This is a genomic window from Kitasatospora sp. NPDC094019 (assembly GCF_044764505.1).
In the GTDB taxonomy this organism is placed as follows: domain Bacteria; phylum Actinomycetota; class Actinomycetes; order Streptomycetales; family Streptomycetaceae; genus Kitasatospora.
Genome location: NZ_JBIWIF010000015.1, coordinates 11,221 through 68,891 on the forward strand (window position 1 = coordinate 11,221; position 57,671 = coordinate 68,891).

Consider the following 57,671-nt stretch of genomic DNA (forward strand, 5'->3'; position numbering starts at 1 on the left):
GCTCGACCTCGGCGAGGACCTCCGTGACGGGCTCCGCCACGACCTCGACCGACGCGACGACAGCCTCGGCCTCGACGACCGGCTCCGGGGCCTCCTCCACCACAGTCGCCTCGACCACGGCCTCGACCTCGGGCTCCGCCTCAGGCGCGGCCTCGGCCTCAACCGTCGCCACAACGGCACTCTCGGGCTCGACCTCGACGACCGGCTCGACCTCGGCGAGGACCTCCGTGACGGGCTCCGCCACGACCTCGACCGACGCGACGACAGCCTCGGCCTCGACGACCGGCTCCGGGGCCTCCTTCACCACAGTCGCCTCGACCACGGCCTCGACCTCGGGCTCCGCCTCAGGCGCGGCCACGGCCTCGACCTCGACCGGGGGGACAGTCTCGGCCTCGGGCGCGGCGGCCTGGGCCGGCGGGGTGGAGACGGCGGCGAGCAGGTCGTCGGCGGCGGGCGAGGGGGCCGGGAGGGCGACGGCGAGCTGCGGCTCCTCGGCCGGGACGTCGGCTTCCTGGCTGTCGACCTCGGTCACGGTCTCCGTCGCGGCCTCGGCGGTGACGACCTCGGCGGTCGCATCCTCGGCAGTGACGTCCTCGGCCTCGACCTCGGCCTCGATCGCCTCGGCGACCGGCCGGTCCTCCGCCACCGGCGGCACCAGCCCGTCGCGCTGCCCGCCGGCGAGGGCCTGGCGGGCGGTGTAGGCGGCCTCGGCGGCGCGGCGGTCGGCGCGGGCGGCGGCGAGTTCGGCGAGGAGGTCGGCGAGGCCGGCGTCCTCCAGGGAGGCGCGCAGGGCGCGGACGGTGGGCAGGCGGTAGAGGGTGCCCTCGTCGGCGGCGAGGCGGTCGACCAGGTCGACGAGGTCCGGGAAGGACAGCGCGTCGAGGTCGTGGCCGGTCAGCAGGCGGGCGAGTTCGCGCACGCCGGTGTTGATCGCCTCGAACGCCTGCGCCGTGCGGTGGGCGAGGGCGGCGTCGGACGGCGCGGTGGGCGGGGTGCCGGCGGGCGCGAGGGCGGCCCAGGCCCGGCGCTCGACCTCGGCGGAGGCGAGGGCCTCGTGCAGGTCCTGGCCGCGGGGGCGGCCCGTGGTGACGGCGAGGGCGGTGGCCTGCTTGCGCAGCGAGCGGCCGCGCAGCCAGGACAGCTTGACGCCGCGCTCGCGCCGCCAGGTCCGGTCGGCGGTGGCCGCGATCAGCGATTCGAGGTCGGCCTCGTACGCGGCGGGGGCGAGCACGGTCGAGGTGCGGCGCAGGAGCTGGAGCATCTCGACGAGGACGGCGGTCTTGCCGACGGTGTCCGGCGCGTCGATCCGGACGTCGGCGGCGAGCGCGGTGACGTCGTCCCAGACCTGCTGGAGGTCGTGTCCGCGCAGTTCGGCGAGGACGGTGGACGCGGCGCGGGCGTCCTCCGGGGTGGCGACGGTGTCCAGCGCCGCGTACCAGGGGTGGGTGTCGGCGGTGAGGGTGAAGGCACCGAGCTCGGCGTAGCGGCCGAGTTCCTCGCGGAGGTCGGTGTCGGTGGTGGTCGCGGCGGCCGCGGTGTCCGTGGCCGTGGTGTCCTTGACGTCTGCGGAGCCGGCTGCGTCGGCCGCGTCGGCGTTGCGGGAGTGAAGCACTGTCATGTGAGGTCCGGTTCTGGGCGGCTGCGGCGGGGGCGTGGGCTGGCGGCGAGGGGGCGGCGGTCCGGGTGCGCGGTGCGGCCCCGGCGGGTGGGGCTGAGGGGGCGCGCGGTAGGGCTGCCGGTCGGAGGCCAAGAATACGGGTGCCCGTTCGAGCCATGCACGCACCCACCGCTCCTCGGGGCGGTGTGGCGTGCCACGGCGCCCGGCCGGACGCCACCCGGGTGGGCCGGTCGGGTGGTCCGCGGCGTCGGTCACCGCCCGTTCGGCGGACGCCGGGTCCGGCCGCCCGGGCCCGGCGCGGCCTCCCCGCCCGGGTCCGGGGGCGGTGGTGGGTGGTGTCCGGCACGGGCGAGGGCGGCCAGGTCGACGGGTGCGAGGTACTCGGTCAGGGGTGTCCGGTGCCACCAGGCGCGGGTCCGGCGGAGTTCGCGCCAATCGGTGAACCGGTAGTGGTACAGGGTCGCCCGGACGTGGGTCGGCGGGGTGTCCGGGAAGGGGTTGTGGCGCAGCAGGCGCAGGGTGTCCCGGTCGTTGACGAGCAGCCGGGCGACGAACGGCAGGAACCACGGCCGGGCGTAGCCGGCGGAGATGGCGGCGAACCACATCAGCCAGTCGAGCCGCAGGTGGTAGGGGGCGTACTGGCGCGGCAGGCGGCGGACGTCGCCGGGTTTGCCCTTGAATCCGTACTCCGTCCAGACGGTGTGCCGGGTGACGACGGGCTCGTCCGTCCCCTCGACCACGACCTCCTGCCGGGTGCGGTTCACACTGCCGAAGGCGCCGTAGGAGTTGACCAGGTGGAGGCGGTTGAAGGAACGGTTCATGACCTGGCGGGGCGAGACCATGTTCCGGACCGGCCAGTAGCTCAGGAGGAGCACGGCGGCGGCGAGGACCAGGACCAGCGCCTCGAACCAGGCCGGGGCGGCGGAGTAGGGGCGCGGGTGGACGGGCAGGCCGAGGCGGGCCGGGTCGACGGCGGCGAGGGCGAGGGCGATGGTGAGCCAGTTCAGCCAGGCGAAGTTGCCGGAGGCGATCAGCCAGAGCTGGGTGGCGACGACGGCGCAGGCGGCGAAGGTCGCGACGGGTTGCGGGAGGAGCAGACAGACCGGGAGCAGGAGTTGGGTGACGTGGTTGGCCGCCGCCTCGACCCGGTGCAGCGGCGCGGGCAGGTGGTGGAAGAACCAGCTCAGCGGGCCGGGCATCGGCTGGGTCTCGTGGTGATAGCGCAGGCAGGTCAGGTCGCGCCAGCAGCTGTCGCCGCGCAGTTTGATCAGTCCGGCGCCGAACTCGACCCGGAAGGCCAGCCAGCGCAGCAGCCACAGGACGGGTGCGGGCGGGGCGGTGCCGGCGTTGCCGAGGAAGCAGGCCAGGAAGCCCGCTTCGAGCAGCAACGATTCCCACCCGAACGAGTACCAGGTCTGCCCGACGTTGACGATGGACAGGTAGAGCACCCACAGCACCGCCCAGCAGAGCGTCGCCACCCCGAGCGGGACGGCGTCGCCGAGGCCGCCGAGGAGGGCGGCGGAGAGCGCGGCGCCGGTCAGGGCGGTGGCGGCGAAGAAGCGGTCGCTGTAGTGGAGGTGGAAGAGTCCGGGCGCCTGCCGGAACGGGACCCGGGCCGTGAAGCGGGGCACCGGGAGCATGCCGCGGCTTCCGATCAGGGCGCGGAACTGCCGGGCGGCGGTGAGGAAGGCGATCAGGTAGAGGGCGGCCAGCAGCCGTTGCACGAGCAGCCTGCTGAGCCAGAACTCGGGGGCGGCGAACCACTGCATGCGGCCCATGCCTACCACCGGCGGCCGGCACGGGGGCGGGTCCGGCGGGGCGGCGACGGGCGGTTCACCCGGACAGCAGCGCGGCGGGGAGCCTCTCCTCGGGGGTGAGAGGCGCCCCGCCACGGTGGTGCGGCTCGCCGCGACGGGCGGCCGGTGGCGCGATTCCGCCGGTGGGCGGGTGGTACTGCGGTCCCGCCCCGGTGGGCGGTGGTCCTGCGGTCCCGCCGCGACGCGCGGTCGGGGCGCGTTCGGGAGACGGTCGGGGCGCGGTCCCGTCGCTGTGGGCGGACGGTGCTGCGCCGTGTTCCGGTGCTGCGTGCGCTGGTCCGGGGGGTGACCCGCACGCGGTCCGGTCGGTCCTGCCGGTCGTGCTCAGCCCGGCAGGACGAGGCCGGTCTCCCCCGCGCCGAGGCCGGGGCGGCCGACCGGGGTGGTGCCGTTCTGCTGCAGGCGGTCCACCAGGAGGGCCGCGAGCGTGCCGAGTTCCTCCTCGGTCCGGGACTGCGCGGTGACGTCCATGCCGACCGTCAGCACGCCGGTGACCTGGCCGGTGCGGGCGGTGCGCAGCGGGGTGCAGGTGAAGCTGAAGATCTGCTGTCCGCGCTGGGCCTCGGGGCGCAGGGACTGGACCCGCACCTCGTTGAGGACGGTGGCACGACCGGTGTGGTACGCCCCGGAGACCGCCTGCTGGAGGCCGGCGGCGCCGAGTTGGGGGTATGCCTGGCCGATGGCGCCGTACGCCGCCGGGGCGCCGAAGGTGTCGGCGTGCTGGGCGTTGGCGTAGCGGATCTCCTGGCCGGGCCCGTCGGTGAGCATGATCGGGAACGGCGAGCCGTCGAAGGCCGCGAACATCTCCTGCTGCTGGGCGAGCAGGTTGTCGCGCAGGCGGATCTCGGAGAGCAGGGCCTCGGCGAGGTGCTGGATGTCGCGCAGCCGCTCGCGGCCCCACTGGCGGGGTTCGCGGTCGAGCACGCAGACGGTGCCGATGACGGTGTTGGTGTCGTCGACGAGCGGCGCGCCGAGGTAGGCGCGGACGCCCAGTTCGTCGACGACCGGGTTCCCGGCGAACCGGGGGTAGGCGAGGATGTCGTCGAGTGCGAGGGGGGAACGCTGCGCGACGACATGGGGGCAGAAGCCGTGGCTCAGCGGCATCTCCCGGGTCGGAAGGTCGAAGGCGATGCCGCGATCGGCCCAGGAGGAGCCTTCTTCGGCCACCGCGTCGGTCGAGTTTGGCGGGATGTAGAGCCCCCGGAACATCTGCCGCTCGTCGTTGATGAAGTTGACCATCGCGATGGGGGCGCGGGTGATGCTGGCGGCCAGGTGGGCGAAGCGGTCGAAGGCCTCGTCCGCGGTGGGCTCGTTGAGGCCCAGGCTGCGCAGCCTGCGGGCCCTCTCGGACTCGCCGGCGGCACCCGGGAACTGGCCTTGAGTGCTCATCACATCAGTCATGGCGCACATGTAATCAGACATCCGGCGCCTTGGGCGCTCCCGGGCCCTCCCCTTCTCCCCTGCTGATGCTCAGTCAAAGCCGCATGTCGGCGGCGAGGAGGTGGGCGGCCCACGCACGGGCGACGGAGGGCCGACCGGTGGGCCTCCGGGCGGGAACGGCCCGGGAACCGGTGGGCAACCGGAACGGGAACCCGCGGAAACCGGCGGAAACCCCGGAGATCCAAAAGCGGGAAAGGTCATTTCCCCACTCGGTGGCCGTTCAATCCCCGGCCGTCCGCGAACGGCCCGAATCGCGCCAATCCAAGATCCACTGTAGAGCGCTTCCGATGCACATATGACAATGAGCCCTGCCGAAAAACGGCGGTCCCCAAGGGCAGCGTGGGCCACCGCCGGCACATCCGCACGCACCGGCTGCAACTTTGGGGCAACCGGCCGCCACCGTCACTCCCCCACCCCTCGGCGGCCGATGCGGATCGGCTGCACGGACGGAGGCACATCCCCCGAACCACCCGAACCGAGAGGACCTGGCATGGCGATGGACTACTTCACCGACGAGCGACACGAGAGCCTCCGAGCGGAGGTACGCGAGTTCGCGGAGAAGGAAGTACGCCCGCAGGTGGCCAGAATGGAGGCCGAGCGCCAGGTCGAATTCGCACTCTCGCGGGAGATCGCCCGCCGGGGCTGGATCGGCGTCACCATCCCGCGCGAGTTCGGCGGACTGGGGCTGGGACACCTGGCCAAAACCGTGATCGTCGAGGAACTCTCGCGCGTCAGCGGTGCGATGGGCGCGATCGCGCAGGCTTCGCAGCTCGGCGTCGCCAAGGTGATCCACTTCGGCAGCGACACCCAGCGCCGTCACTGGCTGCCGCGGTTCGCCGACGGGACGGCGCTGCCCACGATCGCCGTCACCGAACCGGAGTCCGGCGGCCATGTGCTCGGCATGAGCGGCACCGCCCGGCGCGAGGGCGACGAGTACGTGCTCAACGGACGCAAGTGGTTCGTGGGCAATTCGCACATCGGCGACGTGCACGGCGTGGTGCTCCGCACCGGCGAGGGCAGCAAGGGACTGACCGCGTTCCTGGTGGAGAGCGACCGCCCGGGCTTCCGCACCGGCGCCCTGGGCTCGCAGAGCGGCCTGCACGGCTTCAGCTTCGGCGAACTCGTCTTCGAGGACTGCCGGATCCCGGCCGCCAACCGGCTCGGCGCCGAGAGCCAGGGCCTGGACGTGGCCTACTCCTCCTCGACCCTCTACGGGCGGCTGAACCTGGCGGCGGTCGCGCTCGGCATCCACCGGGCGATCGTCGAGGACACCGCGAGGTTCGCCGAGGAACGCATCCTGTACGGCAAGCCGCTCTCCCAGCTGCCCAACATCGCTCTGAAGCTGGGCGAGATGCAGTCCCGGCTGATGACCGCCAAGCTCGCCGCGTACCACGCCTCCCACCTGCTGGACCACGGCCGGCCGTGCGACGCCGAACTGATGAATGCCAAGCTGATCAACACCGAGTACACGCTCGACTCGGCCCGCAACGCGATGGAGATCCACGCCGCCCGCGGCCTGCACGCCGATTTCCACATCGAGCGCTATCTGCGCGACGCCACCCACGTCTACCCGCCGGCCGGCACCTCGGACGTCCAGCGACTGCGGCTCGGCCAGGTGGCCTCGGGCACCTACGGGAAGCAGTGGTCGGCCGAACTCGGGCATCTGGCCGGCTGGGCCTGGTCCGAGCTGGCCGAGCGCGAGGCCGGGGCGGAGGCCCAGGCGCAGGGCGTCCCGGCGGCCGTGCTGCGGATGCCGCTGGCGGGCTGAGCCGGGCGACGCCGGGACCTCCCCACGGGTTTCCCCGTTGTTCCCCTACCGCTCCCCTGTCTCCCCCATAACGCTTCCCTTCCGTTCCCACGACCGGCGGGATCTCGCGGACAGCCCACTCTTGACCTGTCCCTGACGGCTTTCCGGCGACCGGACCCCGGCCGCCGGAAAGCCGTCAGGCCCTCCCCGCACCGCCCCCGACCTGCTGGAACGGACCCCGGAACCGCCACCGGGCACCCCCGCCGCCCCGTCATCACCCGTTCACATATCGTCAGTTGATGTTGCCCAGAGGGCACCTGGGGCTGGTAGCGTGCCTGCAGTCGGCGGCCGTGCAGCATCCGTCCGGACGGTGACGAAACGTCACCACCTCCGGCAACCCTCCGGGCACCGCCGGCCGCGGCGCCCCGCGACCGCGGTCGGACCGCACACGGACAACCGCCGTTCGGCCCTGCTACAAGGAATCAGATGCCAGGCATATCGGCCCCCCGGACGGGCCACCGCGCCGGCCGGTCCGGCTCCCTCCGCAGCTCGCTCCTCGCCCTCGCGGTGGTCCCCTGCCTCGGCCTCGCCGCCGCCTGGGGCTACGCCGCCTACCTGCTGCGCGACGCCGAGGAGCGCACCGCCCTGTACGTCGGGAGCGCGGTGGTCGCCGCCGTCCTGCTCTGGAGCCTGGTCCGCGGCCTACGGGCCGCGCGCACGCTCCCGGGCCGGCTGGCCGACCTCCACGCCGAGACCCTGGCCCTCGCCCAGCACGAGATCCCGCAGGTCGTCGGTCGGCTCCAGGCCGGCGAATCGGTTCCGACCCCGCCCGCCTGGACCCCCTCCCGGCGGATCGGCGACGAGGTCCAGCAGACCGCCGACGGCCTCGCCGCCGTCCGGCAGGCCGCCGTCGCCGCCATCGTGCACCAGGCCCAGGGCCGCGAGGGCACGAAGAAGGTCTTCCTCAACATCGCCCGGCGCACCCAGATCCTGATCCACCGCCAGATCAGCATGCTCGACGCGCTGGAGCGCGAGCACGAGGAACCCGAGCTGCTGCGCGAACTGTTCGCGGTCGACCACCTCGCCACCCGGATGCGGCGCAACGCCGAGAACCTGGTCATCCTCGGCGGCGCCCTGCCCGCCCGGCGCTGGCGCAACGCCGTCCCGATGGTCAACGTGCTGCGCAGCGCCGTCTCCGAGACCGAGAACTACTCGCGCGTCGTCGTCCAGGGTGTGCCCCGCACCTCGCTCAGCGGCCAGGCCGTCGCCGACGTGATCCACCTCGTCGCCGAACTGATCGAGAACGGCACCACCTTCTCCCCGCCGTACACCCAGGTGCAGGTCTCCGCGCAGGAGGTGCCCAAGGGCCTGGCGGTGGAGGTCGAGGACCGCGGCCTCGGCATGGCCGAGGACGAGTACGAGCGGCTCAACGACTATCTGGCCAACCCGCCCGAGCTGGACGTCTCCGCGCTCGGCGACGACCTGCGGCTCGGCCTGTTCGTGGTCGCGCGGCTCGCCGCGCGGCACGACATCCAGGTCACCCTGCGGCCCTCCCCCTACGGCGGGACCAGGGCCGTGGTGCTGGTGCCCGTACCGCTGCTGGAGCAGGCCGGACAGCCGGCCGCTCTCCCCGGTCTGCCCTCCGGCGCCCGGGTCACCCGGACACCCGTGCCCGACCTGCGGCCGGGTGGCGGGGCGGACGCGGACGCGGAGCTCGGCGAGATCGACCAGGAGCTGTCCGGCGCGCTCGCCGGGGTCCTGGGCGGGCTGCTGGGCACCCGGCCGGGGGCGGGACCGGGAACGGCGCCGGCAACCGGGCCGGGGTACGAACCCGGGCACGAGCAGGAGACCGCGTACGGGCGGGGTTCCGGCGCGCACGAGGTCGCCACCGCCGAGAGCCTCCCGGCCCTCGGCGCGGCTCCGGCCCCGGCCTTCGCCCCGGCACCCGGCGCGGACCCGGTTCCGTACGGTGACGACCCCTCCGGCGTCCTCGGCGGCACTGCCGACCGCTACGACGGCAGCGTGGTGATCGGCGAACTGCTCGCGCGCTACCCCCAGGGCGGCACCCGGGACGAGAACGACCCGGCGGTCAACGGCGGCCTGCCGGTGGGCTCGGCGATCCCCGGCCTGCCGGGCGCGGTGGTGGTGGCCCGGCCGTCCATGCCCAGGCCCTACGACGAGTCGGCGGACGAGCCCGGCCCGGACCCGGCGCGCCCGGCCGAGGGCGGCCCGGGCCACGACGGTCCGTCGGCCGCGCTCGCGGCGCTCGCCGCCGCGACGGCGGCCGCGGGGGCCACCGGGGCCCCGGCACCGGCGCCCACCCACCAGCGTGCCGAGGAGGCCGAGTCGGAGCACGGCCCCGACGGCGAGCTGCGCACCCCGCGCGTGCTGCCGCAGCGGGTCCGCAACGCCAGCCTCGCCGAGCAGTTGCGCGAGGCCAACGTGCCGGGCACCGCGTTCGGCCATCCCGGCGCTCACGGCCGGCCCGGCGCTCCCGCCACGACCGGCCGCACCGGCTCGGAGGCTCCGGACGGGTCCGACGGCGTCGGCGGGGCCGGCACCTTCGGACCGGCCGCGGACGACCCCTCGCCGCAGCGCTCGCGGGCCACCATGGCCGCCATCCAGCGCGGCACCCGCACCGCCCGTGCGACGACACCCGACGCGGACGCGCCGGCCGCGCCCCCTGCCCCGGCCGCACCTTCCGCAGCTAAGGAACAGCAGTGATGACGCAGTACACCGATACCCAGCGCGACCTCAACTGGCTGCTGGACCAGCTGGTGGCGCGGGTCCCGGAGACCCGGCACGCCATCGTCCTGTCCGAGGACGGCCTGCTGATCGGCCTCTCCCAGGGCCTGGACCGGGCCGACGCCGAGCACCTGTCCGCCGTCGCCTCCGGCCTGCAGAGCCTGGCCCGCGGCGCCGGCCACCGGTTCAACGGCGGGCGGGTGCGGCAGACCGTGATCGAGATGGACCAGCTCTTCCTGTTCGTCACGACCGCCGGCCAGGGCGCCCGGCTCGCCGTGCTCACCAGTGAGGCGGTCGACGCCGGGCTCATGGCCTACGAGATCAACATGCTGGTGAAGCAGGTCGGCCAGTACCTCACCGCCGCGCCGCGCAGCGACGCCGGCCTGCCGGGCGTGGGTGGCGGTGCGTGACCGTCGACGCGGACGAAGCCTGGTTCTTCGACAAGGACGCGGGCCATCTGGTCCGCCCTTACGCCATCACCAACGGGCGCACCGGACCGGTCCGTGACGGGTTCGCGCTGATCACCCTGGTGGTCACCGCCGACCCGCGCACCGACACCAGCCGGCTGACGCCCGAGCCGGCCACGATCCTGGACCTCTGCCGCGAACGCCCGCTGGCCGTGGCCGAGATCGCGGCCACCATGGACCTCCCGGTGAGCGTGGTAAAGGTGCTGCTGGACGATCTGGCCGAGGCCCGGATGATCCTCACCCGGGCACCCGTCCAGCTCGCCGACGCCCCGGACATCGCGCTGATCCGGGCCGTGATCGAGGGCGTCCGGCGGCTCTGACCCGGCCCGGTCCGCTCCGGCACGCGCCGGTCCGCTCCGGCACGCTCCGCTCCACAACTCTCCGAACCTTCCGCTCCCCCGCTCAGTTCCCCTCCAGGAGACCAGACGTGACGACCCAGAGCCTGGTGCCGGGCGCGGTCAAGATCCTCGTGGCCGGCGGCTTCGGCGTCGGCAAGACCACCATGGTCGGCTCGGTCAGCGAGATCGAACCGCTCCAGACCGAGGAACGGATGACCCGCGCCAGCATCGGGGTCGACAGCCTCGACGGCGTCCAGGGCAAGTCGACGACCACGGTCGCGATGGACTTCGGCCGGATCACCGTCCGCCAGGACCTGGTGCTCTACCTGTTCGGCACCCCGGGCCAGTTCCGGTTCTGGTTCATGTGGGACGACCTGGCCCTCGGCGCGCTCGGCGCGATCGTCCTGGCCGACACCCGCCGACTGGAGTCCAGCTTCGCCGCCGTCGACTTCTTCGAGCAGCGCGGCATCCCGTTCGCCATCGGCGTCAACTGCTTCCACGGGCGCCGCGACTGCACGCCCGACGACGTCCGGCGGGCGCTCGACCTCGACCCCGGCGTCCCGGTCGTGCTCTGCGACGTCCGGGAGCGCGCGTCCAGCAAGGAACTGCTGCTCGCGCTGCTCGACCGGGTGCACGAGGACGCGCTCACCTCGCGGCGCTGAGCGCCGGGCGTCCCGCTCCCCGTGCCGGGCCGTGCCCTGCTCAGGACGCGGCGGGGGAGGCGGGCGCCGGCTCCAGGTCGTGCAGCGCGCGCACCAGCGGCGCCAGTTCGGGGAGGTCGGCGGCCCCGGTGAGCGTGGCCTCCAGCGTCGCGTCGTGCAACGGCCGGGCCGCCCGGAGGAGTTCGCGGCCCTGTGCGGTCAGCTCGGTGTAGATGCCGCGCCGGTCGTCCGCGCACAGGTAGCGGCCCAGCAGCCCCCGCTCCTCCAGCCGGCTCACCAGCCTGGTGGTGGCGCTGCTGCTCAGCGCCGCCGCGCGGGCCAGCTGCTGCATCCGCATGTGCCAGCCGTCCTGCCGCGACAGCGCCTCCAGCACCGTGTACTCGACCACGGAGAGACGGTGCTCGGCCTGCAGCGCCTTCTCCAGGGCCGAGTCGATCAACCCGTGCAGCGCGGCGAGCGTGCGCCAGCCGCTGGCGCGGATCTCGGCGGCATCGTCCTGGATCCCCATGGCTCGCCTCTCCTGCTCGGGTCGTGCGATCGGATCGCGTGATCGGATCGTGTGCTCGTACGGTCCTGCGGTGTCGCAGTCCTGCCGGGCCCCGCCCCGGGCGGGCGGGCCTCCTCCGGCGGGCCACCGGCCGTTCGAACGTTCCGCTTGGTTCAAGTATGCCATTCGGCGCGGCATATCTGCTTGTGCAAATAGTTCTCCTTATGGCTGATTGCCGGGAACCTCCTCCGACCAGGCGGTCGCGCAGAGGGCCGAGGCCAGCTCCTCCTCGTACCAGGCCGCCGCCGACCAGGCCGCAGCGAAGTCGTCGTGGTCGTCCGCGACCACCCGGCCGAAGACATCGCGCGGCTGGTCCACCGCCGCCCCCAGCAGGCCCTCCAGCAACGAGGCGGCGGTGGCCAGCCCCGCCGACCGCAACCGGACCCCGTCACCGCGCGCCGCCCCGGTCCCCAGCGCCAGCACCGCCCGGCCGCCGGTCACCGCCTGCTCCACCCTGCGGGCCAGCAGGTGCACGGGGGTGGCCGGCGGGAGCGCCCCCGTCGGCGGGACCGCGGGCGGCAGGGCGGCGCCAACCGCCGGGAGGGCCAGGTCCGCCGTCTGGAGCCGCTCCAGGCCGATATTGACCCGGCCGGCACGATCGGCGGGCAGGGCCAGGGAGGGGACGGACAGGTCGGACGGGGCGGGCAGGACGGACGGGGGTCGGACGGCGAGGGGTCGGACGTCCTGGGGTGGGGCTTCCGCGGGGCGGGCCGCCGGGGGCTCGCCGATCGCCAGCAGGCGCAGCTCGGGGCGGGCCGAGCGCTCCAGCCGGCCGATCACCCGCAGCCGCAGGCCCGGGGCGGTGGCGAGCAGGGCGAGGTTGCCCCGGTGGGCCAGCCCCGGGTGGTCGTGCGCGGCACGCAGCGCCAGCACCACGCCCCCGCAGTCCGCCAGCAGCCTCGGCTCCCCGCCCGGCCCGTACGGGACCGCGCCGAGCAGCGTCACGTCCAGGAACAGGAGTTCGCCCCCGGCCGGCCGGACCTCGGGGGGCAGCGCGGCCGCGCCCAGTGCCCGGGCCACCTGGGCGGCCGGCGGCTCGGCCCAGAGCCGGGCCGCCGGCTCGGCCGTCCAGGCCGTCCCGACCGCGCGCACCGCCCGGACCGAGGCCCCCGCCCCGAGCCGCCCGGCCGCCGACCTGGTAGCGCCCTGCACGGCCAGCCCGGCCCGGGTGAACTCGCGGTGGCTGAGCGTCGCGTCGCCCAGCCGGACCGCCCGGTTACCGGCACCGACCGCCTGCGGCGCCGCCGCGGCGGCGTCGGCGTGCGGCATGATCTCGGCCATCGTGTGCAGGCCGCCGCCCGCGTCGACCGCCCAGGTCAGCACACCCGCGTGGGTGGCCGTCAGCACCGGCTCCGAGAAGAGTCCGTACAGCCGCAGCGCGCCCGCCGGCGCGTACGCCTGGCGGGCCGCCCCTCGCAGGGCGGCCACGCCCGGACCCGCGGTGCCCGCCGCCGCCGCTGCGGCCAGGGCCGCGGTGAGGCCGAGCAACTCGCGCAGACCGGCCACCAGGTCGGCGAGCCGGTGGTCCGGCTCGCCCGACCGGGCCGCCCGGATCCGGGTGACCACCGCCACCGCCGCGGCCGCCGGCCGGTGCAGCCCGGCCAGCCGGGCCCGGTGGGCCGCCCGCAACAGCTCCGCCTGGAGCACCGCGCCCGCACCGCCCACGCCCGCCGCGAGCACGGCGGAGCCCACCCGGTGCAGCTGGTCGACGGCGGCGCGTTCGGCCGCGCCGAGCGCCCCGGCGGGCGGATCGTCACCCTGCGGGCCGTCCGGGAGACCCGCCGCGGCGGAGGCCGGGGGCTCGCCGCCGGGAGCGACCGGCCCGGGTTGTCCGGGCGCCCCGGGCTGTCCGGGCCGCTCGGTCCGTTCGACCGGTTCCGCCGGTGGTTCGCCGTCGGCCAGCGGGCAGACCGTGACCGCCGCCGCCCGGTGCACGCACGCGGGCGCCAGCAGACAACCGCAGCGCACATCACCCGACGTGGCCACCACCCCGCCCGGCGCGTGCAGAACGAGCTCCGTCTCCTCGTCCACGGCGATCCGCCAGTCCTCGCCCACCCGCTCGACCGGCCGCTCGGCCAGTTTGGCGGCGGCCCCGTCCAGTCGCTTCTGCAGGCGCGCCGACAGTCCGGCCACCACCTCGGCGACCACCTCCGGTCGCACCGCCGGCCACCGCACCCGCGTCCCCGTCACGTCCCGCACCGCCTCCGTCATCGGACCTTCTCCCCCACCCAGCGGGCCAGTTCGAGCGGGCTGAGCGCCGCCACCGGCATGCCCGCCGCGACCAGCCGGCTCGCGATCGCCTTCGAGTACCGGGCCGTGCCGGTGTCGTCCAGGGCGGCGCAGCCCAGCAGATGGCACCCGGAGTCGACCAGCGCCCGGGTCTGCGCGAGCAGCCCGCCCACCGGACCGCCCTCCTCGAAGTCACTGACCACCGCGATCAGCGTCCGGGACGGCACCGTCACCAGCTCCCGCGCGTACTTCAGCCCGGCGGCGATGTGGGTGCCGCCGCCGATCCGGACCTCCAGCAGCAGACCGAGCGGATCCGCCACCCGGTCGGTCAGGTCGACCACCTCGGTCGAGAAGGCGACGAAGTGCGTGCTCAGCGAGGGCACCCCGGCCAGGATCGAGGCGGTCAGCGCCGCCCAGACCGTGGACGACTCCATCGAGCCGGAGACGTCCACGACCAGGATCAGCCGCCAGTCGGACGCCTGCCGGGCCCGGGTCCGGAACACCGGGCGTTCCGGCACGATCACCATGCGGTCCGGCCCGGTACCGGTGGTGGTACCGGCGGCGGTGGCCGAGGGGGCTGCGGGGCGGGCGGTGGCGAGGTTGGCGCGGATGGTGCGGTGCAGGTCCAGGCCACCGCCGGGGCGCCGACTCGGACGCGGCACGCTGATCCCGGTGAGCGCGGGGCGCAGCCTGGTCGCCAGCTCGCGGCTCAGCTCGTCGACCAGGCGCCGGACCAGCGGCCGGAGTCCGGCCAACCGGGCCTCGGGCAGGCCGCCCGCGTGCTCCAGCACGGTGCGCAACAGGTCGACGGACGGCCGGACGGCACCCGGGTCGATCGCCTCCAGGGCGTCGCCGCGCCCGTGGGCCACGGCGGCCGCCAGTACCTCCTCCCGGATGCCGGGCCCGAACAGGGCGGACAGCTCCTCGGACCACTCGCGCACACCCGGGTAGGGCGCCTCACGGCCGCCCCGGTTCCCACCCGCCCCGCCCCGACCGTCCAGACCGGGGCCGGAGCCCTCGCCGTGCCCCGTGCCGTAGAGCTCGTCGAGCGCGGACGCGAGCCGCGAGGCACGACCGCCGGGGCGGCCGCTGCCCGGGCGGCCGAGGAGCAGCCGCCAGCGCTCGGCCGGGCCGAGCGCGTGGGAGCCGGACGGCTCGGGGACGGAACCGGGGACGGGGACGGGCTCCCGGACGCGCTCGGGTGCGGGTTCGGGTGCCTGGTCGGTGAGTGCCCGCGTGGGCGCTTCGCCGATGAGCGACTCGTCCGTGAATGCCTCGGTGGGCGCCGGGAGGCTCGACGGGAGCAGTCCCCGGCGGGCGAGGGCGGAACGCGCCACGAGGTCGGCCCGGGACCAGTCGGCCAGCAGGGCGGGCGGCACCTCCTCCGGAAGCGCGTCCAGACGGACACCCAGGCGTTCCTCGACGAGCGTCAGCAGCCGCTCCCGGGCCGCCGGGCTGAGCGTGTCGAACCCACCGCGGAGCGCGGGCAGACGGTCCAGGAAGGCGCCGTCCGGGAGGGTGGCGGTGCGCTCCAGCAGTGGTTCGAGCGCCTCTGGAGCGGTGGAGAACAGCCCCTCGGCCGCCGTCAACAGGCCGACCAGCGACCGGCCCAGGGCGTGCCGGGCCTCGGGACCGGTGGCACCGTCGACCCAGGAGGCGGCGCGGTCGCCGAACACCGCCGGCGCCTCCTGCCGGAGCAGCACCCGCACCGCGCCGGCCGCGCCGCGCACCAAGGGGCTCCCCCGGTCGGCGAGTTCGGCCAGCGCGTGGCGCAGCCGCAGCCCGCCGGAGAGATCGGCCCGCCGTGCCAGCTCGACCAGCGCCCTGGCGTCCTCGGCCTCGTCCGATCCGCCCAGCCCCTCCAACTGCCGCACCGCCGCCACCGTCACCACCTCCCCGGCGGCGCCCACGGCGGTCAGGAACGCGCCCTCCGCCCCGCCACCGGCCACGGTGGGACCGGCCGTGGTGGGACCAGTGGCGGTAGGGCCGGAGCCGACGCCACCGGCAGGCCCGGTGGTGTCCGCGGCGGCACCCGGGCCGGGAGCGGTGGATCCCCCGGTCGCGGGAAGGGACGGGCGGAGAACCACGGCGGCCGTGTCGGCAGCCACGAACAGGCCGGGGGCGGCGGCACCGGGCTCAAGCCCGCCGGAGGCCGGGGCCGGGGGCCGGGCTCCCGACCCGGCCTCGGCGGGGACCGATCCCGGGCCCGGGGCACGGGTGGTGGTGAGGCGGTCGAGGAGGGCGAGGGCGTCGAGGAGTTCGGGCAGGGTGCCGCTCTCCGGGAGGACGGCCGTGAGCTGGGCGAGCCGGGTACCGGTGAGGGCCGGGAGGCCGCAGGCGTCGGCGTCGGCGAGGCCCTGGAGGACCTCCCGGGCGGTCGGACCGTCGGCCTGCCGCTCCCGGCGCAGCCGCTCGCGCAGGGCTCCCTCGGCGGCCTGGGCCGGGGTGACGCCCCGGGTGCCGGCGACGGTGAGCATCGCGGCGACGGCCGGGGTCCAGCGGACCCGCCAGCGGGTGGTGAGGGTCTCGGTGCCGCCCGCGCCGATGGACCCGACCGGTTCGGCGTAGGGGACGCCGCAGGCGGTCAGCCGGTGGAGCAGGAGTTCGCGGCGCCGGTCGAGGGTGGAGCGCAGCGGGTCGAGGCGCAGTTCGCGCGGGGTGGGCTCGGCGGTGTCGCCGGGACCGGGCAGGCCGAGTTCGGCGAGGAGTCGCTCGACGGCGGGGGCGAGGCCGCTGCGCGGGGCGGCCGGGGTGGGCACGCCGGTACGGGTGCCGACCAGGACCTGCTCCAGCGCGCGGGCCACCGCCCGGCCCCGGCCGAACGGTTCGCCCTGGGCGAGGACGGTCTGCACGGCTTCGACCAGTTCGCCGCGCCCGGGGGCCGCGAGTCCGCGCAGCCGGGCCAGGTCGCCGGCGAGGCGGACGATCTCGCGGGCGTCGGCCGGGCCGGAGGGGTGGTCCTGGCCGCGCAGGGCCTCGCAGATCCTTACGGCGGTGGTGATCAGCGCCCCGGCGAGCCGGTCCCGGTCGCCGGCGGCGTCGAGCACGGTGTGCTGCCACTCGGGGTCCCGGATGCCGGCCGGGTAGCCGGAGCGGGCGTCCAGCAGCGGGTAGGTGTAGGGGATCAGGGAGACGACGTGGCCGCCCTCCGGCACCGGGTCGGGGTCGGACCCCGGTGCCCCGGTGCGGTCCGGCCCGACCGGGAGCAGCGCGGGCGCGTGGAAGGCACCGATGACGGCGGCGACCCGGCGGCCGCCCTCGGCCGCCTCCCGGACGCGGGCGCGCATCCACGCCTCGCGCCGCAGGTCGTACGGGTCGACGCCGGTGCCCTCCCCGGCGTCGCGGCGCAGTGCCCAGCCGACCAGCAGCGCGGCGCGGCGGACGGACTCGGGGGTGGAGCCGGGGGCGGCGGTCTCGACCAGGCGGTCCCAGAGGTCCTCGTCGTCCTCGCGGCCGGTGAGGCGGTGGCGGAGGGCGTCGGCGACACCGGGCCGGGGGGCGGCGGTGCCGTCCCGGTCGGGGCGGTCGGGATGCTCGGAGCGGGCGGCGTACCGGTCGCGGACGGCGAGGGGCAGATCGCAGGCGATCGTCTCGACGCCGTGCCGGCGGGCCCAGCGCAGGGCGGCGAGTTCGGGCGAGAAGTCGGCGAACGGGTAGAAGGCGAGCCCGGTGCCGACGGCACCGTCCGCGCGGTCGTCCGCGCGGTCGGCGGCGGGTGCGGCGGCGAGCGCGACCGGGGCCCGGGTGGCCTCGTCCGCGAGCAGGTCCAGCCAGGGCTGGAACTCGGCGGGGAGTTCGACCAGCAGGACATCGGGCCGGGCCGCGTCCAGCAGCGCGGGCACGACGACACTGAGCGAAGGGGCGTGGTGGCGCACCCCGATCAGGTAGGGCCCGGGTGCGTCGAGGCCGGAGGCGGCCAGTCGGGCCGCCTCGGTCGCGACCGCCCCTCGCGGGTCGTCGTGGCCGAGGTCCGCCCCGCCGGGCGGCACCGCGCTGCTCATCTGTTCACCTCTCGGTGGAAGTTCGGGAACGGGAACGGGGAGGGACAGGAAGGGTCGGGAAGGGTCGGGAAGGGGCCGGGGGTCGGCCCGCCGTCCTGGTGACGGCGGGCCGACCGGGCCCGGTGGAACGGGCCTCAGTGCTCCAGGGCGGAGCGCAGGTCCCACAGGGTGCGCCAGGTGGCGGCGCCCTGTTCGGCGCGACGGCGGACCGGGCCGTCCCAGTAGCCGAGCAGCCGGGCGGCGTCGGCCGGGTCGTCCTTGCGGACGACGCCGATCAGCTGACCGGGGAGCCGGGCGAGCAGGTCACCGCCGTCGGGCAGGTACGCGGCACCGACCCCGATCGCGGTGGCCACCGAGACCGCCTCGGCGGTGCTCATCACGGTGGACGGGCGCTCGACGTCCCAGCCCTCGGTGGAGCGGCCGGTCCGCAGATCGCGGAAGGCCGTGACCAGCGCCTCCAGCACCGCGTCGTCGACCGCGAAGGCCGCCCCGGCGCGGGCGACGGCGGCGGTGGACTGGCGGCGGACCAGCTCGACCTCGGCCGCCAGGCTGCCGATCGGCCCGACCGTCTCGAAGTTGAACCGGCGCTTGAGCGCGGCGGACATCTCGCTGACGCCCTTGTCGCGCAGGTTGGCGGTGGCGATCAGGGTGAAGCCGGGGGCCGCGTGCAACTGGCCGTCCGGGGTGCCGGCCAGCTCGGGGACGGCGATCCGCCGTTCGGAGAGCAGGGAGACCAGGGCGTCCTGGACCTCCGGGAGACAGCGGGTGACCTCCTCGACCCGGGCGACCGCTCCGGTGGTCATCGCGCTGAGCACCGGGGAGGGCACCAGCGCCTCCCGGCTGGGGCCCTTGGCGAGCAGCAGGGCGTAGTTCCAGCCGTACTTGAGCTGGTCCTCGGTGGTGCCGGCGGTGCCCTGGACGGTGAGCGCGCTGGTGCCGCAGACGGCGGCGGCGAGGAGTTCGGAGAGCATCGACTTGGCGGTGCCGGGCTCGCCGACGAGCAGCAGACCGCGCTCGCCGGCGAGGGTGACGACGCAGCGTTCGACGAGGGCCCGCTCGCCGACGAACTTCTGCTCGATCGCCAGACTCCTGCGGCCGGCCTTGAGCTTCTCGCCGCCGCTGCCCATCACGAAGGTGACGACGGCGCGCGGGGTGAGCCGCCAGCCGGGCGGGCGCGGGCCGGAGTCGTGCGCGGCGAGGAACTCCAGTTCGGCGGCGAACCGCTCCTCCGGCGGCACCACCTGCCGGGCCTCGGAGGCGGCCGACGCGGTCGCCGTCGCGGTGGTGGTCGAGGTGGTGGTCGTCGTGGTCGTGCTGGTGGTCATCGGCGGGCCTTCCTGCGCTTGCCGGTCCGGAGCTCTTCGAAGCCGGGGGCGTCCCCGTCGATGACGCGCTGCCAGGCCCGGGCGAACAGCTCCGGGACGGCGAACCGCGGCAGCACGTGGTGGTGGGTGGGGAGATCGTAGAGGCCGGACTTCCAGGTCTCGACGGGCAGAGCGGGGGTCTTGGCCTCCTGCCAGCCGCCGGGGAGGAAGAGGGTGCGCCCGGCGCGGGCCCGCTTGGCCTCCATGACCAGGCCGGCGGCGAGGAGTTCGGCGCGCGCCTGCTTCAGCCGGGCCGGCTTCCAGCCCGTCCAGCGCGCGACGTTGCGGTCGGTCGGGTCGGGCAGGGCGAGCAGCTGGAGGTAGAGGACGGCCGCGTCCTCGCCCAGCTCCTGGGTCTTGACGACCTCGGTGACCAGATCCGGCACCGAGAGCAGCGGGTGGTGCGGCCAGACCTCGGCCTCGGCCTCCGCTCCGGCCGGGGCGGCGGCAGCAGCGGCCGCGGGCAGCTCCGGCAGGACGACCAGCCGGTCCAGCTCCCCGCTCAGGAGTGCCGTGAGCACCGTCCGCTGACGGGCCAGCCAGTAGCTCTCGCCCAGGCCGGTCAGCTGGTCCAGCGCCTGGTCCCCGGCCCCGTCGAGGCCGGCCGGGCGCCACCAGATCTGCTCCGCCTCGTCGTGGGTGGGCGACAGCACCAGGGCCTCGCCGCAGCGGACCAGCCCGTCCGCGTCGGCGCCGCCCTCGGCGGGCAGACCGAAGCGGGCGCGCAGCACGGCCGCCAGCGGCTCGCCCTTGCTGTTGCGGCGCAGGTCGTAGGCGAGCAGCAGCCCCGGGTCCGCCAGGCGGGTGTGCAGGGCCCGGACGGCGGGTGCGAGCGAGGCGCGCAGCGGACTGTTCCAGGGCAACCGGTAGGCGAGCCAGGCGATCGCGTCGGCGGCCTCGGACAGGGTGCTGTAGTCGGGCACGGCGAGCGGGTCCTCGGCCTGCAGCACGGGGGTGGCCGACTCGCCCAGGGGGAGCACCCGCTGGCGGGTGGTGCGGCTCAGCCACGGGGTGGTGGCGTGATTGAGGATCTCCTCGACCTTCTGGATGCTGGTGCCGCTGACGGTGGCCTGCTCGGCCTCCGGCAGGGTGACCAGCCGGCCGAGCCGGGCCGTCCAGCGGGCGGCGCCGGCGGCGCTGTCGGGGCCGGTGGTCCAGAGCTGCTCCGGGTCGGCGGGCAGCAGGGCGGCCCAGACCTCGCCGAGGGCCTCCCGCTCGCGCCCGCGCAGCCAGTCGCGGGCGGCCTTGGCCTCGCCGGACTTGAGGCCGTACTCCTTGAGCGCCTCGGGGGGCAGCGGGGCCCCGTACCACTGGATCAGGGCCTCGGTGGGGCTGAACAGCAGCGTGGAGCGGACGGAGCCGATGCCGGTGCGCGCGCCGAAGTCGGCGGCGCGGTCGGCGCGGTGGGTCATGGCGCCGTGCTGGGGCAGCAGGGCGGTGAAGCGGGCGACCCACGCGGCGTCGACGGCCTCCTCGGTGCCGCGCTCCTCGGCGGTGCCGAAGTGGGCGACCGCGCCGAAGGCTCCGCTCGGGTCGTGGTCGACGGCGAGCCAGTGCGCCTTGTCCTCGTTGTGGTGGCTGCAGGCGAGGACGACGACGGTGCGGTCGCCGTGCCGCCAGACCTGGCCCGCCCGCCGCTCGTGCTTGCCCTTGGTGGCGTTCGGATCGGTGAGCGGCTCGGTGAGGACGATCTCGCGCAGGGTGGCGCCCCGGTCGGCCAGCGGTCCGGCGGTGAGCTCGGTGAGCAGCAGCGCGAGCGTCTCGCGCTGCGCGGCGGGGGTGAGCGGGGCGGCGGCGGCGTAGGCGAGGGTGCCGATCCGGCCGAGCGCCTGCAACCAGCCGTGGTGGTTGTCGTCGCCGTGCAGCGCGATCCGGTGCGGGGTGCTCCAGCCGTCGCCCTCGGCCGCGGGGGGCTCGGCGAGGACGGCGGTGACGGCCCTGAGGTTGTTCAGGACGCGGTACTGGGCGCTGCGGTCCCAGGAGCGGCCGAAGCCGCTGACACCGGGAAGCAGCAGGGCGACGGCCTGGCTGAGGTGGTGATCGGTGCCGTGCTCGGGCCGGTAGGTGTACGCGTCGGCGCCGGAACCGGCGGCGCTTCCGCCGTCCTCGGGCTGCGGGAGGTAGCGGGCGACCCGGTCGAGCAGGTCGGCGGCGGTGCGGGCGAGGCCGGTGACGCCGGCCAGCAGCAGCCGGTGGGTGACCCCGGGCAGGACGTCGGCGACGGCGTCGACCGGCAGGCGCTCCTCGGCCTTGTCACTGCTGACGACCGGGCGGCGCACGCCCTGGACGGTGATCCAGCGCTGCCGGGCGGCGGGGACGGGCTCGGCGTCGGCCGGCCAGGCGGCGTCGATCAGCCGGGCGGCCTGCTCGTGGCCGAGGGTGCGCAGCGCGGTCGAGCCGTGCTCGTCGCGCGGGCGCAGGACGTGCCAGTGGGCGAGCGGCGGCACGACGGCGGTACCGGCGGCGCCGAGGCCGCCGGGGCGGCCGGGTTCGAAGTCGGCGGTGAAGCCGGTCGGGTCTGCGGTGACGGTGCCCTGCGCCGGGGAGTCCGCGGTGGGCAGGCCGAGGGCCAGGTGGTGTCCGTGGCCGTCCTGGACCACCGGGCGGCCCCCACCGGGCAGGGTGAGCCGGCCGAGCGGGTTGACGCGGTGGCCACCGCGGGTGTCGTCGACGACGAGGACGGTGCCGTCGGCGGTGACGGTGGTGGTCCGGGTGCCGTCCTTCCGGAGCCAGCTGCCGAGCACGGTGCCGTCGGTGCCGAGCGGGGTGGCCTCCAGGCCGGGCTGGAAGGGCAGCAGCTGGGTGCGGCGGAGGTCGAGGGTGCCGGTGGCGGCGTTGGCGGCGATCCGCGGCGGCTCCGAGGCGCGGCCGACGGTGCCGGTCGCGGCGTCGACCTCCTCCAGGACGGCGACGCCGGCGCTCCGGTGGGCCCTCCAGTGGCCGGTGCCGTCGCCGAGGACCGTGCTCTGGGCGGGCAGCACGGTGTCGCCGACGTGCAGCGGCCGGTGGCCGCCGGTGCGGCCGCCGCCGGGCAGCGGCAGGCTCGGCGTATCGATGTCGCTGCCGCCGTAGTACTGGGCGATCTGCTCGCCGCCGAGCTCGAAGGTCTCGGCGGGCCGGCCGGACCAGTAGGCCCGCTGCTTGCCCTCGTGGGCCCAGGCGACCAGGAGTTCGCCGTCGACGAAGCGGAAGCGGGGGCGGTGCCAGGTGTCGAGCTTGTCGGTGATGCGCAGGGTGTGTTCGAGCACGATGCCCTGCGGGCCGGCCACCACGACCTGGTTGCCGCGGGCGAGCAGCAGGTTCGGCCACGCCTCCTCCAGCAGCAGCCCGTCGGGGAGGTTGCGGCCGCTGCCGACACCGGGGGTGTCACCGGCCTCGACGCCGAGCCGGGCGAGCGCCTCCTCCAGGGCGGGCCAGCCGAGTTCGTCGAGGATGCCGCCGCGCAGGGTGTCGGCGAGCAGCCCGGCCACGTCCAGGTCGGCGATCCTGCGGGCGGCGGCCGGGTTCTCGTCGCGGATGCCGGTCCGGTGGGCGCTCAGCGAGTGCAGGATGCCGCTGGCGCTCTCCAGGCCGCGGGCGGCCGTCAGTTCGTCGGTGCGGGCGTCGGACCACTCGACGAAGAGCTCGCGCAGGACCGGGCGGGCGGCGGGTCGGCAGTTGTTGACGGTGTCCCAGACCGCCGGGACGGCGTCCCGGAGCGCGGAGCGGAAGCGCGGGTCGGCGGCGAGGGCGGCGAGGGTGCGGCCGTCGGGGCCGGTGGCGAGGACCCAGTCCTGGAGGGCGATGGTCTGGCCCTGGGCCGGGTCGGCGACCGGGACGCCCTCGGCGAGCAGCAGGTCGAGGAGTTCGAGCTGGGTGGCGCTGCGGCGCACCCCGGTGAGGAGGTCGACCGGCACGGCCTCGGCACGCAGCCGGTCGAGCATCCGGTGGACCAGGGCGACGGTCCCGGTGTTCAGACCGAGGGTGCGCCAGCCGCGGCCGAGGTGGCTGGTCCAGCGCTGCAGCCAGACGGCGGCCGGCTCGGCGGCGGCGGTGCCGTCGGCACTCGCGTCGTCGGCACCGGTGACGGGCGGGTCGGTGAGCAGACGCTCGGCGCCGCTCTCCGCCAGGACGGCGAGCCAGGCGGTGTCCTGCAGGCTGCGGTCGTCGTTGCCCGACGGGTCGGGCATCAGCTCCAGCAGGCGCGCGCGCACGGCGGCGTCGCCCCGGCCGAGCTCGACCACGGCCTCGCGCCAGCTCTTCCAGAAGGTGCCGGGGGCGCGGTTGACGGCGGGCGAGGCGAGGAGTTCGAGGAGCAGGGCCCGCTCGTGCTCGTCGCGGTCCAGCCCGGCGGCCCGGAGCAGGGCGCGGGCGTCCTCGGCGACCCCGGCGTAGGGAGCCATACCGGCCGCCGAGCGCTCGGTGCACAACTGGCGGAACCGCTGCCAGGCGGTCAGCGGGTCGAGCCGGCCGCTCAGCTCCTTGACGTACTGGCGCAGCGCCTTGACGCTGAGGGCGCCGGCCAGCGCGAACTCCAGGAAGACGGCGCGCAGCCGCTCCTCGTCGACCGGGAGGTTGTGGGTGCGCTCGGCCTCGCGGGCCCGGCCGAAGAAGGTGCTCGCGTAGGTCTGGTTCTCCTGTTCGAGGAAGATCCGGCCGACCTGCTCGCAGTAGGTGGGCAGGAAGTGCGGGACGGCGCGGCCGAGCCGGCCGGCCAGCTCGTCGAAGCCGTCCTTGGCGTGCCCGGGCTTGGACTTGGCCTGGCGGGCGAGCCGCTCCATCTCCTTGACCAGGGCGAGCGCGTGGTGGCCGTTGGCCGGGTCGTGGACGAGCGCCCAGGCGGGGAAGCCCAGCGCCTCCTGGCGGACCTGGCCGACCTCGACCGGCTCCTCGGCCGGGACGAGCCCGAGGAAGTCGACGGCGAGGTCCTCGGCGGGGCCGAGCGCGCCGGGCACCAGGCGGACGATCCGGCGGCCGTCCAGCGCGGGGTGGGCGTAGCTGCGGGCGGTGAGCACGTCGGCGGCGCTGTCGGGGCCGCCGGCGCCGGGCAGGGTGCCGGCGGCGAGGACCGCCCCGGACTCCAGCAGCCGCTGGTGGCGGTCGGTTCCGCCGGTGGCACCGGTGGCGGTGCGGTCGGGTCCGGTGGTGGTGCTCATGCGGCTTCCTCCCCTTCGATCGTGCGGCCGGCGTACAGCGCGGCGGCCATCCGCATCCCCTCGGACCAGGCGACCGGTCCGACCTCGGCCAGCGGCAGGACCTTGCCGTCCGGGCCGGTCCAGCTGAGCGAGCCGGTCTCGCACTCGTCGTACTCGTAGTAGTCGCCGACCCAGACCCGGGCCTCCAGGGCCCGCCCGTCCTCGACCACGGGCAGGACGGCGTGTCCGCCGCGGACCCGGTGGCCGAGCCGGGCGCAGCGGCCCAGCAGGTCGCGCAGGGCGGCGTAGCGGCCGCCCGCGTAGGTGTCGACCTGGGTGCCGGTGGCGTCGTCCGGCCGGTGCCAGACCTCCCGGTAGAGCTGCTGGACCTGCTGGGAGACGCCGAGTTCGACGGCGAACTCGCGCAGCTCGTCCAGGTCCTCCAGCAGGACCGGGTGGGGTATCCGCAGCTCGCTGCCGGTGAGCCGGACGGTGTCCCCGTCGAGGTCGACCAGGCCGATGCCGCGCTCGGGGTCGGCCCCGCGCAGGAAGCCGGCCACGGCGCCGTCCGCCCCGGTGACGACGAGGTCGCGCAGGACCTCGCGCCACGCCTCGTCGGCCCAGACGGCGGTGACGACGGCGGCGGGCACCGGCAGCGAGCGCACCATCCAGCGCTCGGCGGTCTCCAGGCAGCCGCGCCGGTGTGCGTCCAGCCACTCGGTGAGCTGCCGGAGTCCGAGCACCACCGGATCGTCGTTCAGCTTCGGCGGGACGGCTTTCAGCTGACGGCCCGCCGCATTGCGGCAGACCACCTTGCCCTCCTCGTCGAACGCGACGGAATACCCGCCCGAGCCCGTTTCCACCCACGCCACGGCCGCTCTCCTCCCAGCTGGTCGGTCAGTTGGGAGGAACGTAACGGGACACACTGACAACGCGACGGGCAGGGAGGGGTACTGAACGGTAGGAAGTGGCGGATCCCCGGTCGAACCACGTTCAAACCGCTCGAACGGGTGGCCGATTGTGACCTTTTGTCACCCGCCGTCGACGGCCAGTCGCAGAATCCGGTCGTCGCCCGGCCGCGGCGAACCCCGGCCGTCGGTGTTGTCGGTGACCAGGAGGAGGGTGCCGTCCGGGTCGGCCGCCACGGTGCGCAGCCGGCCGTACTCGCCCCGGAGGAACTCCTGCGGGGCGCCGGCCGCCCCGTCGCCGGCCAGCGGGACCCCCCAGAGCCTGGTCCCGCGCAGCGCGGCCACCCAGACGGCGCCGGCGGCGAAGGCGATGCCGCTCGGCGAGGCGTCGGCGGTGTGCCACTGGGCGACCGGGTCGGTGAAGCCCGCGCGCCCGGCGGTGCCCTCGACGGTGGGCCAGCCGTAGTTGGCGCCGGGGGTGATCAGATTCAGCTCGTCCCAGGTGTCCTGGCCGAACTCCGAGGCCCAGAGGCGCCCCCGCTGGTCCCAGGCCAGTCCCTGGACGTTGCGGTGGCCGAGCGACCAGACCGGCGAGCCGGGGAACGGGTTGCCGGGCGCGGGCTCGCCGTCCCGGGTGAGGCGGAGGACCTTGCCGCCGAGGGAGTCGCGGTCCTGGGCGTGCGAGCGGTCGTCGGCGTCACCGGTACCGGCGTAGAGGAAGCCGTCCGGACCGAACGCGATCCGCCCGCCGTTGTGCCGGGGCCCGTGCGGGATCCCGCTGAACAGGACCGTCGGGGAACCGAGTTGGGAGCCGGACGGCCGGGAGGGGTCGAGGTCGAGCCGGGCGATCCGGTTGTCCGAGCCGGTGGAGAAGTACGCGTACACCCGGTGGTCGGCGGCGAAGTCCGGCGAGAGCGCGAGGCCGAGCAGGCCGCCCTCCCCGCCGGAGGTGACGCCCGGGACGGTACCGGCCACCGTCCTGGCGCCGTCCTTCGCCGAGACGCGCAGGATCCGGGCACTGTCCCGCTCGGACACCAGCAGGTCGCCCCCGGGCAGGACGGCCAGACCCCAGGGGGACTTGAGGCCGTCGGTGACGGTGCCCCGGACGGCCACCGAGAGGGGCGCCGGGGCGGCGGGGGAGGGCGTGGCCGTCCCGGTCGGGGCGGAAGCCGTCGACTCCGAAGCCGCCGGGGCGGAGGACTCCGGGGCGGACGTCACCGCGGCGGAGGCCGACGCGGGCACGGAGGCCGCGGCGTCCGAGGACGACCCGCCGGCCCGGTCCGGGGCGGCGGCCGAGGAGCACCCCGCCGCGGCGGCCGAGCCGAGGGCGAGGGCGACGAGCAGGGCGGCGGTACGGCGGGGCATCGGTGACCCTCCCGGGGGCGTCGGGCGCGGCGGCGGCACGGACGTCCGGCGGACGCCCGTCCAGCACACCACACCCGGCCCGGCGGCCGCCCGGCAACCCGCCGCGCCCGTGCGACCGTTCGGACCGTCCGGGCCATTCCGTTCAGTCCGCTCGGGCCGCTCGGGCCGCTCGGGGCCCAGGACCCCAGGAACGCCCCCCCGGTCAGGCCGCCGTCCGGCTCCCCGCCCGCGGGACGATCACCGGCGCGCCGTCCCCGGGGGCCGCGAGCACATCGCTGTCGACGTCGTACAGCGCCCGCACCAGCGGCGCGTCCACCACCTCGCGCGGCGGGCCGCAGGCGATCATCTCACCGCCGCGCATCGCCACCACCAGATCGGCGTAGCGGGCCGCCGCCGCGAGGTCGTGCAGCACCATGACGACGGTGCGCCCGCCCGCCGCGACCTCGCGCACCAGCTCCAGCACCTCGACCGCGTGGCCGAGGTCGAGGGCGCTGGTCGGCTCGTCGAGCAGGACCACGGGCGCGTCCTGGGCGAGGACCATGGCGAGCCAGCAGCGCTGCCGCTGCCCGCCGGAGAGCCGGTCGAGCCGGCGTTCGGCGAACTCCTCGACGCCGGTGGCCCGCAGGGCCTCGGCGGTGAGCCGCTCGTCGTCGGCGGACCACTGCCGGAACAGGCCCTGGTGCGGGTGGCGGCCGTAGCGGACCAACCCGGCCACGGTGACCGCCTCCGGGGCCTGCGGGCTCTGCGGCAGCAGCGCGACCCGGTGGGCGGCCTGCCGCGGGCGCAGCTTCCAGATGTCCTCGCCACCGACCAGCACCCGGCCGGAGTCGGGCCGGTGCAGCCGGGCGATCGAGCGCAGCAGGGTGGACTTGCCGCAGCCGTTCGGGCCGACGACGGCCACCACCTGCCCGCCGGGCACGGTGAGGTCGACGCCGCCGAGCACCGGGCGCCCGGGACCGTAACCGGCCTTGAGGCCCTCGACCGTCAACTCCATGGCGGGTTCCTTCGATGGGAGAGCAGAAGGGGAACGAAGCGGGGGGCGAACGCCCCGGAGAACGAAGCGGGCGGCGGGCGCCCCGTGAGGAGGAGCGCCCGCCGCCTGCGGTCACTTGGCGGCGAGCGCCTTGCTGATGTCGCCGATCACGACGTCCGCGGCGAGCGGGCCGCCACGGGTCGACCAGACCGAACCGTCCACGGTGACGGTGTGGTTGTTCTTCACCGCGCCGAGCCCCTGGTAGGCGGGCTTGGACTGGACGTCCTTGAGCGCGGCCTTGCCGTCGTCGGTGAGGGTCGACAGGAACAGCCAGTCGCCGTCGATCTCGTTGATCTTCTCCAGGCTCAGCGCCGGGGTGTGCGCGTTGCCGTCCTTGTCCTGCGCCTGCGGGCGGGTCAGACCCATGTCGAGGGCGACGCCGCTGGCGAACTGCTTCTTCTCCATCCAGCTGGGGCCGGTCGGGTTCCAGCGGACGATGGAGACGGCCTTGCCCTTGTTCTCGCCCAGCTCGCCGCCGGCCTTGGCGGCCTTGGCGTCGTAGTCGGCGATGACCTTGTTGGCCGCGTCCAGCTTGTTGACGGCGTTGCCGATGCCGCGGAAGGAGAGCTTCCAGTCGTCGGTCGGGGCCATGGTGACCACGGTGGCCGGGGTGATCTCGCGCAGCTGCTTGAGGACCTGCTGGTCCTGCATGTCGCCGGCCAGGATGAGGTCGGGCTTGGCGGCGATGACCTTGTCCATGACGGGCTGGAGCAGGTTGCCGACCACCGGGATGCCCTGGACCTTGTCCTTCAGGTACGCCGGCGGCTCGTTGAGGCCCTGGCCGTTGGTGATGCCGGCCGGCTTGAGGCCGAGGGCGAGCACCGCGTCGAGGTCCTCCTGGGTGAGGGTGACGATGCGCTTGGGCTCGGCCGGGATCTCGACGGCGGTGCCGGTGGCGTCCTTGACGGTCCGCTTGCCGCCGGCGGCGTCGGCGGCCGGGCTGCCCGCGGCGGCGGCCGTGGAGGCGGCCGCGGTCGTGGCGGCGGCCGACGGGGAGCCCTTGTCGGAGGACGCCTTGTCGGAGGAGCCCGACGAGCCGCAGCCGACGAGCAGGAGCGTGGCCGCCCCGGTGGCGGCCACCGCCTGGACCGCGCGACGGCGGGCGAGGTGCAGCGGGCTCTGGGGGGTCGACATGGATGCCTCCGGGCAAGGGTGTTGCGTACGGGCGGTACGAACGACGGTGGGGACGGGCGATGCGGACTGCGGCGGCGCGACGGCGGTACGGCGATCCGAATCGGGACGATCCGGACGGATGCCCCCCGAGTCGGACACCAGTCCGACCGCGCTGACCATTAGGTTAGCCTTACCTTATGACATTGTCGCAAGTGGGTGCCGTCGAAGCGGCCGGCGCTAAGCCCTCCGCCCCCGCACCGCCGACGGCCGACCGGTCCCGCCGCACCGCCCGGATCGCCCTCGGCGGCGTCCTCGCCGCACTGCTCGCGCTGACAGCGGTCTCACTGTCCGTCGGCGCCGGCGAGGTCGGCCCCGGCCGCGTGCTGGACTACCTGCTCGACATCGGCGGCGCCCGCGCCGACAGTCACCTCGCCCTGGTCGTCGGCGACCTGCGCCTCCCCCGCACCCTGACCGCCCTGCTGGTCGGCGCCGCGCTCGGCGTGGCCGGAGCCCAGCTCCAGGCCGTCACCCGCAACCCGCTCGCCGAGACCGGCCTGCTCGGCGTCAACGCCGGCGCCTCGCTCGGCGTCGTCCTCGGCATCGCCGTGCTCGGCGTCCAGACCTCCTACGGCTACCTCGCCTTCGCCTTCGGCGGCGCCGTGCTGGCCAGCGGACTCGTACTGGCGATCGCCGGCAGCCGGGGCGGCGGCTCCCCGATGCGGCTCGTCCTCGGCGGCTCCGCCGTCGGCGCCACCTTCGGCGGCCTCACCGGCGTCCTGATCGTCAACTCCCCCGAGGCGTACGACCGCTACCGGGTCTGGGTGCTCGGCTCGCTGGCCGGCGTCGAGGGCTGGACCACCCTGACCCAGCTCGCCCCGGTGCTCGGGGTCGGCTTCGTGGTCGCCCTGCTCACCACCCGGCCGCTGTCCGCGCTCGCGCTCGGCGACGACCTCGCCCGCGGCCTCGGCCACCGCCCCGGCGCCACCCGCGCCGCCGTCGCGCTCGCCGTCACCCTGCTCACCGCCTCCGCCGTCGCCCTCGCCGGGCCGATCTCCTTCCTCGGCCTGCTCGCCGGCTTCCTGGCCCGGGCCGCCGCCGGCCCCCGGGTCGGCCGGCTCACCCTGCTCGCCGGCCTCGTCGGCGCCGCCGTGCTGACCGGTGCCGACGTCCTCGCCCGGGTGGTCGCCCGCCCGTTCGAGGCCCCGGTCTCGGTGATCGTCGCGCTGATCGGCGCGCCCGCCCTGATCGCCATCGTTCGGTCGCGGAAGAACGCCGCGCTCGGCCTCACCGACACCGCCCCCGCCGAGTCCTCCGGCCGGAGCGGCCACCCCGAGGAGAAGCCGCCCAGGCCGGACGTGGTGATCCGGCGCGGCGCGCTGTCCGTGCTGCTCCCCCGGCGCTCGGCACTGGCCGCGCTCGGCCTCGCCGCCGCGCTGCTCGCCGCCGTCGTCGTCTCCGCGCACGCCGGGCAGAGCGAACTCGACCTCGGCTCCACCTTCCGGGCCGTCTTCGGCTACGGCGACCGCCTCGACGTCCTGCTGGTGCAGAAGTTCCGGCTCGGCCGGATCGTCGCGGGCCTCGCCGCCGGCGCCGCGCTCGGCCTGGCCGGCTGCCTCACCCAGACCCTGGCCCGCAACCGGCTCGCCACCCCCGAACTGCTCGGCGTCAACGACGGTGCCACCGCCGCCGTGCTGATCTCCGTCACCGCCACCGGCGCGTTCGGCGCCTGGTGGGCCGGACCGATCGGCGCCCTGGTCGCCGTCGCCGTGGTCACCGCCGTCTCCGGCGGCCTCGGCGCCCGCGGCTACCGGGTGCTCGTGGTCGGCCTCGCCATGTCGGCGCTCGCCTCCGCGATCATCCAGGTCGCGATGGCCCGGCGCTCCCTCAGCTCCGCCTCCTCGCTGTACGTCTGGACCTCCGGCAGCCTCAACGGCCGCGACTACGAGGTCGCCACCCCGGTCCTGATCGGCCTCGCCGTCCTGGTGCCGCTCGCGCTGGTGGTGGCCCGCCGGCTGGCCGTGCTGCGCTTCGACGACAACGTGGCCTCCTCGCTCGGCGTCGACCCCGGCCGGGTCCGGTTCGCCTGCCTGCTGCTGGCCGTGGCGCTCGCCGGCCTCGCGGTCGGGATCTGCGGACCGGTCGGCTTCGTCGCGCTGGCCGCACCCGTCGTCGCCGGCCGGCTGGCCGGGCCGGCCCGCGTCCCGGTGCTCGGCTCCGCCCTGGTCGGCGCGGTGCTGATCGTGCTCGCCGACACCCTCGGCCGGATCCTCATCTCCGGGGTCGAGATCCCGGTCGGCATCGTCACCACCGTGCTCGGCGGCCCGTTCCTGCTCTGGGTGTTGCTCGGCCGCAAGGGCAACCCCGCCTGATTTCCGAGGAGTTCTCGCAGTGCAGAATGAACAGCCCGTCTCCGACAGCGCGTTCTGGGACCGGGTGGCCGCCGAGGGCGCGCCGCTGGTCGACCCCGACCCCGAGGACCCGGCCTACCGGCAGGTGACCTTCGTGCTCCGCGACGAGCCGGGCGAGGAGCCGTACGACGGCGTGCTCGCGCTCGTCCACACCGTCACCGACAAGGACCGGCACGCCGGCGACCTCACCCCCCACCTGATGGAGCGCCGGGCCGGCGGCTGGTCCCGCACCTACCGGCTGCGCGCCGACCACCGGGCCTCCTACCAGCTGTACCCGGTGCGCGGGGCCGTCCCCGGCACCCGGCGGGCCGACTGGCTGAAGGTCCTGGACGGTGCCCTCCCCGACCCGCTCGACCGGGGCCCGCGGCTGCCCGGCCGCGACGGGCGCCACCCCTCCTCGCTGCTCGCCCTGCCCGAGGCGCTCGCCCAGCCGTACGCCGAGCGCCGCCCGGAGGTGCCGCGCGGACGCACCGTGCGTGCCGAGGCCGCCGGGCGGACGATCGACGTCCATCTGCCCGCCGGGCACCGCGCCGACGGCGGCCCCTACCCGGTGCTGGTCCTGCTGGACGGCGACGTGTGGGGCGAGCAGCTGTCCGTCGGCGACACCCTGGACAACCTGACGGCCGAGGGGCTGATCCCGCCGACCGTCGCCCTGCTCGTCCACACCCCGCCCCGGGCCCGGGTGGACGACCTCAGCTGCAACCCGGCCTTCGTCGACCTGCTCGCCGACCGGGTGCTGCCCTGGGCCGCCGCCGAGTACCGGGCCACCGCCGACCCGGCCCGCACGGTGATCGCCGGCCAGAGCGCGGGCGGGCTGACCGCCGCGTTCGCCGCCTTCCACCGGCCGGCCCGGTTCGGCAACGCGCTGTCGCAGTCCGGCTCCTTCTGGTGGCCCGACGCCACCGAGCTCAACGACGGCAGCGAGTGGCTCACCCGCCAGTTCGCCGCCGCCGAACGGCGCGAGGCCCGGTTCTGGGTGGAGGCCGGACTCCAGGAGTGGCTGCTGCTCCCGCAGAACCGCAACCTGCGCGACGTCCTGCTCGACCGGGGTTACGACCTCGCCTACCGCGAGTTCAACGGCGGTCACGACTACGCCTGCTGGCGCGGCGGCCTCGCCGACGGCCTGGTGCACCTGCTGGGGCCGCGCGGCTGACGCCCGGGCACCGGGGGGTGGTGGGTGCGGCCGCCGCGCCCACCACCCCGGCGCTCAGAGCCCGACCTCCACGAGGACCCCGGTCGCGACGTCGAACACGAAGCCGCGCACGGACCCGGTGTGCGGGACGAAGGGGCTGGTCCGGATCCGCGCGGCCGACTGCCGGAGGTCGGTCTCCAGGTCGGCGAACGCCTCCGCCGCCCACGGCGGCTTGACACCGGTCTCCTTGCGGATGTCCTCGCGGAAGGCGTCGTCGCCGAAGGTGAGCATCCCGCAGTCGGTGTGGTGCACGAGGATGATCTCCTCGGTCCCGAGCAGTCGTTGGCTGATCGCCAGCGAGCGGATGGCGTCGTCCGTGGCGACGCCGCCGGCGTTGCGGATCACGTGCGAGTCGCCCTCGGCGAGACCGAGCGCGCCGTAGACGTTGAGCCGGGCGTCCATGCAGGCCAGGACGGCCGTGCGGCGGGCCGGCGGGAGCGGCAGCGGACCCTCGAAGGCCGCGGCGTAGTCGGAGTTGTTGCGCAGGTAGTGGTCGGTGGCGGTGTCGGTCATGGCGGACGGACGTCCCTTCGGTGCGGTCGGATCGTGATCGTCCGGGACACCCGGGAACCCGCCCCGCCCGGGCATGCGTGCGCGCGGACGAGAACGGGGACGGACGGGTGTGCCCGGGGCACCGCGCGGACGGAACGGCCCACGGCTACGGCGGGCCCGCCCGGCGGCAACGGACGACGGCCCTCGCGGCGGGCGGCGCGCACCACGGCGCGGCCGGCCGGACGGACCGGACGATCAGAAGGTGACCGGACAGCCGGTGGAGTGGATGCGGCCGTAGTCGATGTGACGACGGCGGACGAGCACGGTCATGCGGGCAACGTACCGCCCGCCTTCCCCGCCCGCCGGGGAATCCGGCATTCTCCACCCCCTCGGGTGACGGCCCCGGCGGCACGGGGCCGCCGGACCCCGGCCCCGCCGTCAGACCAGCCGCGGGGCCACCTCGACGGCCGGTGTCCGCAGGCTCCGGGCCACCGAACCGAGCAGCAGGGCCCCCGGGGCGATGCCTGCCACCACCGCGACGACCGAGGCGGGGGCGCCGGCCGCGGCGAGGCCGACGCCCGCCGCGCCGCACACCGACATGGCGGCGGCCAGCACGTGGAGCGCGGGCCGCCGCCAGACCGTCGCCAGGCCGAAGAAGTGCAGACCGACCACCAGGGCGATCCAGCCGACCGTGGCCTTCGGCGCGTGCAGCACCGGGTTGACGACGACGAGGCCGGCCAGGCCGACGACCACCTCGGCGGCCACCACCAGCCGGTATCCCCGGCCGAACACGGGCGGGGCGGGAACGGCGGAGCCACCCGGCGGCGCGGGGAGGGCGGGACGGCGGCGCAGGGCCAGGAACAGCCGGAGGAACACCAGGATCGCGAGGACCCGGAGCAGCACGGCGGCGGCTCCGGGAAGAGCTCCGGCGTTCGCGAGGACGAAGGCGAGTCCGAAGGCGGCGCCGATCAACGGGGCGGTCTGCTTGTTGTGCACAGCACAGGTTCCCATCGATGTGGATCATGGCGCAAAACCCGGACGGGACATCGTCAGGACCAGTACGGTGTCACATGTGATGCGAATGACGCTGCCCGGCGGCCGCGGGTGATCCGCGCGTTCCGGGCCGACACCGACTACCCCGCGCTGGCGGACCTCCTCTCGGCCGACGGGGCCGAACGGCCCGTCACGGCCGCCGAACTGCGGGGCCGGGACGCGGCGTTGCCGAACGAGGACCGGCTGAGCACCGACCGGCGGGGGCGGCTCACCGGGCACGGCCGGGTCCGGCTGGTCCAGCCCGGGCCGGCCGGGGACCTGCTCGGGTACGCCACCGCCTGGCGCGCGCCCTGGACGCCGCCCGGGGACCTCGCCTCGCTCGCCGTCAGCGCGCCGGGGCGCGCCCCGGCCTGGCTGCTGCCGCTCTACGACGGGCTGGAACGCTGGGGCCGCGAGGTCGGGGCCGGGCGACTGCTCGGACGGCTCCCGGACGAGCACGACGGGTCGACGTCGGCGGGGCGGGACTCCCCCGGCGACCTGACCGGGCTGCTGCTCGGCCGCGGCTACCGGGTGGACGCCCACGTCCGGTCGGCGAGCGCCCCGGTGGGCCCGCACCTGCCCGGGCCCCAGCCGCCGCCCGGGCTGTTCCTGGACACCCTCGCCACCACCACCGCGCCCGAACCCGAGCGGCAGCTGCACCACCTCTACCGCGAGACCCTTCGCGACAATCCCGGATTCGCCGACGCCCTGCCGGAGTTCGACCGCTGGCGGGCCGAGGTGCTGGCGGGACCCGGCGGGCGACCCGACTGGGTGTTCACCGCCGAGTGCGCCGGGCGGATCGTCGGCGCCACCGTCGTGCACGCCACCGAGGACCCGTTGGCCTGCCGCGTCGACTACACGGCGGTACTGCGGGCCTGGCGCGGACGCGGGCTGGCCCGGACGCTCAAGCTGCACGCGGCCCGGCACCTGCTCGGGCACGGCGTCCGCACCGCCCACACCGAGGTCGAGACCGGCAACGTCCCGATGGTCGCGGTGAACACGGCGCTCGGGTACCGCTGGGGCGCCGGGCACCGGCGGCTCGTCAAGGAGCTCTGAGACCCGCCCCCGCACGGCCGCGAACGCCGCAGGACGGCACCCCGGGCGGGGTGCCGTCCTGCGGCGGTGGTGTCGGTCCCTCAGTCCATCGGCGGCGGGCCCGGTACCTCCTTCGGCAGCCGGGCCGCGACCAGGGCGCCGAGGGCGACCGCGGCCGCCGTCGCCACCAGGGCGACCCGGTAGGGCCCGGGTTCGGCGCTGTGGGTGCCGTCCTCGGCGAGGGCGCCGATCAGGGCGGCGGCGCCGGCGATGCCGAACGCGCCGCCGAGGGTGCGGACGATGGTGAACAGTCCCATCGCCCGGCCCATCGCGGGCCCCGGCACGTCCGCGAAGCCCGCGATCTGCACCGTCAGCACGGCGGTGCCCAGGATCAGGCCGACGCCGAACATCAGCGCCCGCACGGCCCAGGCGTTCTCGCCGACGCCCGGCAGGGCGAGCGCCGCCAGCACCAGGGCCGCGAGCAGCAGGGCCGGCAGCGCGAGCCGGCGCGGACCCAGCCTCGGCAGCAGCCGGTCGACCACCTGGGAGGCGGCCATCAGGCCGATCGCCTCCGGGAACACGCTCAGGCCCGCGTCCAGCGCGGAGGCGCCCAGCGCCGCCTGGTACAGCAGCGGGAACGCGAACAGCGCGCCCATCAGTCCGGCGGCGGTCAGCAGGGCCAGCCAGCTCGCCGCGCCGAAGGTCCGGTCGGCGAGCAGCCGCAGGTCCACCAGCGGTTCCTCGGTCCGCAGCTGGTGCCGGACGGCGAGGACGAGCAGCACCGCGCCGAGGATCCCGGACAGGCCCACGGCCGGGGAGGTCCAGCCGTGCGCGGGGCCGAAGCCGAGCGCGTAGGTGAGCAGGCCCAGACCCGGGGTGGCGAGCAGGAAGCCGGTGGTGTCGAAGCGCCCGGCCGGCGGCTCCTCCTGGTCGCGCAGCGCGAACAGGCCGGTCAGGACGGCCGCCACGCCGATCGGCACGTTGACCAGGAACAGCCAGTGCCAGGAGAGGTGTTCGGTCAGGAAGCCGCCGAGCGGCGGGCCGAGCGCGGGCATCAGGGCCGTCGGCACGATCAGCACCTTGCCGAGCCCGGCCCGCTCGTGCGGCTCGAAGGCCCGGAACAGCAGGGTCATGCCGACCGGGGTGAGCAGGCCGCCGGCCACGCCCTGCGCGGCCCGGGCCGCGGTGAGCGCGCCGAGGTCGGGCGCGGCCGCGCACAGGGCGCTGGCCAGGGTGAACACCGCGAGCGAGCCGAGGAAGACCCGCCGGACCCCGAACCGGTCGCCGAGCCAGCCGGCCGCCGGGAGGCCGACGGCGAGGCCGACCAGGAAGGCGGTCTCCACCGCGTTGGCGGCGGAGACCGGGCGGCCGAAGTCGCCGGCGATGGTGAACAGCGCCGGGTTGACGATCGTCGAGTCCAGGCCGTTCATGCACATCGCGGCCGTGTAGACGAGCACCACGGCGAGCCGCCCCGCGAACAGGGGGCGGGCCGGGGCGCCGGCCCCGGCCCCGGCGGGGGTGCCGGGACCGGGGCCGGGCTTCGCGTCCGTGTCGGTCATCGGGCCGGGCTCAGCTCGGTCCAGTGGGCGGTGATCCAGTCCAGCACGGCGGCGCGCTCGCCCGGCCCGTGGGCGACGGTCCAGCCGGCCGGGACGGCGGCGAAGTCCGGCCAGAGCGAGTGCTGGCCCTCGTCGTTGACGAGCGCGAGGAACTCGCCGTCGCCGTCGAAGGGGTTGGCGGGGGCGTCACTCATGGGGTGGGTTCTCCTGTTGGTTCGGACGGGGGCAGGGTTCAGCGGTCCGCGTCGAGGGCGGTGAGGTGCTCGGTGACGACGCCCGCGATGTGCGCGATCGGCTCCGGCAGCGTCATGTCCTTGTGCGAGCAGGCGACATCGGTGTTGTCGATCCGCCCGGCCACGTACGGGGTCCACAGCTCGGGCACCAGGGTGTCGTCGATGGTGTCGACGACGGCGCGGAAGAACAGCACGTCGCCGGTGAGGCGGCGGTGGTCGTACTCGCGCACCAGGTGGTTGATGTGCAGGTAGATCCGGTTCAGCGCCTCGACGGTGGCGTCGTCGAGCCCGGCCAGCGGGCTGCCCTCGCGGCGCAGCACCTCGGTGACGTGGGCGAGTTCCAGCGGCCGGCCGTCGAGGTCCTCGGGGCCGAAGCCGCCCATGGTGAGCAGGGCCTCCAGGGCCTCGGCCTGGTCCGGGACGGGCAGGTCGCGGAAGCCCTCGGCCGGGTAGGCGTCGAGGACGGCCAGCAGTTCGACGGTGTGGCCGAGCTCCTCCAGCCGGGCGGCCATGGCGTGGGCGATGATGCCGCCGGTGGACCAGCCGAGCAGCCGGTAGGGGCCCTCGGGCTGGACCTCGCGGAGCCGGTCGACGTAGTGCGCGGCCAGCTCCTCCATGGTGGCGGGCAGCGGCTCGGCGGCCGTGGCGGCGCCGACGCCCTGGGCCTGGAGGCCGTAGATCGGCACGTCCGCCGGGAGGTTGCGGATCAGTCCGGTGTAGCACCAGCTGAGGCCGCCGGCCGGGTGGACGGCGAACAGCGGGTTGCGGCGGCCGGGCGCGGTGGGCCGCAGCGGCAGCAGGACGTCGAGCGCGTCGGCCCCGGGGGTGTCGGCGGACAGCGCGGCGTCGAGCGCGGCGACGGTGGGCGCCTGGAACAGGGTGCCGATGCCGACCTCCAGGCCGAGCACGGCCCGGATCCGCCCGGCGAGCCGGACGACCAGCAGGGAGTGGCCGCCGAGGGCGAAGAAGTCGTCCTCGACACCGACCGCGGGCACGCCCAGGATCTCGGCGAACAGCTCGCACAGCTGCTGTTCGCGCGGGTTGCGGGGCGGGCGGCCGCCGCCTGCGACGGGGGCGTCGGGGGCGGGCAGGGCGCGCCGGTCGAGCTTGCCGTTGGCGGTGAGCGGCAGCCGGTCGAGCAGGACGACGGCGGACGGCACCATGTGGACGGGCAGGTCGGCGGCGGCCCGGGTGCGCAGTTCGTCACCGCTGGTGCCGTCGGCGCCGGGGGCGAGGACGGCGTAGCCGACCAGCCGCTTGTCGCCGGGCACGTCCTCGCGGACGATCACGGCGGCGTCGGCGACCGCCGGGTGGGCGGCCAGGACGGCCTCGATCTCACCGAGTTCGATCCGGAAGCCGCGGATCTTCACCTGCTGGTCGGCCCGGCCGAAGTACTCCAGGACTCCTCCCCCAGCCTCCGGCCGGGGGTGCCCCCATGCGCGGCGGCGGGCGAGGTCGCCGGAGCGGTACATCCGGGTGCCGCGCTCGCCGAAGAGCTCGGCGTACGGGTCGGCGACGAAGCGCTCGGAGCTGAGGGCCGGGCGGCCGAGGTAGCCCCGGGCCAGGCCGGCTCCGGCCACGTACATCTCGCCGGTGACACCGGGCGGGACCGGCTGCAGGTACTGGTCGAGCACGTAGATCCGCAGGTCGGGGATGTTGACGCCGATGGTGCTGCTGCTGCTCGCGGCGGCGCTCGCCCGGTCCAGGGCGACGTAGGAGACGTGCACGGTGGTCTCGGTGATGCCGTACATGTTGACCAGGGTCGGCGCGTCGTCGGCGTGCCGCTCGTACCAGTCGTCGAGGCGGCCGAGTTCGAGCGCCTCGCCGCCGAACACCACGTAGCGCAGGGCGAGTTCGGTGCCGGGACGCTCCCGGTCGGCGGCGCTGAGCTGGTAGAAGGCGGACGGCGTCTGGTTGAGGACGGTCACCCGCTCGCGGCCGAGCAGGTCGAGGAAGGCCGCCGGGTCGCGGCTGACCAGGTGCGGGACGACGACGAGCCGCCCGCCGTGGAGCAGGGCGCCCCAGAGCTCCCAGACCGAGAAGTCGAAGGCGTAGGAGTGGAACAGCGTCCACACGTCCTCGGCGCCGAAGCCGAACCAGTGGTCGGTGGCGGAGAACAGCCGGACCACGTTGTGGTGGGTGACGGGCACGCCCTTGGGGCGGCCGGTGGAACCCGAGGTGTAGATGACGTAGGCGGTGTCCTCGGGGCGCAGCGGCCGGGTGCGCTCGTGCTGGGCCAGCGGGACGGCCGGGTGGGCGTCCGCCTCGCCGCCGTCGACGAGCAGCTGCGGCACCTGGTGCTCGGGCATCCGGGGCGCGGTGGCGGTGTCGGTGAGCAGCGCGGCGGGCGCGGCGTCGGCGAGCATGTAGGCGAGCCGGTCGGCCGGGTACTCGGGGTCGAGCGGCAGGTACGCGGCGCCGGACTTGGCGACCGCGAGCAGGCCGGTGACCAGGTCGAGGGAGCGCGGCAGGGCGAGGGCGACGATGGTGCCGGGGCCGATGCCGCGGGCGGCCAGCAGCCGGGCCAGCCGGTCGGCGCGGGCGCCGAGTTCGGCGTACGTGAGCGTCCCGCCGTCGCAGCTGACGGCGGTGGCGCCGGGGTCGGCGAGGGCGGCGGCCTCGAACAGCTCGGGCAGGGTGGCGCCGGGCGCCGAGTGGACGGGGGTGCCGTTCCACTCGACCAGGGCGCGGTGGTGCTCCTCCGCGCCGATCAGCGGGAGCCGGCCGATCGTGGTGTCCGGCGCGGTGGCGGCGGCGGTGAGCAGCCGGGCCAGGCGCTCGGCGAGGGCCCGCACGGTGGCCTCGTCGAAGAGGTCGGTGCGGTACTCCAGGAAGCCCGCGATGCCGCCCTCGCGCAGTTCGCCCGCGTTCAGGGTGAGGTCGAACTTGGCGGTGCCGGAGGGCATCGCGGCGACGGTGGCGGTGAGGCCGCCGCCGAGCGCGAACGCCCGGTCGGGGACGGACTGCCAGGCCAGCATGACCTGGAACAGCGGGTGCCGGGCCAGCGAGCGGCGCGGATTGAGCTCCTCGACCAGGCGGTCGAAGGGCAGGTCGGCGTGGTCGTGGGCGCCGAGGACGGCGGTTCGGACGCGGCCGAGCAGGTCGCGGAAGGTCGGGTCGCCGGAGGTGTCGGTGCGCAGGACCACGGAGTTGACGAAGTAGCCGACCAGGGCGGCGGTCTCGTCGGAGTCGCGGCCGGCGACGGGGGTGCCGACGGGGATGTCGGTGCCGCAGCCGTGCCGGGTGAGCAGTGCGGCCAGGCCGGCCTGGACGGCGGTGAAGACGCTGGTGCCGGTGGTGCGGGCGAGCGCGGCCAGGGCGGCGTGGGCGTCGGCGTCGAGGCGGAACGGCACGGTGGCGCCCCGGTGGGAGGCGACGGCGGGCCGGGGCCGGTCGGTGGGCAGGTCGAGCTGGTCGGGCAGGCCGGCCAGGGTCTTGCGCCAGTGGTCGAGCTGGCGGACGGCGAGGGCGCTGGGCGCCCCGCCGGTGCCGAGGAGCTTCGCCTGCCAGTCCACGTGGTCGGCGAACTGCACCGTCAGCGGCGGCAGTTCCGGGGCGCGTCCGGCGAGGCGGGCGGTGTGGGCGGCGGCCAGGTCGCGGGCCAGCGGGGTGGTGGAGGCGCCGTCGCCGGCGATGTGGTGGAGCAGCAGCAGGAGGGTGTGGGTGCCGTCCTCGTGGGCGAACAGGCTGGCCCGCAGGGGCGGTTCGGCGCCGAGGTCGAAGGCATGGCGGACGGCCTCGGCGATGTCGCCGGTGCCGGTGTGGAGTTCGACCGGGGCGGGCGGCAGGATCCGCTGGTACGGCTCGCCGTCGGCGGACTCGCCGTAGACGGTGCGCAGGGTCTCGTGCCGGGCGGCGAGGTCGCCGACGGCGAGCGCGAGGGCGTCACGGTCCAGCGGGCCGGTGAGGGTGAGGACCAGCGGGATGTTGTAGGTCGGGCTGGGGCCTTCGAGCCGGTAGTGGAACCACAGGCCGCGCTGGGCCGGGGAGAGCGGCATCCGCTCGGCGCGGGCGACCGGCACCAGGGCGGGGCGGGGCTCGGGGGCGGACCGCTCGCGCAGCAGGGCGGCGAGGGCGGCCGGGGTGGGGTGGCGGAAGACGTCGGCGAAGCCGACGTCCACGCCGAGCGCCTCGCGCAGCCGGGCGGCGAAGCGGCCGGCCAGCAGCGAGTGGCCGCCGAGGTCGAAGAACCCGGCGTCCCGGGAGAGCGGTCCGGCCAGGTCCAGGAGGTCGGCGAACAGCCCGCAGATGATCTCCTCCTGCGGGGTGGCGGGCGCGTCGCCACCGTCCTCGGCGGCGGACTCCGGCTCGGGCAGGGCACGGTGGTCGAGCTTGTCGTTGCCGGTGCGCGGGAGGTCGTCGAGCACGAGCACGGCGGCGGGCACCAGGTGCTCGGGCAGCCGGGCGGCGAGGCCCGAGCGCAGCGCGGCCGGGTCGAGGACGGCCCCGGCGGCGGGGACGGCGTAGCCGAGCAGCCGCTGCCCGCTGGGGCCGGGGCGGGCGATCACCACGGCCCGGTCGACGCCGGGGAGTTCGCCGAGGACGGCGGCGACCTCGCCGGGTTCGATCCGGAAGCCGCGGATCTTCACCTGGTCGTCGGCGCGGCCGAGGAACTCCAGGGTCCCGTCGGGGCGGCGGCGGGCGAGGTCGCCGGTGCGGTACATCCGGGCGCCGGGCGGGCCGAAGGGATCGGCGAGGAAGCGCTCGGCGGTGAGGTCGGGGCGGCCGAGGTAGCCGAGGGCCAGGCAGGCGCCGGCCACGTAGAGCTCGCCGATGGCGCCGTCGGGGGCGGGGCGCAGCGAGCCGTCGAGGACGTAGGCGCGCGAGCCGCGGACGACCCGGCCGACCGGGGCGCCGTCCGGACCGGGGGTCCAGGTGTAGGCGTCGACGGTGGTCTCGGTGGGGCCGTAGAGGTTGACGGGGCTCAGGCCGTCGACGGCGGTGAGGCGGCGCCAGAGCGGTTCGGGGGTGGCCTCGCCGCCGACCGCGACCACGGCGGGGCGGTGGGCGTCCTCGGCGAGCAGGCCCTCGGCGATCAGCACGTCCAGGTAGGAGGGGGTGACGTCGAGGTAGTCGATCCGTTCGGCGCGGACGTGGCCGACGAGGGCGGCCGGGTCGCGGTAGGTCGCGTCGTCGAGCAGGTGGAGCTCGTGGCCGTGGAGCATCCACAGCACCGGGTCCCAGGAGGCGTCGAAGGCGAAGGAGGCGCTGTGGGCGATCCGCAGCCGCTCGCGGCCGGTGCGGGCGAGGGCGGGGGCGATGTGGTCCTCGCCGTGGCCCGCGTGCAGGTTGGCGAGCGAGGCGTGGGTGACGACGACGCCCTTGGGGCGGCCGGTGGAGCCCGAGGTGTGCAGCAGGTAGGCGGTGTGCGCCGGGTCGGGGGCGGGCAGCGGTCCGGCGGGCAGGGCGGCGAGCTCGGCCCGGACGGCGGGGTCGTCGAGGGCGACGGCGGGTCGGTCGGCGGCGCCGGGCAGGGCGGCGAGTGCCTCGGCGGTGCCGACGGCGCACACCGGGCGGGTGTCGTCGAGGATGTCGGCGGTCCGCTGCCGGGGGTGGGTGAGGTCGAGGGAGAGGCAGGCGCCGCCGGCCTTGAGCACCGCGAACATCGCGACCAGGGTGTCGGCGCCGCGCGGCATGGCGAGGGCGACCGGGGTGTCGGCGCGGACGCCGAGGGCGGCGAGGCGGTGCGCGAGGCGGCCGCTCTCGGCGTCGAGTTCGGCGAAGGTGAGGGTGGTGGCGCCGCTGCGCAGGGCGACCGCGTCCGGGGTGCGGACGGCCTGCTCGGTGAGCAGTTCGGGCACGGTGCGGGTGGCGGGCGGCTCGGTGCGGCCGGCGGTGGCGCGGTGCAGCGCGTCCTGGTCGAGCAGGTCGATCCGGGCGATCGGGGTGTGCGGGGCGTCGAGCAGCAGGGTGGCGAGGCCGTCGAGGTAGCGCAGCAGGCCGTCGCGGTGGGCGGCGAGGGCGTCGGCGCCGTACTGGTCGGGATGGGCCTCCAGACCGATCCGCAGGGCGCCGTCGGGGCCGGGCGAAACGGCGAGGGCGAGGTCGTCGACGGGCCCGGCGGCGAGGTTGCGGACGGTGCCGGGCAGGCCGGCGAGGTCGAGGTCGCGCTCGAACGCCTTGATGTTGACCATCGGCCCGAACAGCGGGCGGCGGGTGCCGGTGCGGCCGAGGTCGCGGCGCAGGTCCTCCAGCGGGTAGCGCTGGTGGCGGCGGACGTCGCGGACCTCCAGCACGACCCGGCGCAGCAGTTCGGCGGCGGTGTCGCGGGGGTGGACGGCGAGGCGCAGCGGCAGCACGTTGGCGGTGGCGACGGGGGTGCGCAGGGCGGCGGGGCCGCGGCGGTTGGCGAGCGGCAGGCCGAGCACGACGTCCTCGGTCCCGGCGAGGCGGTGCAGGTAGCCGGCGGTGGCGGCGATGACGAGTTCGGCCCAGGTGGCGCGGGCGGCCTTGGCGGCGGCCTCCAGCCGGGGCAGGGTGCCGGCGGGGAGTTCGGCGGCGAGGCGGGGCAGTCCGGCGGGACCGGCGGGGGTGCCGCCGGGGAGGGTGGCGGGGGTGTCGGCACCGGCCAGGCGGTCGCGCCAGAAGGCGCGGTCGGCGGCGTGCTCGGTCCCGGCGCGGTAGGCGGCCTCCTCGGCGGCGACCTCGGCGGGGGTGGCGAAGGTGCGGTCGGTGGGGCGGGTGCCGGCGGTGAGAGCGGTGTAGAGCTCGGCGACCCGGCCGGTGAGGAGGGTGAGGGCGTAGGCGTCGACGGCGAGGTGGTGGACCCGCTGGTACCACCAGTGGCGGTCCTCGGCGAGGCGGATCAGGGCCTGGGTGAAGAGCGGGCCCTCGGTGAGGTCGACGGGACGGGCCAGGTCGGCGCGCATCCATGCCTCGGCGGCGGCCTCCGGGTCGGCCTCGGCGCGCAGGTCGAGCCGGTGCAGGGTCCAGGGGCGGCCGGGGACGAGGCGCTGACGGGGCGCCGGATCGGCGCCCTCCGCCCCGGCGGCTTCGGTGTCGGCGGCTTCGGTACCGGCTCCCTGGGGGAGGACGACGGCGGAGAGCGCGTCGGCCTCGTCGACGGTACGGCGCAGGGCGCTCTCGAACAGTCCGGCGTCGAGCGGGCCGGTGATCTCGACGGCGTCGCCGGTGTTGTAGACCGGGCTGTCGGGGTCGAGCGCCTGGGCGTACCAGATCGCCGCCTGGGTGGCGAGCAGCGGTATGCCGGCTGCGGCGGGGACGGCGACGGGGTCGGACGCGGCCTGGTGGCGACGCATGGTTCTGAAAGCTCCTCGGGTCCGGCGAACGGCACGCCAATTGCCTGGTTAGGTTAGCCTAAGCTATCTGCATATCGTCTGGTCAACAGCCTGCCGCCGAGCAGGCCCTGACAGCCCCGGAGGCGCCGATGTCCCCCTTGAACGCGAGCGTGCCCGCGCCCGGACCGGCGACCGCCGCCGAACCGGCCGGCCCCACGCCGAAGGAGGCCGTGCGCGAGCGCGTCCTCGCCCACCGGGACGAGCTGCTGGCGCTCAGCCGCCGCATCCACGCCCACCCGGAGGTCGCGTTCGAGGAGCACCGGGCCGCCGAGTGGTGCGCCGAACTGCTGCGCGAGCACGGCTACTCCGTCACCCCCGGCACCGCCGGCCTGCCCACCGCGTTCAGCGCGAGCACCGGCAGCGGACCGGTCACCGTCGCGATCGTCTGCGAGTACGACGCCCTGCCCGGCCTCGGCCACGCCTGCGGCCACAACCTCATCGCCGCCGCCGGCCTCGGCGCCGCGCTCGGCCTCGCCCCCTACGCCGACCGGCTCGGGCTCACCGTGCGGGTGATCGGCGCGCCGGCCGAGGAGCGCGGCGCCGGAAAGGCGCTGCTGCTGGACGCGGGCGCGTTCGACGGCGTGGACGCCGCGATGATGGTCCACCCCTGTCCGGTGGAGGTCGCCGACTTCCACTCCTTCGCGCTCGGCACCCTGTCCGTCCGCTACACCGGCCGCGCCGCCCACCCCAGCCTCAACCCGCACGAGGGACGCAACGCCGCCGACGCACTCACCGTCGCCCAGGTCGCGCTCGGGCTGCTGCGGCAGCAACTGCCGCCGCAGTGGCGGGTGCACGGCATCACCACGGCCGCCGGCACCGCGCCCAACCTCATCCCCGACAGCGCCACAGCCGAGTACGAGATCCGGGCCTCGGCCGCCGAGGACCTCGCGGCGCTGCGGGCCCGGGTCGAGGACTGCTTCCGGGCCGGCGCGCTGGCCACCGGGTGCGAGGTCGAGCTGGTCCGGCCGGAGCCGGACTACCTGGACTTCCGCAGCGACAGCGGGCTGCTGGCACTGTGGCGGGCCAACGCGGCGGCGGTCGGCCGCCCGGAACCGATCGAGAGCGGGCCGTTCGCCTGCACCGACATGGGCAACGTCTCCCACGCCGTCCCCTCCATCCACCCCGTGCTGGACATCACCGGCGGCGCCTGCGGCCCGCACGAGGCCGCGTTCGCCGAGGCCGCCGTCTCGCCGGCGGCGGACCGGGCGATCCTGGAGGGCGCGGTCGCGCTGGCCTGGACGGCGGCCGACTTCGCGGCGGCGCCGCGCGGTTGACGGCCGCCGACCGACCGACAGCGGCCGACGGGCCCGGAAGCCCGTCGGCCGCTGTCCGTCGACTCCCGGCGGGTCAGCCGCGCTCCGGGACCAGGTGCACCGGCCCCGGCTCGGGCAGCAGCTCGCCGAGCACCGCCGGCGCGGCCCGCAGCGCGGTCACCCCGGCCTCCCGCACCAGCTCGCCGACCTCGCCCGGCCGGTCCGGCTCGGCCAGAACCAGCGCCGCACCGGTCCGCAGCGGCCAGAGGAACTCCCACAGCGGCAGCCCCAGTTGCAGCACCCGGTCACCCGGACCCAGCCCGTACACGGACTGCAGCTCACGCACCCGGCGGTCCACCTCGGCGTGGGTGGTCCACGTCCCCGCCGGACGCCCGCCCGGCCCGTACGCCCGGCACAGCGGATGCTGCGGGGTCAGCGCCCGCGGCGGGTCGGTGACCGCCCGCCCGGCCAGCTCGGCGGCGCTCGGCCGCTCAGCGGTCGGCACCCCCTCCCCCAGCACGCAGACCGGGGCCGCGTCGGCCAGCAGCCAGGACAGGCGCCCTGGCGCGTCGTCCGGGTCCAGCGGCAGGTACGCCGCCCCGGACTTGGCCACCGCCAGCAGCGCCGGCACCAGGTCGGCCGGGCGGGTCAGCGCCAGGCCGACGACCGCGCCGGGGCGGGCGCCCCGGTCCGCCAGACAGCGGGCCATCCGGTTGGCGGCGGAGTTCAGTTCGCCGTAGCTCACCGGCGCCGCCCCGGCCGGCAGCAGCGCCGGGGCGTCAGGCGTCCGCGCCACCTGGGCCTCGATCGGCCCGACCACCGTGGTGGCCGGCCACCGCTCGGCTCTCGACGGCTTCGTCACCGCCGTTCCGGACTCCATCAGGACGCGCCCAGCAGTTCGGCCCACGCCTCGACGGCCGGGCGCTCGGCCAGCTGCAGGAACGCCACCTCGGCGCCCTCGGCCCGCCATCGCTCCGCCAGCGCCATCAGGCGCACCGAGTCCAGGCCCCAGTCCGCCAGGTTCTCGTCCAGCGGGATGTCCGCCGGGTCCTCGCCGAGCAGGTCGGCGACCTCGGCCCGGATCCGCTCCACGGTGAAGGCCATGCCCGTCACTTCCCTTCCACGACGGCGTCGGTGACCGTGACGACGCCGCAGCGCCCGGCCACCCAGGTGAGCGCGGCGCGGTGCTCGTCCGCGCCGAAGTCGGCGACCGCGTCGGCCACCACGAAGGCCCGGACATCGCGCATCCAGGCGTCGCAGGCGGTCGCCTGCACCCCGATGTGCGCGTACACGCCGGTGATCACCAGCTCGTCGCGGCCCTGCTCGCGCAGCAGCTCGTCCAGGTCGGTCCGGACGAAGGCGCTGTACTTCCACTTGGTGAGCAGCCGGTCGCCCTCGACCGGGGCGACCTCGTCGGCGACGGCCGCCGCCCGCGGGTCGTCCGGGATCCCCGGGCCCCAGAAGTCCTGCTGCAGGCCGCGCTGTTCGGCGCTCTGGCCGCCCGGCTGGGCCGAGTAGACGACGGGCACGCCGTGCTCGGCGGCCCAGGCGCGCAGCCGGTTGACGTTGGCGTACAGCTCGGTGACCGGCGCGGCCGCGGTGTCGAAGGCGCCCATGAAGTGGTTCTGCAGGTCGTGCACCAGCAGCACGGCGCGGGACGGGTCGACCGTCCAGTCGACCCGGTTGGCCGGCAGTTCGGCGGCGAGGGGCATCGGATAGGAGGGGATGCGGGGCAGGCCCACGGCGGTGCGTCCTTAACGTGTAGGGGGGATCCGGGAGTCCGGGGACTCCCGGATCGGAAGGCTCGGAAGGCTCGGAAGGCTCGGAAGTCGGGGATCAGGCGGAGGTGAGGGAGGCCGCGATGGCGGCGCGCAGGTCCTTCTTGCTGACCTTGCCGATGCCGGTGGCGGGGAAGGCGTCGACGAACTCGACCCGGTCCGGCACCTTGAAGTCGGCCAGTCCGCGCTCCCGGACGAAGCGCTTCAGCTCCACCGACTTCGGCGGCCGGGCGCGGTTCTCCTCGCGCAGGACGACGTAGGCGCAGGTGCGCTCACCGAGGTACGGGTCGGGCATCGAGACCACCGCCGCGTCGTGCACGGCCGGGTGGGCCAGCAGGTGGTTCTCGATCTCCTCGGCGGCGACCTTCTCGCCGCCCCGGTTGATCTGGTCCTTGGCCCGGCCCTCGACCACCAGGTGGCCGGTCGCGGTGCGGCGGACGAGGTCGCCGGTGCGGTAGAAGCCGTCCGCGGTGAAGGAGGCGGCGTTGTGCTCGGGCGCGTTCCAGTAGCCGCGGATGGTGTACGGGCCGCGGGTGAGCAGGTGGCCGGTGGTGCCGTCGGGCAGGTCGCGGTCCTCGTCGTCGACCACCCGCACCTCGTCGTCCGGGGAGATCGGCCGCCCCTGGGTGGTGACGATCACCTCCTCCGGGTCGTCCAGCCGGGTGTAGTTGACCAGGCCCTCGGCCATCCCGAACACCTGCTGGAGGGTGCAGCCCAGCACCGGGCGCACCCGCCGGGCCGCCTCCTCGCTGAACTTGGCGCCGCCGACGAGCAGCACCTCCAGGGTCTCCAGGCCGGTGCGCCCCCCGGCCTCGCGGCGCCGTTCGGCGGAGTCCAGCCAGAGCAGGGCCAGCGGCGGCACCAGACCGGTGATGGTCACGCCCTCGCGCTCGATCAGCGGGAACGCCGTCTCCGGGCTCGGCTGCGGGCAGAGCACCACCCGGCCGCCCGCGTACAGCGTGCCGAGCGAACCCGGCGAGCTGAGCGGGAAGTTGTGCGCGGCGGGCAGCACCACGAGGTAGACGCTGCGCTCGTCCTGGCCGCAGAGCTCGACCGAGCCGCGCAGCGAGTAGATGTAGTCGTCGTGGGTGCGCGGGATGAGCTTGGGCACCCCGGTGCTGCCCCCGGACAGCTGGAGGAAGGCGACGTCCCCGGGCTGTGGCTCCGCCCCGGGCACCTCGGCCGCGTCGGCCGGGTCGACCGGGACCTCGGCCAGCGGCGTGTGCTCCCCGGCGTCCGCGCCCAGCACCAGGACGTGCCGCAGCGAGGGCGTCTCCGCCTTCACCCGGCTCGCCAGTTCGCGGTAGTCGAAGCCGCCCTCGACGGCCGGGACCACGTAGCCGACCGCGCCGGTGAAGGCGCAGAAGTAGGAGATCTCGGTGTACCGGTGCGCGGGCAGCGCGAAGACCGGCAGCGCGCCGACCCGGAACAGGCCGAAGACCAGCTCGAAGAACTCGGCGGCGTTGGGGAGCTGGACCACCACCCGGTCGCCCCGGCGGATGCCCCGGGCGCGCAGTCCGGCGGCCATCCGGTCGGCCCGCAGGTCGAGTTCGGCGTACGTCCAGCGGCGGGTGGGGTCCTCGCCCTCACCGCCGGCCGGGTCGACGATCGCGATCCGGTCGGGGTGGGCGGCCGCGCGCTCGCGCAGCATCGAACCGAAGGTCTCGCCGCGCCAATGGCCGTCGGCCCGGTAGCGCGCGGCGAACTCGGCCGGGTACGGGGCGAATCCGGCCAGCACCTCGTCCATCGGCTGCTGCGGATCGGTCACGGCGGAGGCTCCCGGGCTGGTCAGGTCGGTCACTGGGGCACCCCGGCGGCGTCCAGGAAGGTACGGAACTTGGCGCTGGTCTCGGCGAGTTCGGACTCCGGCCGGGACTCGGCGACGACACCGGCGCCGGCGAACACCCGCAGCGTCCGCTCGTCGGCCTCGGCGCAGCGCAGGGTGACCACCCACTCGCCGTCGCCGTCCGCGTCGCCCCAGCCGACCATGCCCGTGTACAGGCCCCGGTCGAAGGGCTCGATGCCGCGGATCGCCTCGCGGGCGAGCGGGGTCGGGCTGCCGCAGACCGCCGGGGTCGGGTGCATGGCGACGGCCAGCTCCAGGGCGGAGACGGCCGGGTCGATCAGTTCGCCGGTGATGGTGGTGGCCAGGTGCCACATCGCGGCGGTGCGGACCAGGGTGGGGCGGGCCGGTACGACCAGGTCGCGGCAGTACGGCTCCAGCGCGGCGTGGATCGCGTCCACGACGAAGGCGTGCTCCTGGAGGTCCTTGGGCGACTCCAGCAGCGCGGCGGCGCGGCGGACGTCCTCGCCCAGGTCGGCGCTGCGCGGAACCGAGCCGGCCAGCGGGTTGGCGACCACCGCGGTGCCGCTGCGCGAGAGCAGCAGTTCGGGGCTGGCGCCGATGAGGGTGCGGCCGCCACCGGCGGGGACGGCGAAGGTGTAGCCGCCGGGGTCGCGGCGGCCGAGGCGCTGGAGGATCGCGGGCAGGTCGAGCGGGCGGTCGGCGCGCAGCTCCAGGGTCCGGGAGAGCACGACCTTGCTCAGCTCGCCGTCGGCCCGGAGCAGCTCCACGGCCTCGGCGACGCCGGCCCCGTACGCCTCGGGCGCGGGCACCGGGCGGACGTCCCAGTCGATCCGGTCGGCGGCCGGGGCGGGCAGCGCGATCAGCGGGTCGTCGCGCAGCGCGCCGCAGGTGCGCAGTGTCGCGGGGACGGCGAGCTCGGCCCGGCTGTCGTGGTCGAACGCCACCGCGCCCACCACCAGCGGGTGTTCGACACCCTCCTGCCGGGCCCGGGCGAGGGTCTCGGCGACCCGGTCGACCAGCGGGCGCCCGTCCTGGGGCACCCGGGCGTGCACGCCCTCGGCGAGCAGCGTGCGGGTCGGGGAGGCGAAGAACGCCTCGTCGGCCGCGGCCCGATACTGGCCCAGCAGCCCGCTGGCCGCGCCGATGACGGTGTGGTCCGTCCCGGCGGGGGCGTGATGCACCGTGGTCACCTGGAATCTCCCAGTCTGCGAGTGGTCGCCGGGCGCCGCTCGTCGCGGCGTCCGGCGGTGGTCTGGTCCGGGGCGCACCCCGGTGGGGGCGCGGTCCCGCTGGGGCGCCGGGCCCCGGGTGCTGCTCGCCCCGGGCGACCGGCCCCGGCGTGGGTGCCGGGGGCCGCGACGGAGCGGGGTGGGACCCGTCGTGGAGTCGTGGTGGTGTCGTCGGAGAGTCGTCGTGGTCGCGGGCCGGGGCCCCGTCGGGGCGTCAGGCCCGCAGGGTGGCGCCGCCGTCCACGTAGAGGTCGTGCATGGTGATGTGGCGGGCCCGGTCGGAGACCAGGAAGGCCACCGCCTCGGCGACGTCGGAGGGCCGGGCGATCCGGCCGAGCGGGATGCCGACCCGGTAGCTCGACGGGTCGCCGTCGATGACCCGGCGTTCGGCGGCCTCCGCGTCGTCCTGCCAGAGTCCGCGCTGCATCTCGGTGTCGGTGGAGCCCGGCGAGACGATGTTGCAGCGCACCCCGGAGCGGCCGAGTTCCAGGCCGAGACACCGGGTGTACATGGTGGCGGCGGCCTTGGAGGCCGCGTAGGCGGCCATCCCGGTGCGCGGGACCCCGGCCGCGTTGGAGCCGACGGTGACGATGGCGCCGCCGCCGCGCTCGGCCATCCGTCGGCCGACCGCGCGGGTGGTGTGGAAGACTCCGGTGGTGTTGACGGCGAAGGTGTCCGCCCAGTCCTGGTCGGTCAGCTCCACCGCCGGGGCGACCCGCAGAATTCCGGCGACGTTCACCAGGATGCCGATCGGGCCGAGTTGGCTTTCCATCAGCTCGACGGCGGCCTCGACGGCCGCCGCGTCGGAGACGTCCAGCAGGTAGGGGTGGACGGGTCCGCCGGGGGCTCCGCCGTCCGGGGCGGGCTCGGCCGGACGGACCGACAGCTCGTCCGCGAGCTCGGCGAGCGGACCGGGGTTGCGGTCGACCGCCGCGACGACGGCACCGGCCGCGACGAGTGCGCGGGTCACCGCCGCGCCTATCCCCTGTCCGGCGCCGGTGACCATCGCGACGGCGCCCGCGAGTTCGGACTGCTGCACTGAAAATCCCCTCCGACCAGCAACATTAGGCAAGCCTAACCTAACACAATTGTTCGGACTCTCCGAGAGGTCCTGCCGGTACGGACCGGCGCTGCGGGATCGTCAATTGCGGTCGACCGGGGGCCGGGGCGCATCGTCGACCGACGGGGGCGGGGAGTGCCGACCGGGGACCGGCCCGGGGGCGAAGGTGGACGCAACGTTGCGTCACTGCTAGCGTCGAGGTGTCGGATCGAGACGCAACGTTGCGTCCATACTCGTCCCCGGCGGCGCGGGCCGCGTTCGAAGGCCCCGACGCGCCCTCCTCCCACACACCGTCACCCCCGAGGAGCACCCATGCCCTCCGCCCCGCCCCCGCGGCCCGGCGGCCCGCTCGCCCCGGCCGCCGTCGCCCTCGCCTTCTGGGTCACCATGGCCGGAACGACCGTCCCGACCCCGCTCTACCCGCTCTACCAGCACGCCTTCGGCTTCTCGACCTTCACCGTCACCGTGGTCTTCGCCGTCTACGCGCTCGGTGTCGTCGCCGGACTGCTGACCCTCGGCCGCCTCTCCGACCGGATCGGCCGCCGCCCCGTCGTCCTGGCCGCCCTGCTGCTCGCCGCGGCCGCCGCCGGCCTCTTCGAACTCGCCGACTCGCTGCCCTGGCTGCTCGCCGCCCGGGTCCTCTCCGGCTTCGGCGCCGCCCTCGTCACCGGCGCCGCCACGGCCGCGCTGCTCGACCTCGCCCCGCCGGAGCGCCGACTGCGCGCCCAGACCGTCGCCCTGGCCGCCAACATGGGCGGGCTGGCCGGCGGCACCCTGTTCGCCGGCGTCCTCGCCGAATGGGCCGGCTCACCGCTGCGCCTGCCGTGGACGGTGACGCTCGTCCTCACCGGCACCGCCCTGCTCGGACTGCTCGCCGTCCCCGAGACCGTGCCCGCCGAGGTCCGCCGGGCGGCGGCCCGGTCGGCCCGGGGCGCCGGGGCCGCCGCCCGGCTCCGGCCGCGCCTGCGGCCGTTGCACGTCCCGCCCGGCATCCGCCCCGCGTTCCTGCGCGCCGCGCTCGCCGGCGGCGCCGGATTCGCCGTCACCGGCGTACTGACCGCCGTCAGCGGACTCTTCCTGGCCACCGTGCTCGACCTGCACAACCACGCCCTGACCGGATTCGTGGTCGCCCTGGCCTTTCTCTCCACCGCCGTCGGACAACTGCTCGTCCGCGTCCTGCCGCCGGCCCGCGCACTGCCGCTGGCCTGCGCCGGACTCGTCCTGGCCGCCGCCCTGGTGGCCGGCGCGCTGCTCGGCGGGACGCTGCCGCCGCTGCTGCTCGGCGCCTGCGTCAACGGCCTCGCCACCGGCACCGCCATCGGTACCGGACTCGGCACCATCAACGGCGGCGTGGAGCCGCACCGGCGCGGCGAGGCGGTGTCGGCGTTCTTCGCCGTGCTGTTCACCATGCTCTCGGTGCCGGTGATCGGGGTCGGCGTGCTCGTCCGGGCGACCGGGCTGCGCACCGGCGGCGTCGCCTTCAGCGCCGCGGTGGCCGTGCTCGCCCTCGCCGTCGCCGCCGGACTGCTCCGCCGGCCGCGGCCCGGAGCGGCGTCGGCGTCCGCGCCGGAGTCCGCGCCGATGCCCGTACCGCCCCCCGCGCCCGCGCCGACCGCTCCCATCGGGAAGGCGTGAGAGGATGGCCGCGACCGTCGTCAACGGCCAGCAGCCACCCCCGAAGAAGGACCACACCGCCATCGCCGCCCAGCCCCGCCCCGCCGCCGGAAGCCGGTCCGGCGCGAGCCACGCCGCCGGTGACCGCGCTGTCGGAGGCCGTGCCGCCGCCGCGCGCGCGGCCGACGCGGGCCGGAGCGCGAACGCCACCAAGGGCGGGGCCGTCAAGGGTGACGTGGCCAGGAGCGATGCGGCGAGCACCGGCGCGAGCGGTCGGCGCAGCGAGGCGGCGCGGCTGGCGGTGCTGAACGCCGCCGACGACCTCCTGGTGGAACAGGGCTTCGAGGGCCTGACCATCGAGGGCATCGCGACCGCCGCCGGGGTCGCCAAACAGACCATCTACCGCTGGTGGAAGTCGAAGGTGGACATCCTCTTCGACAATCTGGTCCTGGACGCCGCCACCGGCCTCGCCTGGCCCGCCGAAACGCCCGCCGAACCGGCCGATCTGCGCGCCTACCTCCACCGGTTCGCGGACTTCCTCGGCGCGGCACCGGCCGGCAAGGTGCTTCAGGCGCTGCTCGGCCATGCCCAACTGGAAGCCAGGACAGCGGAGTTGCTGCACAGCGGCTTCCTGGACGCCCTGCGCGCCCGGGACGTCGCGCACACCCGCGCCTGCCTCGGGGGCACCGCCGACGAGGCCGCCGTCCTGCTGGACGCGCTGCTCGCCCCGCTCTACCACCGCGCCCTGGTACTGCGCCGCCCGCTGGACCCCGCGTTCGTCGACGCGCTGCTCGACCAGCACCTGCCGCGCTGAGACCCACTCCCCCTTCGTTCCGCCGTCGCGCCGCACCGCTCCGCCCGTGTCGACTCCCCGGGCCCGCGCCGACGCGACCCCACTCCCTGGAGTCTCCGTGTTCCGTCGCCCCCGACCGACCCACGACGTACGGGTCGTCGCCGTCACCCCGCTCACCCCGGCCCTGCTCCGGCTCACCCTCGCCGGACCGACCCTGGACACCCTCGCCGTCGAACACGCCACCCAGTGGGTGAAGTTGGAGACGCCGGACGGGCACTCCCGGGCCTACACGATCCGCCACCACCGCCCCGCCGAACGCGAGACGGACATCGACGTCGTGCTGCACGGCAACGGCCCGCTGTCCCGCTGGGCCGCGACCGCCCGCCCGGGCGACCCGGCCCGGATCGCCGGCCCGCGCGGCCGCCGACCGTCGTTCGAGGGCGCCGGGCACGTCCTGCTCGGTGCCGACGAGAGCGCCCTCCCCGCCGCGCTGACCATCCTGGAGGAGCTCCCGCCGACCGTGCCGGTGACCGTCTTCGCCGAGGTCGGCGATGCCACCGGAGCCACCCTGCCGCTACCGGACCGGGCCGGTCTGACCACCCACTGGCTGACCCGCCCCCAGGACCGCCCCAAGGGCCGGACGCTCACGGACGCCCTGCTCGCGGCAGACGTCCCGCCCGGCACCACGGCCTGGCTGGCCGGGGAGTCGCAGGCCGTGGCGACCGTCCGCCGCCATCTGCTCACCGACTGGGCGCTGCCCCGCGAACGCGTCCACGGCAAGGGCTACTGGAAGCTCGGCGAGGCGAACCACAGGGACTGACACCCAATCACCTCCGCCCGATCCCGGACCACTTGCCACCCGGCCCCGTTCCGCCGACCGTCAGGCGGTGCGGGCCCGGACAGGAGGACAGGCCCGCCGGCGCGGCTCCGCCGACCGCCTCGCCCGCCGTCAGCAGCCCGACCACCCGGCGCTCGCCCGGCCACTCCGCCCGGCTCGCCCCGGCCGGGTCGACCGGCCCGTCGACCGGGGTCGCGCCGGTGGTGCGGAAGGCGTGGAAGGGCGTCGCCGGGATCCCTGACACCGCGTCGGACCGCGTCAACGGCTCGACCCGCCCGGCGGGCTGTTCCCGGGCCCGACGGCCGGTGACGGAACGGCGCCGGTGGAGCACGGGGCAGCCGCCCTCGCCGGTCACCACGGCGACGGCGCGGTCCCCGGGCCCGCGCGGCACGTGGTGGTCGAGCCGGCCGGTGCCGGGGGTGTCCGCGTCGGCCGGCCGGAGTTCCACCCGGGCCGAGCCGTGCACCCGGCGCCACCCGTGCGCGTCCGCTCCGTCACCGCTACCGCCTCACCGCCGATCCGGCACCGCCGGACCCCTCGACGCTCAGCGCGAGGCGGTCGGGGCGGTCGGGGCGGGCGCGGTGCTCCGCGCGGCCGGGGCGGTCCTGCGCGCGGACGCGGAGGACGACGGGGACGCGGACGCGGCCCCGGCCGCCCCCGGGGCGGGGGCGAGGCCGGTGCAGCCCCGGAGCGCGTCCCGGCGCTTGAGCGCGGTGGTCGCGGCGGCACCGGCCTGCGGCACCGGCACGCCCTTGTCGTCGATGCTCGCCGGCGCGAACGCCTCGCCGAGCACCTTGCCGTCCGGGCCGACGGTCAGGGTGGTGACGCCGGTCTCGTTGGAGTTGGCGTAGTTGGAGGTGCCGTACCAGAGGAAGTTGCCGAAGCCGTACCCGATGTAGGTGGAGCCCAGCATGCCCGCGCCGAGCATGGTGTGGGCGTGCGTGCCGACCACGGCGGTCGCGCCCGCGGCGGCGAGCTTCTTGGCGATGGCGGACTGGGCGGCGGTCGGACAGGCTTTGCCCTCGTCGCCCCAGTGCAGGTAGACCAGCACCACCGGCGCCTGGCGCTTCGCCTCCTCGACCGCCTTGACGGTCGCGGCCTGGTCCAGCGCCGAGGCGATGCCGGGCTTGTTCGCCCCGGCGCGCCACTTCTGGTTGGTGAGGTCCTCGACCTGGCTGGCGGCGACCACCGCGACCTTCACCCCGCGCACGGTGGTGACGTACGGGGCGTACGCCTCCTGGGAGTTGCGGCCGAGACCGACGATCGGGAGCGGCGAGGACGCCTTGGCCGCGAGGGTGTCGGCGAGGCCGTCGGCGCCGAAGTCGACGGCGTGGTTGTTGGCGAGCGAGACGACGTCCACGCCGGAGTCCTTGAGTGCCGTCAGCGCCTTCGGCGAGGTGCGGAAGGTGTAGGTCTTGGGCTCCGGCGCGCCGCGATCGGTGATCGCGGTCTCCAGGTTGAGGACGGAGAGGTCCGCGGCGGCGAGGCTCTTGCCGATCGGGCCGAGCGCCGTCTCGGGCGGTCGCACCGCGAGCCGGTCCTCGGTACGGCCCTCGAAGTGGACGTCCCCGGCGAACGCCACCGTGATGCTGCCGTCCGGGCGGGGCGCGCCGCCGTCGGCGGAGGCAGGGTCCCCGGGGGTGCCGGACCCGTCGGCGGCTTCCGGCGAGGACTTCGCGGCGGCGTCGGCGGCGGCCTTGGCGGAGCGGGAGGCGTTGACGGCGGCCGGGTCGGGGTCGTCCGGTCCACAGGCGGCCACGGGTATCAGCCCCACCAGCAGTGCGACGGCGGCCGCGGCACGGCGCATGAGTGTTCCCCCAGGGGTCGATCCGGAAGCGGTCAGCCTACGCCACTCCCCCACGCCGTCTTCGCGCCGCCGCCACGTTCCGCTCCGGGCCGCCGGGTGGCGCGCGGCGTGGCAGCGTGGAGGTGTCGGGACTACCGGAAACGCGGCGGAGGCCGCCAGGACGGAGGCGCCCGCGGGCGCTCGCGGTACTCGCGGGCACGGCGGGGAACGGCAGGCGGGACTCGGGGACCGGACGGCAGGTGGTGGGTCATGACTGGCAACGGGAGCGCGGACGCCGGGCGGCGGATCGTGGTGGGTATCGACGGTTCGGCGCCGTCCGGGGCGGCGCTGCGCTGGGCGGTCGGGCAGGCGGCGCTGACCGGGGCGGGGGTGCACGCGGTGGCCGCCTGGGAGCCGCCCTCGCTCCACGGGTGGCGGGTACCGCTGCCGGACGACGACTTCGAGCGGACGGCACGGCGCACCCTGACCGCCGAGGTGGACGAGGTGCTCGGCCGGGACCGGCCGGTGCCAGTGGAGGAGAGCCTGCTGCCCGGGCATCCGGCCGAGGTGCTGCTGGAGCTGGCGGAGGGCGCGGAGCTGCTGGTGCTGGGGAGTCGCGGTCGCGGGGCCTTCGCCCGAACGCTGCTGGGGTCGGTCAGTACCCGGTGCGCGGCCCACGCGTCGTGCCCGGTGGTGATCGTCCGCGCCGACGGGGCGGCGGCCGTGCCGTCCCGGCCGCCCGCGACGGCCGCCGGGGCGACGGAGGGCGGCGCCGGGCCCGCCGTCCGCACCGCCAAGGACTGGCAACTGAGCCTGCACGTGGTCGAGGAGCGCGGCACCACCCGGGTGCACGCCGTACTGGACGCCGACGGCGAGGTGCTCCACAGCGACGCCTACGCCCGCCGCAATCCGCTCGACGATCCGGCGCCCGCGGTGGGCGACGAGTTCGCGGTCGGCCGGGCGCTGGTGGATCTCGGCCACCGGCTGCTCCGCGCGGGCACCCGGCACGCCACCGGGTCCACCGAGGAGTGACATGCTGGCCGGTGGGGGACGACGGTTCACGAACACCCCCGTCGGCCGGCCCACAGCCGACGGCCGACGACCGACAGATTTCGGATGGCGGACAACAGATGACAGATCCTGTCGGCCCGGTCCCGGCCCCGGGCGACGACGGCCGGGCGCCCGGCTCCGCCCCCGACGGCGGCTCCGGTCCCGCCCCCGGCCCCACCCCCGGCCTCACCCCCGACTTCACCCCCGCCGAGCGCGCCCGGGGCCGCGCGCTGCGCCGGGCCCAGCTGCCCTGGGCGCTCGGCGCGCGGGCCACCGGCCTGGCGCTGGCCCTGGCGCTCGGCCTGACCCCGGCCGGTGCCGGGCTGGTGTCGACGGCCGGCGGCTGGTTCGGCGGCTCCCGGACGGCGGAGGTACTGGCCGGGACGGCCGCCCTGGTGGTGGTCGGGCAGGCGGCGCAGCTGCCGTTCGGGGCGGGCGCGCGGTCCGTCCGCGCCCGGTTCGGCCTGGTAACCCAGGGCTGGGCCGGCTGGGCCCTGGACGCGGTGCGCGGACTCGCCCTCACCCTGGCACTGGCCCTGCCGGTGGTGCTCGGCCTGTACGCGCTCACCGACCGCTCGCCGGACCGCTGGTGGCTCCCGGCCGCCGGGGCGGCCGCGCTGCTGACCGCCGCGCTCTCCTTCCTCTACCCGCTGCTCGTCGAGCCGGTGTTCAACCGCTTCACGCCGATGGCCCCGGGCCCGCAGCG

39 protein-coding genes and 1 pseudogene (1 of these 40 running past the window's edge) are annotated in these 57,671 nt (G+C 76.0%); 14 read left to right on the top strand and 26 right to left on the bottom strand.

Annotated elements, in window-relative coordinates; genetic code table 11:
* From ACIQ9P_RS28480 to ACIQ9P_RS28490, 3 genes and pseudogenes are all read right to left on the bottom strand, one after another.
* Positions 1 to 1,618, bottom strand: a pseudogene (locus tag ACIQ9P_RS28480) (hypothetical protein); the annotation flags it as partial.
* A 251-nt stretch (positions 1,619 to 1,869) separates the two neighbouring features.
* The gene (locus ACIQ9P_RS28485; protein WP_402362535.1) at positions 1,870 to 3,387 is read right to left on the bottom strand and encodes a lipase maturation factor family protein; all 1,518 of its coding nucleotides are present in this window, start codon (positions 3,385 to 3,387) and stop codon (positions 1,870 to 1,872) included.
* A gap of 372 nt (positions 3,388 to 3,759) precedes the next feature.
* On the bottom strand, positions 3,760 to 4,836 hold the full coding sequence (locus ACIQ9P_RS28490) for a GAF domain-containing protein (protein ID WP_402362086.1): 1,077 nt from the start codon (positions 4,834 to 4,836) through the stop codon (positions 3,760 to 3,762).
* Positions 4,837 to 5,371: 535 nt separating this feature from the next.
* On the opposite strand from ACIQ9P_RS28490, the gene ACIQ9P_RS28495 reads away from it, so the two are divergent.
* The 5 genes from ACIQ9P_RS28495 (at position 5,372) to ACIQ9P_RS28515 (ending at position 10,834) form a co-directional block, all read left to right on the top strand.
* Complete coding sequence (locus tag ACIQ9P_RS28495; RefSeq protein WP_402362538.1) at positions 5,372 to 6,643, top strand: acyl-CoA dehydrogenase family protein; 1,272 nt, start codon at positions 5,372 to 5,374, stop codon at positions 6,641 to 6,643.
* 465 nt (positions 6,644 to 7,108) lie between these two features.
* A complete protein-coding gene (locus ACIQ9P_RS28500) occupies positions 7,109 to 9,346 on the top strand; it encodes a sensor histidine kinase (protein WP_402362089.1) in 2,238 nt (745 codons plus the stop codon).
* Positions 9,346 to 9,777 carry a roadblock/LC7 domain-containing protein gene (locus tag ACIQ9P_RS28505; RefSeq protein WP_402362092.1) on the top strand — a complete coding sequence of 144 codons (432 nt, stop codon included), beginning with the start codon at positions 9,346 to 9,348 and terminating at the stop codon, positions 9,775 to 9,777. Before ACIQ9P_RS28500 ends, ACIQ9P_RS28505 begins: the two co-directional genes overlap by 1 nt.
* Entirely contained in the window at positions 9,774 to 10,154 is a 381-nt protein-coding gene (locus ACIQ9P_RS28510; protein WP_402362095.1) for a DUF742 domain-containing protein, read from the top strand. Before ACIQ9P_RS28505 ends, ACIQ9P_RS28510 begins: the two co-directional genes overlap by 4 nt.
* Before the next feature lie 107 nt (positions 10,155 to 10,261).
* Positions 10,262 to 10,834, top strand: coding sequence for an ATP/GTP-binding protein (locus ACIQ9P_RS28515; protein ID WP_231978505.1), 573 nt, complete (start codon positions 10,262 to 10,264; stop codon positions 10,832 to 10,834).
* A gap of 40 nt (positions 10,835 to 10,874) precedes the next feature.
* Here ACIQ9P_RS28515 and ACIQ9P_RS28520 read toward each other — a convergent pair whose 3' ends face one another.
* From ACIQ9P_RS28520 to ACIQ9P_RS28560, 9 genes are all read right to left on the bottom strand, one after another.
* Positions 10,875 to 11,342: a MarR family winged helix-turn-helix transcriptional regulator gene (locus tag ACIQ9P_RS28520; protein WP_402362098.1), complete on the bottom strand. Its 468-nt coding sequence runs from the start codon at positions 11,340 to 11,342 to the stop codon at positions 10,875 to 10,877.
* Positions 11,343 to 11,543: 201 nt separating this feature from the next.
* On the bottom strand, positions 11,544 to 13,592 hold the full coding sequence (locus ACIQ9P_RS28525) for a hypothetical protein (protein ID WP_402362101.1): 2,049 nt from the start codon (positions 13,590 to 13,592) through the stop codon (positions 11,544 to 11,546).
* Complete coding sequence (locus tag ACIQ9P_RS28530; RefSeq protein WP_402362104.1) at positions 13,589 to 17,611, bottom strand: DUF5682 family protein; 4,023 nt, start codon at positions 17,609 to 17,611, stop codon at positions 13,589 to 13,591. The genes ACIQ9P_RS28525 and ACIQ9P_RS28530 overlap by 4 nt, the downstream gene beginning before the upstream one ends.
* Before the next feature lie 134 nt (positions 17,612 to 17,745).
* Entirely contained in the window at positions 17,746 to 18,936 is a 1,191-nt protein-coding gene (locus tag ACIQ9P_RS28535; RefSeq protein ID WP_402362107.1) for an AAA family ATPase, read from the bottom strand.
* Positions 18,933 to 24,110, bottom strand: a complete 5,178-nt coding sequence (locus tag ACIQ9P_RS28540; RefSeq protein ID WP_402362110.1) for a hypothetical protein — start codon at positions 24,108 to 24,110, stop codon at positions 18,933 to 18,935. Before ACIQ9P_RS28540 ends, ACIQ9P_RS28535 begins: the two co-directional genes overlap by 4 nt.
* The gene (locus ACIQ9P_RS28545) at positions 24,107 to 24,961 is read right to left on the bottom strand and encodes a DUF4132 domain-containing protein (RefSeq protein WP_402362113.1); all 855 of its coding nucleotides are present in this window, start codon (positions 24,959 to 24,961) and stop codon (positions 24,107 to 24,109) included. Before ACIQ9P_RS28545 ends, ACIQ9P_RS28540 begins: the two co-directional genes overlap by 4 nt.
* Before the next feature lie 159 nt (positions 24,962 to 25,120).
* Positions 25,121 to 26,362 carry a PQQ-dependent sugar dehydrogenase gene (locus tag ACIQ9P_RS28550; protein WP_402362116.1) on the bottom strand — a complete coding sequence of 414 codons (1,242 nt, stop codon included), beginning with the start codon at positions 26,360 to 26,362 and terminating at the stop codon, positions 25,121 to 25,123.
* A 202-nt stretch (positions 26,363 to 26,564) separates the two neighbouring features.
* Positions 26,565 to 27,356 (bottom strand): ABC transporter ATP-binding protein, encoded by a 792-nt coding sequence (locus ACIQ9P_RS28555; protein WP_402362119.1) that lies wholly within the window; start codon positions 27,354 to 27,356, stop codon positions 26,565 to 26,567.
* Positions 27,357 to 27,467: 111 nt separating this feature from the next.
* Positions 27,468 to 28,529, bottom strand: a complete 1,062-nt coding sequence (locus ACIQ9P_RS28560) for an ABC transporter substrate-binding protein (RefSeq protein ID WP_402362121.1) — start codon at positions 28,527 to 28,529, stop codon at positions 27,468 to 27,470.
* 176 nt (positions 28,530 to 28,705) lie between these two features.
* On the opposite strand from ACIQ9P_RS28560, the gene fhuB reads away from it, so the two are divergent.
* Both fhuB and fes read left to right on the top strand, forming a co-directional pair.
* The gene (gene fhuB, locus ACIQ9P_RS28565; RefSeq protein WP_402362124.1) at positions 28,706 to 30,877 is read left to right on the top strand and encodes a Fe(3+)-hydroxamate ABC transporter permease FhuB; all 2,172 of its coding nucleotides are present in this window, start codon (positions 28,706 to 28,708) and stop codon (positions 30,875 to 30,877) included.
* A gap of 19 nt (positions 30,878 to 30,896) precedes the next feature.
* The gene (gene fes / locus ACIQ9P_RS28570) at positions 30,897 to 32,069 is read left to right on the top strand and encodes an enterochelin esterase (RefSeq protein ID WP_402362127.1); all 1,173 of its coding nucleotides are present in this window, start codon (positions 30,897 to 30,899) and stop codon (positions 32,067 to 32,069) included.
* 54 nt (positions 32,070 to 32,123) lie between these two features.
* Here the strand turns inward: fes and ACIQ9P_RS28575 are convergent, their stop codons facing one another.
* From ACIQ9P_RS28575 to ACIQ9P_RS28585, 3 genes are all read right to left on the bottom strand, one after another.
* A complete protein-coding gene (locus ACIQ9P_RS28575) occupies positions 32,124 to 32,621 on the bottom strand; it encodes a beta-class carbonic anhydrase (RefSeq protein ID WP_402362130.1) in 498 nt (165 codons plus the stop codon).
* Positions 32,622 to 32,855: 234 nt separating this feature from the next.
* Positions 32,856 to 32,978 (bottom strand): hypothetical protein, encoded by a 123-nt coding sequence (locus tag ACIQ9P_RS28580; RefSeq protein ID WP_402362133.1) that lies wholly within the window; start codon positions 32,976 to 32,978, stop codon positions 32,856 to 32,858.
* Between the two features lie 60 nt (positions 32,979 to 33,038).
* Positions 33,039 to 33,611, bottom strand: a complete 573-nt coding sequence (locus tag ACIQ9P_RS28585; RefSeq protein WP_402362136.1) for a hypothetical protein — start codon at positions 33,609 to 33,611, stop codon at positions 33,039 to 33,041.
* Between the two features lie 93 nt (positions 33,612 to 33,704).
* On the opposite strand from ACIQ9P_RS28585, the gene ACIQ9P_RS28590 reads away from it, so the two are divergent.
* On the top strand, positions 33,705 to 34,688 hold the full coding sequence (locus ACIQ9P_RS28590) for a GNAT family N-acetyltransferase (RefSeq protein WP_402362139.1): 984 nt from the start codon (positions 33,705 to 33,707) through the stop codon (positions 34,686 to 34,688).
* Positions 34,689 to 34,768: 80 nt separating this feature from the next.
* Here the strand turns inward: ACIQ9P_RS28590 and ACIQ9P_RS28595 are convergent, their stop codons facing one another.
* From ACIQ9P_RS28595 to ACIQ9P_RS28605, 3 genes are read right to left on the bottom strand one after another with little or no spacing between them, the layout of a single operon-like run.
* Entirely contained in the window at positions 34,769 to 36,226 is a 1,458-nt protein-coding gene (locus ACIQ9P_RS28595; protein WP_402362142.1) for a DHA2 family efflux MFS transporter permease subunit, read from the bottom strand.
* Complete coding sequence (locus tag ACIQ9P_RS28600) at positions 36,223 to 36,420, bottom strand: MbtH family protein (RefSeq protein ID WP_402362145.1); 198 nt, start codon at positions 36,418 to 36,420, stop codon at positions 36,223 to 36,225. The genes ACIQ9P_RS28595 and ACIQ9P_RS28600 overlap by 4 nt, the downstream gene beginning before the upstream one ends.
* Positions 36,421 to 36,458: 38 nt before the next feature.
* Positions 36,459 to 43,718: an amino acid adenylation domain-containing protein gene (locus tag ACIQ9P_RS28605; RefSeq protein ID WP_402362148.1), complete on the bottom strand. Its 7,260-nt coding sequence runs from the start codon at positions 43,716 to 43,718 to the stop codon at positions 36,459 to 36,461.
* Positions 43,719 to 43,846: 128 nt separating this feature from the next.
* Between ACIQ9P_RS28605 and ACIQ9P_RS28610 the strand changes: the two genes are divergently transcribed.
* Positions 43,847 to 45,031, top strand: a complete 1,185-nt coding sequence (locus ACIQ9P_RS28610) for a M20 family metallopeptidase (protein ID WP_402362151.1) — start codon at positions 43,847 to 43,849, stop codon at positions 45,029 to 45,031.
* A 73-nt stretch (positions 45,032 to 45,104) separates the two neighbouring features.
* Here ACIQ9P_RS28610 and ACIQ9P_RS28615 read toward each other — a convergent pair whose 3' ends face one another.
* The 6 genes from ACIQ9P_RS28615 to ACIQ9P_RS28640 form a co-directional block, all read right to left on the bottom strand.
* Positions 45,105 to 45,872 (bottom strand): AMP-binding protein, encoded by a 768-nt coding sequence (locus ACIQ9P_RS28615; RefSeq protein WP_402362154.1) that lies wholly within the window; start codon positions 45,870 to 45,872, stop codon positions 45,105 to 45,107.
* A 17-nt stretch (positions 45,873 to 45,889) separates the two neighbouring features.
* The gene (locus ACIQ9P_RS28620; RefSeq protein WP_030391815.1) at positions 45,890 to 46,114 is read right to left on the bottom strand and encodes a phosphopantetheine-binding protein; all 225 of its coding nucleotides are present in this window, start codon (positions 46,112 to 46,114) and stop codon (positions 45,890 to 45,892) included.
* A gap of 5 nt (positions 46,115 to 46,119) precedes the next feature.
* Entirely contained in the window at positions 46,120 to 46,752 is a 633-nt protein-coding gene (locus tag ACIQ9P_RS28625; protein ID WP_402362157.1) for an isochorismatase family protein, read from the bottom strand.
* 94 nt (positions 46,753 to 46,846) lie between these two features.
* Positions 46,847 to 48,535: a (2,3-dihydroxybenzoyl)adenylate synthase gene (locus ACIQ9P_RS28630; protein ID WP_402362541.1), complete on the bottom strand. Its 1,689-nt coding sequence runs from the start codon at positions 48,533 to 48,535 to the stop codon at positions 46,847 to 46,849.
* Between the two features lie 50 nt (positions 48,536 to 48,585).
* Entirely contained in the window at positions 48,586 to 49,785 is a 1,200-nt protein-coding gene (gene dhbC / locus ACIQ9P_RS28635; protein ID WP_402362160.1) for an isochorismate synthase DhbC, read from the bottom strand.
* 253 nt (positions 49,786 to 50,038) lie between these two features.
* Positions 50,039 to 50,896 carry a 2,3-dihydro-2,3-dihydroxybenzoate dehydrogenase gene (locus ACIQ9P_RS28640; RefSeq protein ID WP_402362163.1) on the bottom strand — a complete coding sequence of 286 codons (858 nt, stop codon included), beginning with the start codon at positions 50,894 to 50,896 and terminating at the stop codon, positions 50,039 to 50,041.
* A 300-nt stretch (positions 50,897 to 51,196) separates the two neighbouring features.
* On the opposite strand from ACIQ9P_RS28640, the gene ACIQ9P_RS28645 reads away from it, so the two are divergent.
* The 3 genes from ACIQ9P_RS28645 (at position 51,197) to ACIQ9P_RS28655 (ending at position 54,111) form a co-directional block, all read left to right on the top strand.
* The gene (locus ACIQ9P_RS28645) at positions 51,197 to 52,519 is read left to right on the top strand and encodes an MFS transporter (protein ID WP_402362166.1); all 1,323 of its coding nucleotides are present in this window, start codon (positions 51,197 to 51,199) and stop codon (positions 52,517 to 52,519) included.
* 4 nt (positions 52,520 to 52,523) lie between these two features.
* Positions 52,524 to 53,312, top strand: coding sequence for a TetR/AcrR family transcriptional regulator (locus ACIQ9P_RS28650; protein ID WP_402362168.1), 789 nt, complete (start codon positions 52,524 to 52,526; stop codon positions 53,310 to 53,312).
* A 97-nt stretch (positions 53,313 to 53,409) separates the two neighbouring features.
* Positions 53,410 to 54,111, top strand: a complete 702-nt coding sequence (locus ACIQ9P_RS28655) for a siderophore-interacting protein (RefSeq protein ID WP_402362171.1) — start codon at positions 53,410 to 53,412, stop codon at positions 54,109 to 54,111.
* Positions 54,112 to 54,118: 7 nt separating this feature from the next.
* Here ACIQ9P_RS28655 and ACIQ9P_RS28660 read toward each other — a convergent pair whose 3' ends face one another.
* Both ACIQ9P_RS28660 and ACIQ9P_RS28665 read right to left on the bottom strand, forming a co-directional pair.
* Positions 54,119 to 54,595 carry a hypothetical protein gene (locus ACIQ9P_RS28660; RefSeq protein WP_402362174.1) on the bottom strand — a complete coding sequence of 159 codons (477 nt, stop codon included), beginning with the start codon at positions 54,593 to 54,595 and terminating at the stop codon, positions 54,119 to 54,121.
* A gap of 78 nt (positions 54,596 to 54,673) precedes the next feature.
* Entirely contained in the window at positions 54,674 to 55,936 is a 1,263-nt protein-coding gene (locus ACIQ9P_RS28665) for a CapA family protein (protein ID WP_402362177.1), read from the bottom strand.
* 249 nt (positions 55,937 to 56,185) lie between these two features.
* On the opposite strand from ACIQ9P_RS28665, the gene ACIQ9P_RS28670 reads away from it, so the two are divergent.
* Positions 56,186 to 56,947, top strand: coding sequence for a universal stress protein (locus tag ACIQ9P_RS28670; RefSeq protein WP_402362180.1), 762 nt, complete (start codon positions 56,186 to 56,188; stop codon positions 56,945 to 56,947).
* 98 nt (positions 56,948 to 57,045) lie between these two features.
* A protein-coding gene (locus tag ACIQ9P_RS28675; RefSeq protein WP_402362183.1) for a M48 family metalloprotease crosses the window boundary here: on the top strand, positions 57,046 to 57,671 show its beginning. It continues 667 nt past the right edge of the window; the window shows 626 of its 1,293 coding nt (coding positions 1-626); its start codon is at positions 57,046 to 57,048; the stop codon falls past the right edge of the window.

Coding starts and splice junctions, on each gene's coding strand:
- ACIQ9P_RS28575 (WP_402362130.1), bottom strand. CDS start 32,621: ATGACCGACACCGCCACCGACCACTACCTGCGCAACAACTCCGACTAC.
- ACIQ9P_RS28505 (WP_402362092.1), top strand. CDS start 9,346: ATGACGCAGTACACCGATACCCAGCGCGACCTCAACTGGCTGCTGGAC.
- ACIQ9P_RS28605 (WP_402362148.1), bottom strand. CDS start 43,718: ATGCGTCGCCACCAGGCCGCGTCCGACCCCGTCGCCGTCCCCGCCGCA.
- ACIQ9P_RS28520 (WP_402362098.1), bottom strand. CDS start 11,342: ATGGGGATCCAGGACGATGCCGCCGAGATCCGCGCCAGCGGCTGGCGC.
- ACIQ9P_RS28595 (WP_402362142.1), bottom strand. CDS start 36,226: ATGACCGACACGGACGCGAAGCCCGGCCCCGGTCCCGGCACCCCCGCC.
- ACIQ9P_RS28555 (WP_402362119.1), bottom strand. CDS start 27,356: ATGGAGTTGACGGTCGAGGGCCTCAAGGCCGGTTACGGTCCCGGGCGC.
- ACIQ9P_RS28500 (WP_402362089.1), top strand. CDS start 7,109: ATGCCAGGCATATCGGCCCCCCGGACGGGCCACCGCGCCGGCCGGTCC.
- ACIQ9P_RS28600 (WP_402362145.1), bottom strand. CDS start 36,420: ATGAGTGACGCCCCCGCCAACCCCTTCGACGGCGACGGCGAGTTCCTC.
- ACIQ9P_RS28550 (WP_402362116.1), bottom strand. CDS start 26,362: ATGCCCCGCCGTACCGCCGCCCTGCTCGTCGCCCTCGCCCTCGGCTCG.
- ACIQ9P_RS28610 (WP_402362151.1), top strand. CDS start 43,847: ATGTCCCCCTTGAACGCGAGCGTGCCCGCGCCCGGACCGGCGACCGCC.
- ACIQ9P_RS28645 (WP_402362166.1), top strand. CDS start 51,197: ATGCCCTCCGCCCCGCCCCCGCGGCCCGGCGGCCCGCTCGCCCCGGCC.
- ACIQ9P_RS28650 (WP_402362168.1), top strand. CDS start 52,524: ATGGCCGCGACCGTCGTCAACGGCCAGCAGCCACCCCCGAAGAAGGAC.
- ACIQ9P_RS28485 (WP_402362535.1), bottom strand. CDS start 3,387: ATGCAGTGGTTCGCCGCCCCCGAGTTCTGGCTCAGCAGGCTGCTCGTG.
- ACIQ9P_RS28580 (WP_402362133.1), bottom strand. CDS start 32,978: ATGCCGGATTCCCCGGCGGGCGGGGAAGGCGGGCGGTACGTTGCCCGC.
- ACIQ9P_RS28665 (WP_402362177.1), bottom strand. CDS start 55,936: ATGCGCCGTGCCGCGGCCGCCGTCGCACTGCTGGTGGGGCTGATACCC.
- ACIQ9P_RS28630 (WP_402362541.1), bottom strand. CDS start 48,535: ATGGACGAGGTGCTGGCCGGATTCGCCCCGTACCCGGCCGAGTTCGCC.
- ACIQ9P_RS28540 (WP_402362110.1), bottom strand. CDS start 24,110: ATGAGCACCACCACCGGACCCGACCGCACCGCCACCGGTGCCACCGGC.
- ACIQ9P_RS28535 (WP_402362107.1), bottom strand. CDS start 18,936: ATGACCACCAGCACGACCACGACGACCACCACCTCGACCACCACCGCG.
- ACIQ9P_RS28530 (WP_402362104.1), bottom strand. CDS start 17,611: ATGAGCAGCGCGGTGCCGCCCGGCGGGGCGGACCTCGGCCACGACGAC.
- ACIQ9P_RS28670 (WP_402362180.1), top strand. CDS start 56,186: ATGACTGGCAACGGGAGCGCGGACGCCGGGCGGCGGATCGTGGTGGGT.
- fhuB (WP_402362124.1), top strand. CDS start 28,706: ATGACATTGTCGCAAGTGGGTGCCGTCGAAGCGGCCGGCGCTAAGCCC.
- ACIQ9P_RS28490 (WP_402362086.1), bottom strand. CDS start 4,836: ATGACTGATGTGATGAGCACTCAAGGCCAGTTCCCGGGTGCCGCCGGC.
- ACIQ9P_RS28585 (WP_402362136.1), bottom strand. CDS start 33,611: ATGGGAACCTGTGCTGTGCACAACAAGCAGACCGCCCCGTTGATCGGC.
- ACIQ9P_RS28620 (WP_030391815.1), bottom strand. CDS start 46,114: ATGGCCTTCACCGTGGAGCGGATCCGGGCCGAGGTCGCCGACCTGCTC.
- ACIQ9P_RS28560 (WP_402362121.1), bottom strand. CDS start 28,529: ATGTCGACCCCCCAGAGCCCGCTGCACCTCGCCCGCCGTCGCGCGGTC.
- ACIQ9P_RS28495 (WP_402362538.1), top strand. CDS start 5,372: ATGGACTACTTCACCGACGAGCGACACGAGAGCCTCCGAGCGGAGGTA.
- ACIQ9P_RS28525 (WP_402362101.1), bottom strand. CDS start 13,592: ATGACGGAGGCGGTGCGGGACGTGACGGGGACGCGGGTGCGGTGGCCG.